The organism is Clostridium fallax (genome assembly GCF_900129365.1).
GTDB classification, from domain to species: domain Bacteria; phylum Bacillota; class Clostridia; order Clostridiales; family Clostridiaceae; genus Clostridium_AH; species Clostridium_AH fallax.
Window position 1 is genome coordinate 57,672 of the sequence record NZ_FQVM01000002.1, and the last position, 57,671, is coordinate 115,342.

At 27.2% G+C, this 57,671-nt stretch carries 58 protein-coding genes, 2 riboswitches and 2 other annotated features (2 of these 62 cut by a window edge); of the genes, 45 read left to right on the plus strand and 13 right to left on the minus strand.

Annotation, left to right across the window (positions count from 1 at the left end; translation table 11 throughout):
* On the plus strand, positions 1-721 hold the end of the coding sequence (locus BUA70_RS01565) for a HAMP domain-containing sensor histidine kinase (protein ID WP_072892474.1). It extends 1,490 nt beyond the left edge of the window; the window shows 721 of its 2,211 coding nt (coding positions 1,491-2,211); its start codon lies off the left edge, out of view; its stop codon occupies positions 719-721.
* A gap of 228 nt (positions 722-949) precedes the next feature.
* Complete coding sequence (locus tag BUA70_RS01570; RefSeq protein ID WP_072892475.1) at positions 950-1,735, plus strand: histidinol-phosphatase HisJ family protein; 786 nt, start codon at positions 950-952, stop codon at positions 1,733-1,735.
* Positions 1,736-1,920: 185 nt separating this feature from the next.
* On the opposite strand, the gene BUA70_RS01575 is transcribed toward BUA70_RS01570, so the two are convergent.
* Together BUA70_RS01575 and BUA70_RS01580 are read right to left on the minus strand one after the other, a co-directional pair.
* Positions 1,921-2,826 carry a radical SAM protein gene (locus BUA70_RS01575; protein WP_072892476.1) on the minus strand — a complete coding sequence of 302 codons (906 nt, stop codon included), beginning with the start codon at positions 2,824-2,826 and terminating at the stop codon, positions 1,921-1,923.
* An 11-nt stretch (positions 2,827-2,837) separates the two neighbouring features.
* Positions 2,838-3,887, minus strand: coding sequence for a YkvI family membrane protein (locus tag BUA70_RS01580; protein WP_072892477.1), 1,050 nt, complete (start codon positions 3,885-3,887; stop codon positions 2,838-2,840).
* Positions 3,888-3,992: 105 nt separating this feature from the next.
* On the opposite strand from BUA70_RS01580, the gene BUA70_RS01585 reads away from it, so the two are divergent.
* The 5 genes from BUA70_RS01585 to BUA70_RS01605 all read left to right on the plus strand — a co-directional run bounded on the left by BUA70_RS01585 (position 3,993) and on the right by BUA70_RS01605 (position 9,011).
* Entirely contained in the window at positions 3,993-5,084 is a 1,092-nt protein-coding gene (locus BUA70_RS01585; protein ID WP_072892478.1) for a hypothetical protein, read from the plus strand.
* A gap of 132 nt (positions 5,085-5,216) precedes the next feature.
* A complete protein-coding gene (mnmL, locus tag BUA70_RS01590) occupies positions 5,217-6,152 on the plus strand; it encodes a tRNA modification radical SAM protein MnmL/YtqA (protein WP_072892479.1) in 936 nt (311 codons plus the stop codon).
* Between the two features lie 86 nt (positions 6,153-6,238).
* The gene (locus BUA70_RS01595) at positions 6,239-7,348 is read left to right on the plus strand and encodes an ABC transporter ATP-binding protein (protein WP_072892480.1); all 1,110 of its coding nucleotides are present in this window, start codon (positions 6,239-6,241) and stop codon (positions 7,346-7,348) included.
* A 12-nt stretch (positions 7,349-7,360) separates the two neighbouring features.
* Complete coding sequence (locus BUA70_RS01600; protein WP_072892481.1) at positions 7,361-8,308, plus strand: PucR family transcriptional regulator; 948 nt, start codon at positions 7,361-7,363, stop codon at positions 8,306-8,308.
* Positions 8,298-9,011 carry a 2-phosphosulfolactate phosphatase family protein gene (locus BUA70_RS01605; RefSeq protein ID WP_072892482.1) on the plus strand — a complete coding sequence of 238 codons (714 nt, stop codon included), beginning with the start codon at positions 8,298-8,300 and terminating at the stop codon, positions 9,009-9,011. The genes BUA70_RS01600 and BUA70_RS01605 overlap by 11 nt, the downstream gene beginning before the upstream one ends.
* Positions 9,012-9,170: 159 nt before the next feature.
* On the opposite strand, the gene BUA70_RS01610 is transcribed toward BUA70_RS01605, so the two are convergent.
* Positions 9,171-10,346, minus strand: coding sequence for a class I SAM-dependent rRNA methyltransferase (locus tag BUA70_RS01610; protein WP_072892483.1), 1,176 nt, complete (start codon positions 10,344-10,346; stop codon positions 9,171-9,173).
* Between the two features lie 152 nt (positions 10,347-10,498).
* Here BUA70_RS01610 and BUA70_RS01615 point away from each other — a divergent pair, with 152 nt between their 5' ends.
* The 7 genes from BUA70_RS01615 (at position 10,499) to BUA70_RS01645 (ending at position 15,582) form a co-directional block, all read left to right on the plus strand.
* The gene (locus BUA70_RS01615) at positions 10,499-11,359 is read left to right on the plus strand and encodes a sensor histidine kinase (RefSeq protein WP_072892484.1); all 861 of its coding nucleotides are present in this window, start codon (positions 10,499-10,501) and stop codon (positions 11,357-11,359) included.
* 135 nt (positions 11,360-11,494) lie between these two features.
* Complete coding sequence (locus tag BUA70_RS01620) at positions 11,495-11,989, plus strand: NfeD family protein (RefSeq protein WP_072892485.1); 495 nt, start codon at positions 11,495-11,497, stop codon at positions 11,987-11,989.
* A 12-nt stretch (positions 11,990-12,001) separates the two neighbouring features.
* Entirely contained in the window at positions 12,002-12,994 is a 993-nt protein-coding gene (gene floA / locus BUA70_RS01625) for a flotillin-like protein FloA (protein WP_072892486.1), read from the plus strand.
* 17 nt (positions 12,995-13,011) lie between these two features.
* Entirely contained in the window at positions 13,012-13,488 is a 477-nt protein-coding gene (locus BUA70_RS01630; RefSeq protein ID WP_072892487.1) for a hypothetical protein, read from the plus strand.
* Positions 13,478-14,221 carry a LytR/AlgR family response regulator transcription factor gene (locus BUA70_RS01635; protein ID WP_072892488.1) on the plus strand — a complete coding sequence of 248 codons (744 nt, stop codon included), beginning with the start codon at positions 13,478-13,480 and terminating at the stop codon, positions 14,219-14,221. Before BUA70_RS01630 ends, BUA70_RS01635 begins: the two co-directional genes overlap by 11 nt.
* Positions 14,222-14,333: 112 nt before the next feature.
* Positions 14,334-14,744: a hypothetical protein gene (locus tag BUA70_RS01640; protein ID WP_072892489.1), complete on the plus strand. Its 411-nt coding sequence runs from the start codon at positions 14,334-14,336 to the stop codon at positions 14,742-14,744.
* 217 nt (positions 14,745-14,961) lie between these two features.
* Positions 14,962-15,582, plus strand: coding sequence for a DUF1643 domain-containing protein (locus tag BUA70_RS01645; RefSeq protein WP_072892490.1), 621 nt, complete (start codon positions 14,962-14,964; stop codon positions 15,580-15,582).
* A gap of 152 nt (positions 15,583-15,734) precedes the next feature.
* Here BUA70_RS01645 and BUA70_RS01650 read toward each other — a convergent pair whose 3' ends face one another.
* Complete coding sequence (locus BUA70_RS01650; RefSeq protein WP_072892491.1) at positions 15,735-15,959, minus strand: (2Fe-2S)-binding protein; 225 nt, start codon at positions 15,957-15,959, stop codon at positions 15,735-15,737.
* Positions 15,960-16,162: 203 nt separating this feature from the next.
* Positions 16,163-16,421, plus strand: a binding site (T-box leader).
* An 86-nt stretch (positions 16,422-16,507) separates the two neighbouring features.
* Between BUA70_RS01650 and ileS the strand changes: the two genes are divergently transcribed.
* The 5 genes from ileS to BUA70_RS01675 all read left to right on the plus strand — a co-directional run bounded on the left by ileS (position 16,508) and on the right by BUA70_RS01675 (position 23,777).
* The gene (ileS, locus tag BUA70_RS01655) at positions 16,508-19,621 is read left to right on the plus strand and encodes an isoleucine--tRNA ligase (RefSeq protein WP_072892492.1); all 3,114 of its coding nucleotides are present in this window, start codon (positions 16,508-16,510) and stop codon (positions 19,619-19,621) included.
* A gap of 280 nt (positions 19,622-19,901) precedes the next feature.
* Positions 19,902-20,900 carry a LacI family DNA-binding transcriptional regulator gene (locus BUA70_RS01660; RefSeq protein WP_072892493.1) on the plus strand — a complete coding sequence of 333 codons (999 nt, stop codon included), beginning with the start codon at positions 19,902-19,904 and terminating at the stop codon, positions 20,898-20,900.
* Positions 20,901-21,173: 273 nt separating this feature from the next.
* On the plus strand, positions 21,174-21,875 hold the full coding sequence (locus BUA70_RS01665) for a M48 family metallopeptidase (RefSeq protein WP_072892494.1): 702 nt from the start codon (positions 21,174-21,176) through the stop codon (positions 21,873-21,875).
* 79 nt (positions 21,876-21,954) lie between these two features.
* Positions 21,955-22,419, plus strand: a complete 465-nt coding sequence (locus BUA70_RS01670) for a MarR family winged helix-turn-helix transcriptional regulator (protein ID WP_242977364.1) — start codon at positions 21,955-21,957, stop codon at positions 22,417-22,419.
* Positions 22,398-23,777, plus strand: coding sequence for an MATE family efflux transporter (locus BUA70_RS01675; RefSeq protein WP_072892496.1), 1,380 nt, complete (start codon positions 22,398-22,400; stop codon positions 23,775-23,777). The genes BUA70_RS01670 and BUA70_RS01675 overlap by 22 nt, the downstream gene beginning before the upstream one ends.
* Positions 23,778-23,859: 82 nt before the next feature.
* Here the strand turns inward: BUA70_RS01675 and BUA70_RS01680 are convergent, their stop codons facing one another.
* Positions 23,860-24,045, minus strand: a complete 186-nt coding sequence (locus tag BUA70_RS01680) for a hypothetical protein (RefSeq protein ID WP_072892497.1) — start codon at positions 24,043-24,045, stop codon at positions 23,860-23,862.
* 127 nt (positions 24,046-24,172) lie between these two features.
* On the opposite strand from BUA70_RS01680, the gene BUA70_RS01685 reads away from it, so the two are divergent.
* The 5 genes from BUA70_RS01685 to BUA70_RS01705 all read left to right on the plus strand — a co-directional run bounded on the left by BUA70_RS01685 (position 24,173) and on the right by BUA70_RS01705 (position 28,107).
* A complete protein-coding gene (locus tag BUA70_RS01685; RefSeq protein WP_072892498.1) occupies positions 24,173-24,748 on the plus strand; it encodes a nucleoside recognition domain-containing protein in 576 nt (191 codons plus the stop codon).
* A gap of 10 nt (positions 24,749-24,758) precedes the next feature.
* Complete coding sequence (locus BUA70_RS01690; protein WP_072892499.1) at positions 24,759-25,289, plus strand: spore maturation protein; 531 nt, start codon at positions 24,759-24,761, stop codon at positions 25,287-25,289.
* A gap of 182 nt (positions 25,290-25,471) precedes the next feature.
* A complete protein-coding gene (locus tag BUA70_RS01695) occupies positions 25,472-26,197 on the plus strand; it encodes an ABC transporter ATP-binding protein (protein ID WP_072892500.1) in 726 nt (241 codons plus the stop codon).
* The gene (locus BUA70_RS01700) at positions 26,190-27,851 is read left to right on the plus strand and encodes a putative ABC transporter permease subunit (RefSeq protein ID WP_072892501.1); all 1,662 of its coding nucleotides are present in this window, start codon (positions 26,190-26,192) and stop codon (positions 27,849-27,851) included. The genes BUA70_RS01695 and BUA70_RS01700 overlap by 8 nt, the downstream gene beginning before the upstream one ends.
* 61 nt (positions 27,852-27,912) lie before the next feature.
* The gene (locus BUA70_RS01705) at positions 27,913-28,107 is read left to right on the plus strand and encodes a glycine zipper domain-containing protein (protein ID WP_072892502.1); all 195 of its coding nucleotides are present in this window, start codon (positions 27,913-27,915) and stop codon (positions 28,105-28,107) included.
* A 138-nt stretch (positions 28,108-28,245) separates the two neighbouring features.
* Here the strand turns inward: BUA70_RS01705 and BUA70_RS01710 are convergent, their stop codons facing one another.
* The gene (locus BUA70_RS01710) at positions 28,246-29,601 is read right to left on the minus strand and encodes an MATE family efflux transporter (protein WP_072892503.1); all 1,356 of its coding nucleotides are present in this window, start codon (positions 29,599-29,601) and stop codon (positions 28,246-28,248) included.
* Between the two features lie 562 nt (positions 29,602-30,163).
* On the opposite strand from BUA70_RS01710, the gene BUA70_RS01715 reads away from it, so the two are divergent.
* The 8 genes from BUA70_RS01715 to BUA70_RS01750 all read left to right on the plus strand — a co-directional run bounded on the left by BUA70_RS01715 (position 30,164) and on the right by BUA70_RS01750 (position 38,819).
* Positions 30,164-31,357 carry a glycine C-acetyltransferase gene (locus tag BUA70_RS01715; RefSeq protein WP_072892504.1) on the plus strand — a complete coding sequence of 398 codons (1,194 nt, stop codon included), beginning with the start codon at positions 30,164-30,166 and terminating at the stop codon, positions 31,355-31,357.
* A 19-nt stretch (positions 31,358-31,376) separates the two neighbouring features.
* Positions 31,377-32,333, plus strand: a complete 957-nt coding sequence (locus BUA70_RS01720) for an L-threonine 3-dehydrogenase (protein WP_072892505.1) — start codon at positions 31,377-31,379, stop codon at positions 32,331-32,333.
* A 68-nt stretch (positions 32,334-32,401) separates the two neighbouring features.
* Entirely contained in the window at positions 32,402-32,842 is a 441-nt protein-coding gene (locus tag BUA70_RS01725; RefSeq protein WP_072892506.1) for an ACT domain-containing protein, read from the plus strand.
* Positions 32,843-32,893: 51 nt separating this feature from the next.
* Positions 32,894-34,135, plus strand: coding sequence for an aminopeptidase P family protein (locus BUA70_RS01730; protein ID WP_072892507.1), 1,242 nt, complete (start codon positions 32,894-32,896; stop codon positions 34,133-34,135).
* 23 nt (positions 34,136-34,158) lie between these two features.
* Positions 34,159-34,578: a hypothetical protein gene (locus tag BUA70_RS01735; protein WP_072892508.1), complete on the plus strand. Its 420-nt coding sequence runs from the start codon at positions 34,159-34,161 to the stop codon at positions 34,576-34,578.
* Between the two features lie 90 nt (positions 34,579-34,668).
* Positions 34,669-35,004 carry a phasin family protein gene (locus tag BUA70_RS01740; RefSeq protein WP_072892509.1) on the plus strand — a complete coding sequence of 112 codons (336 nt, stop codon included), beginning with the start codon at positions 34,669-34,671 and terminating at the stop codon, positions 35,002-35,004.
* Positions 35,005-35,066: 62 nt separating this feature from the next.
* Entirely contained in the window at positions 35,067-36,671 is a 1,605-nt protein-coding gene (locus tag BUA70_RS01745; protein ID WP_072892510.1) for an ABC1 kinase family protein, read from the plus strand.
* A gap of 90 nt (positions 36,672-36,761) precedes the next feature.
* Positions 36,762-36,933, plus strand: a riboswitch (Lysine riboswitch).
* Positions 36,934-37,076: 143 nt separating this feature from the next.
* Positions 37,077-38,819 (plus strand): Na+/H+ antiporter NhaC family protein, encoded by a 1,743-nt coding sequence (locus BUA70_RS01750; RefSeq protein WP_072892511.1) that lies wholly within the window; start codon positions 37,077-37,079, stop codon positions 38,817-38,819.
* Positions 38,820-38,947: 128 nt separating this feature from the next.
* On the opposite strand, the gene BUA70_RS01755 is transcribed toward BUA70_RS01750, so the two are convergent.
* Positions 38,948-39,439 (minus strand): FUSC family protein, encoded by a 492-nt coding sequence (locus BUA70_RS01755; RefSeq protein ID WP_072892512.1) that lies wholly within the window; start codon positions 39,437-39,439, stop codon positions 38,948-38,950.
* Between the two features lie 318 nt (positions 39,440-39,757).
* Here BUA70_RS01755 and BUA70_RS01760 point away from each other — a divergent pair, with 318 nt between their 5' ends.
* Positions 39,758-40,516: a DUF1189 domain-containing protein gene (locus BUA70_RS01760; RefSeq protein WP_072892513.1), complete on the plus strand. Its 759-nt coding sequence runs from the start codon at positions 39,758-39,760 to the stop codon at positions 40,514-40,516.
* A gap of 63 nt (positions 40,517-40,579) precedes the next feature.
* Positions 40,580-40,825: a binding site (T-box leader), on the plus strand.
* Positions 40,826-40,929: 104 nt separating this feature from the next.
* Complete coding sequence (gene metG, locus BUA70_RS01765; protein ID WP_072892514.1) at positions 40,930-42,864, plus strand: methionine--tRNA ligase; 1,935 nt, start codon at positions 40,930-40,932, stop codon at positions 42,862-42,864.
* A gap of 315 nt (positions 42,865-43,179) precedes the next feature.
* Here the strand turns inward: metG and BUA70_RS01770 are convergent, their stop codons facing one another.
* Complete coding sequence (locus tag BUA70_RS01770; RefSeq protein WP_072892515.1) at positions 43,180-43,863, minus strand: Crp/Fnr family transcriptional regulator; 684 nt, start codon at positions 43,861-43,863, stop codon at positions 43,180-43,182.
* Positions 43,864-44,054: 191 nt separating this feature from the next.
* Here BUA70_RS01770 and BUA70_RS01775 point away from each other — a divergent pair, with 191 nt between their 5' ends.
* From BUA70_RS01775 to BUA70_RS01825, 11 genes are all read left to right on the plus strand, one after another.
* The gene (locus BUA70_RS01775) at positions 44,055-45,575 is read left to right on the plus strand and encodes a DUF445 family protein (protein ID WP_072892516.1); all 1,521 of its coding nucleotides are present in this window, start codon (positions 44,055-44,057) and stop codon (positions 45,573-45,575) included.
* 135 nt (positions 45,576-45,710) lie between these two features.
* Complete coding sequence (locus BUA70_RS01780) at positions 45,711-46,493, plus strand: TatD family hydrolase (RefSeq protein WP_072892517.1); 783 nt, start codon at positions 45,711-45,713, stop codon at positions 46,491-46,493.
* Between the two features lie 221 nt (positions 46,494-46,714).
* Entirely contained in the window at positions 46,715-47,734 is a 1,020-nt protein-coding gene (locus BUA70_RS01785) for a resuscitation-promoting factor (RefSeq protein WP_072892518.1), read from the plus strand.
* A gap of 149 nt (positions 47,735-47,883) precedes the next feature.
* The gene (gene rnmV, locus BUA70_RS01790; protein WP_072892519.1) at positions 47,884-48,438 is read left to right on the plus strand and encodes a ribonuclease M5; all 555 of its coding nucleotides are present in this window, start codon (positions 47,884-47,886) and stop codon (positions 48,436-48,438) included.
* A 2-nt stretch (positions 48,439-48,440) separates the two neighbouring features.
* Positions 48,441-49,292, plus strand: a complete 852-nt coding sequence (rsmA, locus tag BUA70_RS01795) for a 16S rRNA (adenine(1518)-N(6)/adenine(1519)-N(6))-dimethyltransferase RsmA (RefSeq protein ID WP_072892520.1) — start codon at positions 48,441-48,443, stop codon at positions 49,290-49,292.
* 192 nt (positions 49,293-49,484) lie between these two features.
* Positions 49,485-50,825 (plus strand): DUF7922 domain-containing protein, encoded by a 1,341-nt coding sequence (locus BUA70_RS01800; protein WP_072892521.1) that lies wholly within the window; start codon positions 49,485-49,487, stop codon positions 50,823-50,825.
* A 107-nt stretch (positions 50,826-50,932) separates the two neighbouring features.
* Complete coding sequence (locus BUA70_RS01805; RefSeq protein WP_083573429.1) at positions 50,933-51,511, plus strand: PsbP-related protein; 579 nt, start codon at positions 50,933-50,935, stop codon at positions 51,509-51,511.
* 104 nt (positions 51,512-51,615) lie between these two features.
* Positions 51,616-52,386, plus strand: a complete 771-nt coding sequence (locus BUA70_RS01810) for a prolipoprotein diacylglyceryl transferase (RefSeq protein WP_072892522.1) — start codon at positions 51,616-51,618, stop codon at positions 52,384-52,386.
* Entirely contained in the window at positions 52,376-53,206 is an 831-nt protein-coding gene (locus tag BUA70_RS01815; protein ID WP_072892523.1) for a YhfM domain-containing protein, read from the plus strand. Before BUA70_RS01810 ends, BUA70_RS01815 begins: the two co-directional genes overlap by 11 nt.
* 12 nt (positions 53,207-53,218) lie before the next feature.
* Entirely contained in the window at positions 53,219-54,061 is an 843-nt protein-coding gene (locus BUA70_RS01820) for an Mrp/NBP35 family ATP-binding protein (RefSeq protein ID WP_072892524.1), read from the plus strand.
* Between the two features lie 173 nt (positions 54,062-54,234).
* Entirely contained in the window at positions 54,235-54,423 is a 189-nt protein-coding gene (locus tag BUA70_RS01825) for a ferredoxin (RefSeq protein ID WP_072892525.1), read from the plus strand.
* Between the two features lie 160 nt (positions 54,424-54,583).
* On the opposite strand, the gene thiT is transcribed toward BUA70_RS01825, so the two are convergent.
* From thiT to BUA70_RS01850, 5 genes are all read right to left on the minus strand, one after another.
* The gene (thiT, locus tag BUA70_RS01830) at positions 54,584-55,276 is read right to left on the minus strand and encodes an energy-coupled thiamine transporter ThiT (protein ID WP_072892526.1); all 693 of its coding nucleotides are present in this window, start codon (positions 55,274-55,276) and stop codon (positions 54,584-54,586) included.
* Between the two features lie 85 nt (positions 55,277-55,361).
* Positions 55,362-55,463: riboswitch (TPP riboswitch) on the minus strand.
* A gap of 30 nt (positions 55,464-55,493) precedes the next feature.
* The gene (locus BUA70_RS01835) at positions 55,494-55,703 is read right to left on the minus strand and encodes a hypothetical protein (protein ID WP_072892527.1); all 210 of its coding nucleotides are present in this window, start codon (positions 55,701-55,703) and stop codon (positions 55,494-55,496) included.
* 66 nt (positions 55,704-55,769) lie between these two features.
* The gene (locus BUA70_RS01840; RefSeq protein ID WP_072892528.1) at positions 55,770-56,225 is read right to left on the minus strand and encodes a PadR family transcriptional regulator; all 456 of its coding nucleotides are present in this window, start codon (positions 56,223-56,225) and stop codon (positions 55,770-55,772) included.
* Positions 56,226-56,228: 3 nt separating this feature from the next.
* Positions 56,229-57,074: a DegV family protein gene (locus tag BUA70_RS01845; protein WP_072892529.1), complete on the minus strand. Its 846-nt coding sequence runs from the start codon at positions 57,072-57,074 to the stop codon at positions 56,229-56,231.
* A gap of 242 nt (positions 57,075-57,316) precedes the next feature.
* Positions 57,317-57,671 carry the end of a DUF3048 domain-containing protein gene (locus BUA70_RS01850; RefSeq protein ID WP_083573430.1) on the minus strand. It continues 695 nt past the right edge of the window, so 355 of the gene's 1,050 nt are visible here — the last part of the coding sequence; its start codon lies off the right edge, out of view; it ends in the stop codon at positions 57,317-57,319.

A 57,671-nucleotide genomic window follows, 5' to 3' on the forward strand; every position in this document is an offset into this window, starting at 1 on the left:
TTTAAGTGATGGATTAAGAGAATCTATATCTAAGGAGATGAAAAGTGAGAGATTAAAATCTGAACTCATAACTAATGTATCTCATGATTTAAAAACTCCATTAACATCTATAATAAATTATGTGGATTTATTAAAGAAAGAAGAAGATATAGGAGTAATAAGAGATTATATAGAAATATTAGATAGAAAATCTCAACGACTTAAACTATTAATACAGGATTTATTTGAAGTATCAAAAGCTTCAAGTGGTGCTTTAGATATGAATATTGAAAAGATAGAAATAAATTCATTATTAAAGCAAACACTAGCAGAATTCGATGATAAGATAAATAATAGTAAATTAGATTTTAAAATAAAATTACAAAAAGAAAAAATTTATGTAATGGCAGATGGAAAGAAAACTTGGAGAGTTTTTGAAAATCTTATAAGTAATATATTAAAATACTCATTAGAGGGTTCTAGGGTATATATAACTTTAGATAAAGAAGATGATTATGTTAAAATTGCTATGAAAAATATATCATCATATGAAATGGACTTTAATCCAGATGAAATATCAGAAAGATTTAAAAGAGCAGATGATTCTAGAAATACAGAAGGGTCTGGACTTGGATTAGCTATTGCTAAAAGTTTTATAGAGCTTCAGAAGGGTTACTTTAATATAGATATAGATGGAGACTTATTTAAAGCTATTATAAAGTTACCTATGGTTAGAGAATAAATATTAAAAAATTAAAGACTTGTAGAGTAAGGTTTAGACATATTAAAGAATAAATATTGAAAAGATTGTATTATGAATTAATTATCATAACAGCTAGTTATATATTTTAAATTATATAATTATACTATGTGATTAGAGTTATAATACAATCTTTTTTTGTGCTTTTGATTTCCTGATTTACTATGATAAAATTAAAAATGTGAAATACTAAAGAAATAAGGTGATTTAATGATATATGATTTTCATACCCATTCAGATAATTCTTTTGATTCAAAGGAAAAGATAAATAATATGTGTAATGAAGCCTTGAAAAAGGGAATTACTCATATAGCTTTTACAGAACATTTTTCTTTAGATGAAAATAAAAAAACTTTTGGACATATGAATTTCAATAAATACTTTAAAGAAATTAGAGAAGCTAAAGAAGAGTTTAAAGAATTGAATATTCATAATGGATTAGAACTTTGTGAACCTCACCTACAGATGGAAGAACTAAAAGAAACTTTAAAGGATCTTCCTATAGATTTTATATTAGGTTCTATACATAATATAAAGGATAGAGGACTTAGAACTACTGCAAAAGAAGTAGGAAACAAGGACTGCTATGATTTATATTTTGATGAATATTACGATATGGTTAGCTTAGCCGATTTTGATATAGCTGCTCATTTAGATTTAATGAGTAGATATGCTTTAAATATTGTTGGTAATTATAATTTTGAAGATTATAAAGAACAAATAAAAAAAATACTATCTAAAATTATAGAAAGAGAAAAAGGAATAGAAATAAACACATCAGGCCTTAGAAATGATTTAAATAGTATTCACCCTAAGGTTGAAATCTTAAAGCTTTATAAAGAACTAGGGGGAGAAATAATAACTATAGGATCTGATGGACATAAAGCTGAAGATGTAGGGGAAGGTTGTAAGGAAGCTTTAAAGATATTAAAAGATTTAGGATATAAAAATATATATACATTTAAAAATAGGAAGCCAATAAAACATAGTCTATAACTATATAGCTTATTATAAAAAATAAATTGTTTTTATAAATTATATAAGTTTAAAATTATTAAAAGAAAAGGGCTGTCTTAAAACTAATTTTCACATATATTAAAATTAAGTCATTTAATTAAATTAATATAATGTAGTGTTATTTATTGTGACAGCCTATTTCTAATAAATACTTTTAGATAAATCTATACACCTTCATTGTTAAAATTAGGAACGTAGGCTTCTGTATTGGTTCCAGTATCTTGTATGAACCCTTGAGTAACTCCTATAGATAAAGCATAATCTATTAATGAATCATAGTGTTTAGGATTTAATGGCTTGTTTATCTCTGGGTAATTTGAAGCATTATTCATAGGAGTATATTGATTCATAATACTTATAAAAACATTATCTTTAAAATTTATATATATATCATCAATTACTTTTTTACTATCAAATAAAAGACCTGGTAGCATTAAATGCCTTATTATAACTCCTTTAATCATTAATCCATTCTCATCAAATTTTGGAGTGCCTACCTGAAGAACCATTTCTTTAATTAATTCTTTTAAATTATTGCTATAGTTAGGAGCTTTTGAATATTTTATTGCATATTTTTCATTAAAGTATTTATAATCAGGTAAATATATATCTATATAACCTTTTAAGGACTTTATAGTTTCTAATGAGTCATAACCATTAGTATTATAAACAATTGGTAAATTTAATCCATTAGATTTTGCAATAATTAAAGCTTCTATTATTTGAGGTACATAATGGGTCGGAGTTACAAGGTTTATATTATGAGCTCCTTTTTCTTGTAGCTCTAAAAATATTTCACTTAATCTTTCTATAGAAATTGGTTTCCCTTTATTTTCTTGACTAATTTCATGATTTTGGCAAAATACACATCTAAAATTACAGTGAGAAAAAAATACAGTGCCAGAACCATTTTCACCAGATAGACAAGGTTCTTCCCAATGATGAAGAGCAGCTCTTGCAACATCAATACTATATCCAGATTTACAAAAACCTAAGTGGTTTTCTAATCTATTCACCTTACAATTTCTAATACATAAGCTACAGGACTTTAATATTTCTTTAGTATTCAAAATAACACCTCTTAACTTTTACACTTTCTAATATAAAAGTATATACATTGAAAAATAAATATCAAGCTTAGAAGGCCGAACATAGGATATAGTGATTCTATAAGATTACTAAATCCTACCTGAGAAATAGGTATTGCTAAACCTATCACTAGAAAAATGCCATGTTTATATTTAATTTTAAAACTATCTTCTAAGGTTTTACTTATAGAGAAAACATCAGAAACCTCAGTAGAAAACATTTCACACCATATAATAATCATAAGCATAACTTGAATAGCTCGTCCAAATCTATCTGCTATATAAAGTAATGGAATTTGATATTCATATATATAAGGTTGATTTATCATAAGCATGAAATTAATTGCTATACATAAAAAAGTTAATCCTATAGAACCTATAGTAATTCCCCAAAACATATGACTTTTCTTTTTAATCTCTGTGCTAAGAGGAACTAAAACACCACAGCAACAAAGAATATTATATCCTGCATAGAGTATAGTAGAAGTTAACCAATTACTTTTTCTACTTCCTAACCCTTTAAGCATTTCTAATGTGATTTCACTATTTCCGAAAAATATATACATAATAAAAATAGTTGTTATTGTTATTATTAATGAGGGTACTATTAATGAATTTATACCAATTAGTCCGTTAGTTCCCTTTGTTAGTGTGATAACTGATACTAAAGCCATAATTAAAGAACCTACAATTTTAGGAATACCAAAAAATTGATTCAATAATGCACCACTACCTGCCAAAATTATTGAGGCTGATGATATTAGATAAAGGGTGGTTATTATCCCAGTAAATTTTCCTAATAAATTAGGACTAACAGTTTTTATAACATCACTATAAGATCTTAATCTATACCTTTGGCTTATATCTGAAATTATAGAACAAAATAGTATGTAGAATAATCCACACAAAATTATTCCAAAAAAACTTGGCAGGCCAAAGGATGTAAAAAAGTGAGTTATTTCCTTTCCAGATGCTAGTCCAGCTCCAACTATAGTACCTATAAAGACGGCTGCAACTTGAAAAATCTTAATTAAATCTTTCATAAATAATCCTCCTATATATTCTCTTACATAATATATATAGTTGCTATTATAGTTTTTATTCTACTTGGGAATTATAAATATATAACAAATTAGGGAGGGATATATTTGAAAAAGAAGCTAGGAATAATTTTTTTAATATTTATTGTTATTTTTACTATATTAGGATGTAAGAAAGATAATAAAGAAAAAGTAACTAATGATTTTAAAAAGGGAGAGGTTTTATTTAACCAAGAAGCAGGATTAGCTGTATTAACTAATTTTATGGACTGTTTAAAAAATAATAATTTCAATGGAGCTAAAGAACTTTGTAAGGATGAATTATATGTTGATAACTTACATAAAACAGATGATGAATTATTAGAGTATAAAATAGTATATAGTAATCTTTTGGGTAATGATATGAAGGTAGAAGTTATGGTAGATAGATCAAAGACTAATAAACCTATGGCAGATTTAGATCTTATGAAAATAACTATAAGCAGATTAGATGATGAAACATATAAAATAAGCAAGATAGAATCTAGGATTATAGGGGAAGTTTTTGAAAGTGATAAAAAGCTAAAAGTTTCTACTTATGGAAACTTAGAGACTAAGACTTTAATAGATTTAAAGAATATTCCAAGAGATATGTATTTAGATAATAAGATATTTGAGATATCTAAATTAGCAATACCATCTAAAGAATTTGGAGTGGTTAATTTCTCTTTAAGTGCTAATAAAGTAGCTATAAGTACATATGATGATAGTTATTATTTTGTTGGTATAGTAAATCTTAATGAATCTATACAGACTGCTGCTGGGGAGGCATCAGGAGAAAAAGGACAAAATAAAAAAGATAAGGAAAAAAAAGATGATGATAAAAAAATAGGAGATAAAATAACTCCTTTAGATGTTTATAAGGATAAAGTGGTAAAAGGATTAAATTTTTTAGAACAAGATTTATATTTAATAGTTTCTTTTAAAGAAAGTGAAAAAGGAGATGGAATCAAAATATACGATATAGCAAAAGGGAAGGAAGTTGATGCAGATTTAGAAAATATATTTCCAAGAGATAAATATAATGTAAATTTTGTGCAAAAAGAAGACTATAATTTTGTTTTAGAAGTTACAGGAATCGAGGGGGCACAAGGATTAAGACAGAGTGTTACTGGAAAGTATTTATTAGATTTAAAGAGGTTAAAAGTTTCTAAGATATAATATATAATTATTATAGAAAATAAGATTTTTATAGCGTTAATAGATTTTAACTATTAACGCTTAATAAGGAAAGTAAATATGCTTAAAGTCAAATATGTTATAACTAATGATAACTTATAAGAGGTGAAGATATTGGAAAATAAGTGGGGAGATAAAAGATATAAAAGTTTAAATTATTTTTTAAGAGAAAAGTTTGGTGAAAAAGTTTTTAAAATATCTTTAGATGGAGGATTTTCATGTCCTAACAGAGATGGTAAGGTAAGTAAGGGAGGTTGTATATTTTGTAGCTCTAAAGGTTCTGGTGACTATGCAGGAAGAAGAACTTGCAGTATAACTAACCAATTTCAAGATATAAAAGAAATGATGGCTAAAAAGTGGAAAAGTGGAAAATATATAGCTTATTTTCAAGCCTACACAAATACTTATGCACCAGCAGAAGAATTAAGAAAAAAATATACGGAAGCAATAAACCAAGAGGGAGTAGTGGCTTTAGCTATAGCTACAAGACCTGATTGTTTAGAAGATGAAGTATTAGATGTTTTAGAGGAAATGAATAAAAAAGTTTATACATGGGTAGAATTAGGACTTCAAACTATACATGAGAATACTGCTAGGTTAATAAATCGAGGATATGATTTAAAAGTATATGATGAAGCAGTAAAAAAGCTTAGAAAGAGAGGCATAGATGTTGTAACCCATGTTATTTTTGGATTGCCAGGAGAAAGTAAAAAGGACATGGAAGAAACAGTTAAATATATTGCAAATCAAGATATACAAGGTGTTAAGTTTCACTTGCTTCATTTAATGAAAGATACAAATCTTGTTAAAATATATGAAGAGGGTGGATTAAGGTTTCTATCAAAAGAAGAGTATGTAAAGCTTGTTTGTAAAAGTATTGCAATGATGCCTCAATCCATAGTTATACATAGATTAACAGGTGATGCACCGAGAGATAGTTTAATAGGACCTATGTGGAGTTTAAAAAAGTGGGAAGTACTAAATTCAATAGATAAAACAATGGAAGATAATAATTTATTTCAGGGTTTGTATTTTTCTACAAATACTTAGAAATACTTTTGGAAGAAATGATTATGGAATATCCCCTTACAAACGGTTACAATTATATTAGAGTAAATGAAAGGGGAATGATAATAATGGCAAATTTATCATTAAAACATATATATAAAGTTTACCAAGGAGACGTTACAGCAGTTAAAGACTTTAATTTAGATATAGCAGATAAAGAATTTATAGTATTTGTAGGACCATCAGGATGTGGTAAATCAACTACTTTAAGAATGATAGCAGGATTAGAAGAAATATCAAAGGGAGAACTTTATATAGGAGATAAATTAGTTAATGAAGTTGCTCCAAAAGATAGAGATATAGCTATGGTATTCCAAAGCTATGCATTATATCCTCATATGACTGTTTATGATAATATGGCTTTTGGACTTAAATTAAGAAAAATTCCAAAAGATGAAATAGATAGAAAAGTTAAAGAAGCAGCAAAAATTCTTGATATAGAGCATTTATTAGATAGAAAGCCAAAGGCTTTATCAGGAGGTCAAAGGCAAAGGGTTGCTTTAGGAAGAGCTATAGTAAGAGAACCTAAGGTATTCTTAATGGACGAACCTCTTTCAAACTTAGATGCAAAGTTAAGAGTTCAAATGAGGACTGAAATAGCTAAGCTTCATAAAAAGCTACAAACAACATTTATTTATGTTACCCATGACCAAACAGAAGCTATGACAATGGGTACAAGAATAGTTGTTATGAAAGATGGTATAGTTCAACAAGTTGCAAGTCCACAAATGGTTTATGATCATCCAGCAAATGTATTTGTTGCAGGATTCATAGGCAGTCCACAAATGAACTTTATTAATGTTAAAGTTGAAGATAAAGGTGGTAAGACTGCTTTAGTATTTGGTAAAGAAGAGTTTGAATTATTACCAGAGCAAGTTTCAATTCTAAAAGAAAAAGGATATATAGGAAAAGATGTAATAATGGGTATAAGACCAGAGCATATAGATGATGATCCAGATTTTATATCTCAAAATCAAAACTCAGTAATGGAAGTTAATGTTGAAGTTACAGAGCTTATGGGTGCTGAAAGTTACATTTATGTATCTAATGAAGGAAATAGTTTAACTATAAGAGTTAATGGAAGTACTAAGCTTCAAACAGGAGATAAAGCGAAATTTGCTATAGAAATAGATAAGGTTCACGTATTTGATAAAGATACAGAACTAACAGTATTTTAGGGGGGATTTTTGATGTACAATTTCAATAATTATCTCTCCGAGTTAAGTGAAAATAGTGGAGTTCCATTTAAGATCATAAAAAATGATGGTACTATAATTTTTCACTCAACAGAAGAGATTGAAAAAGCAATTAGCAGAAGTATTTTATTTGGTAATGAAAAAGTTAATTTAATATTAGATAATAGATTTGAAATATGTACATCCCTATTAAAATATTCTATAGAAAGTAAATTTAAAGAGATATATGATCTAAGAGAGCAATTGATTATTGATATATTAGAAGGAAAAGGAGTTAATATGGATGCTCTTTATGGAGCATTCCCTTTTCTAAATAATAAATGTACGTTATTTATTATTTCTGTAGAAAAAAACAAATATGAAGCTCTAAATATTTTAAAGGAATCCTATAATGACCAAGAATTTACTGCAATTATTTATAAAAATTATATAGTTATACTAGGAAATTTTGACGAGATATTAGATCATGCAAGAGGAATAAAAGAACTTATATTTTCTAATTTATATGTTAAACCTTATATAAGTTATAGTTATTTATCAGAAGGTATAGAGAATCTTAAAGAGATTTTTGAAAATTCTGTTATGTGCATAAATTTAGGTAAGAAGTATGGATTAAAATCCACTATTTATAATAGTGAAAGTTTATTGTTTGAAAAAATAGTTTATAACATAAATGATAATATGAAAAAAGAAATATTTAATAAGTTTAATGACAAGCTCATTAAATTTGATAATGAAATGATAAATACAATACAAGAGCTTATGAATTGTGGTTTAAATATAAGTGAAGCAGCTAAAAAATTATATATTCATCGTAATACATTAATTTATAGATTAGATAAAATACAAAAGGATACTGGTTATGATATAAGAGACTTTAAGCAAGCAACAATATTTACAATAGCTTTCCTTATATGGAAGGAGAATAACAATGAATATTGATGTTATTATATCAGCAGATCATATAAAAGAAAGTCAAATAAAGGATAAGGTAGTTGTGGTAATTGATATGCTTAGAGCTACTTCAGTTATTACTACTGCTATAGCAAATGGCTGTAATAAGGTTATTCCTGTATTAACTGTTGAGGATGCTTTTAAATTAGCTTCTAAGGATAGAAATAGTGTTATATTAGGAGGAGAAAGAAGAGCTTTAAAAATTGATGGATTTGATTTATCTAATTCTCCTTTAGAATATACTAAAGAGATTGTACAAAATAAAGATGTTATAATAACTACTACAAATGGAACTAAAGCTATTAATGGATGTAAAGGTGCTTATAAAATTTATATAGGTGCTATGATAAATGGAAGAGCTGTAGCTCAATTGGTGAAGAAAGAAAATAAAGATATTGTATTTTTAAATGCTGGAACTAATGGACAGTTTTCAATGGATGATTTTATATGTGCAGGATATATGATAGATTGTATTACAGAGAATCATGAAGTGCAGCTAACAGATATAGCTAAAACCGCTAGGTATATTTATGAAAATAATAAGGATATAGATAGCTATATAAAAGAAGCTAGACATTATTCTGTTATAAAGAGTTTATCCTTAGAAAGTGATTTAGCTTATTGTATGAAAAAGGATATATTATCCGTAGTACCAGAATTTAAAAATGGGGAAATCAAAAACGCATTGTAGATTAAACTTTACATAACTTTAATCCTTTCTAAATTCCTTAAAAAAAGCTGAATATTTAAATATTCAGCTTTTTTATTTATAAATTTGTATTATAAGAATTACCTATAAAAATTTACTATAAATTTAAGTATTAAATTTATATATATTTACTTGAATTTATTAAATAACTTGGAATACAAAGAATTTTAAGTAGTAACTCTCATCAGAATTCCAAAGTATTGGATGATCTGCAGACTGAGTTCTAAATTCAATTTGTCTTAATTGTCTTTTGGCATCGGTAGCTGCTTCTGCTATAGTTTTCTTTAAAAGATCTTCACTCATATAATGAGAACAAGAACAAGTTATAAAGTAACCACCTTCTTTTACCATTTTAATACCCCTAAGGTTTATTTCTTTATAACCTTTTTTAGCACCTAATATAGTATTTTTAGACTTTGTAAATGCAGGAGGATCTAGTATTACAACATCAAATTTTCTACCTTCTTTTGACCACTTAGGAAGTACATCAAAGGCATTATGACATTCAAATTTAACAGTATGTTGTAAATTATTAAGTTCTGCATTTTTAGTAGCAAATTCTACAGCGTGTTTTGATACGTCTACTCCTAAAACTGATTTAGCTCCAGCTATCCCTGCATTTAAGGCGAAGGAACCAGTATGAGTAAAGCAATCTAAAACATCAGCATCTTTACATATTCTATGTATAGCAGCTCTATTTTCTTTTTGATCTAAGAAAAAGCCTGTTTTTTGACCATCTTCAATATCAACATAGTACTTAACTCCATTTTCTGTTATTTGGATCATGGTATCAAATGGTTCTGTTAAAAAGCCTTTCTTCTGTTCTAATCCTTCTATCTCTCTTGTAGATATATCACTTCTTTCATAAACTCCCTTAGCATTGTATTCTTCTACTAAAAGTTTAACGATTATATCTCTATATTTATCCATTCCAAGAGTTGAAATTTGTATTACATAATAGTCTTCAAATTTATCGATAGTTAATCCAGGTAAAAAGTCTGCTTCTCCAAAAATAAATCTGCAACTAGATGTATCTATAACTTTTTTTCTATAATCCCAAGCGGTTTTAAATCTTCTCTTAAAGAAATTATAATCAATTTCCTCATTTTTATCCCTTGTCATTATTCTTATAGTTATTTTTGAACGATCGTTTATATATCCTTTTCCAATAAAAAAGCCCTTATAGTTATAGACTTCAACAATATCACCGTTTGAATAATCTCCATCGTATTCATTTATTTCATCTATGTATATCCATGGACGTCCGTCTTCAGCTTTCTTACCTAATCCTTTATATAAATAAAATTTACTAGACATAATTTCATCTCCTTAGTTTAAATTCTTCTAAGATTATATCATAACAAAGTTATATAGCTATATATTAATTATGGCAGTTTTACAAATCGTATGGAACTATTTGGTATGATATAATAATATTAAAAATATACTTTAAGAAAAGGTAGGTTAATATGAAGGGGAGACTTGGGCAATTTAACTTAAGTAAATTATTAATATTATCTGTAATTATAAATATAATACAGATATCATTAATATTTGTTTTAATACTATATAGAAACAATATAAATCTTTATAACCCAGGATATTTAATAGTTTATATAGTTGCAATAACAATAGCCGCCAATACATTAATAACAGGTGTTTGTTATTATAAGCTTTTATATAAAAATGGAGAAAAAAATATTATAGAAACCTTTAAATATCTAGAAGACTTTAATAAAAAATTAAGAGAGCAAAGGCATGATTATTTGAATCACATACAAGTTATATATACTCTTATGGAACTTGAAGATTATAAAGAGGCTAGAGAATATATAGAACCTGTTTATAGAGATATAATAAGAGTAAGTAAAGCTTTAAAAACCTCTAAGCCAGCGGTAAATGCATTGCTTCAGGCAAAGATGCAAATGGCAGAAGAAAATAATATAATGATGGAACTTGAAATAAAAACAAACTTAGATACTTTATGTATGGAGCCATGGGAATTTTGTAAGGTTTTAGGAAATATAATAGACAATAGTATTTATGCTTTAAAGGAGGATAAATTTAAGAATAATCCTACTATATTTATAGAATTTGGAGAAAGCTTTGATAATTTAATATTTAAGATTATGAATAATGGACCTAAAATACCTAAAGAAAATATAGAAAGAATTTTTGAGCAAGGTTTTTCTACTAAAGGAAATAATGGAGATGGAATGGGATTAACTATAGTAAAAGATTTAATTCATAAATATAGGGGAGAAATATATGTAGATTCTTCAGATGATAGAACTTCCTTTGATATAAAAATACCTAAAAAACAAATGTAAGTTTATTTATGTAAAGTGACATTTGAATATTAAAAATGTATGTTATAGCTGGTTTTAGTTACAAATTAGATTGAATTTTAATAACATATAATTAATAAATGATAATTAATATAGAAAAAGGAGGGGACAATATTTATGATTGCAGCAAATTTAAGTGCATTGGTATTAGTGCTTTTGATAATAGGATTTATTCTTGTTACAATTGAGATGATATTACCTGGTTTTGGTGCTCCTGGTATAAGTGGAGGAATTTGTTTATTAGCTGCAGTTATTATAGGAAGTAATACAATAGTAGAAGCAGTAATAATGACTATGATAATTTTAGCTGTAATTGGAGTATTATTAGCAATAATATTTGTAGTATTTGCAAATAAAAAAGTTATATCTCCTTTCGTGTTAAAAGATGAACAAAAGAGATCAGATGGTTATATAAGTTCTTCTGATTTAGAATATCTTTTAGGAAAAGAGGGAAGGGCAATTACAGATTTAAGACCAGCAGGGTCAGCAGATTTTGATGGAGTTAAATTTGATGTTGTTACAGATGGAGAGTATATATCTAAGGGAACTAATGTAAAAATAATAAAAGTTGAGGGTGTAAAATTATTAGTAAGTAGAATAAAACATAAATAAGGAGGAGTCATTATGGACGTAAACATTATAAAAGTTTTAGTTATTACAGGAATAGTCATAGTATTTCTAATTGTATTTTTAACATTTATACCATTAGGACTATGGATTTCTGCTTTAGCTGCTAATGTTAGAGTAAGTATTGTAAACTTAATTGGAATGAGACTTAGAAGAGTTGTTCCTAATAAAATTATTTTACCTTTAGTTAAAGCTACAAAGGCAGGACTTGAATTAAATATTAATCAACTAGAAGCTCACTATTTAGCTGGTGGTAATGTAGATAAGGTTGTTGATGCTTTAATTGCAGCACATAGAGCTGATATCTTTTTACCATTTGAAAAAGCAGCAGCTATAGATTTAGCTGGTAGAAATGTATTAGAAGCAGTAAAAATGAGTGTTAATCCTAAAGTTATAGAAACACCAAATGTTGCAGCAGTTGCAAAAGATGGTATAGAACTTTTAGTAAAAGCAAGAGTTACAGTTAGAACAAATCTTGAAAGATTAGTAGGAGGAGCTGGAGAAGCTACCATTCTTGCAAGAGTTGGTGAAGGTATAGTAACTACTGTTGGTTCTTCAAAAAGTCATAAAGAAGTGCTAGAAAACCCTGATACTATATCTCAAACAGTATTAAATAAGGGATTAGATGCAGGTACAGCATTTGAAATATTATCAATAGATATAGCAGACGTAGATGTTGGAAGAAATATTGGAGCGCAACTTCAAACTCTTCAAGCAGAAGCAGATAAGAATATAGCTCAAGCAAAAGCAGAAGAAAGAAGAGCAATGGCAGTTGCAAGAGAACAAGAGATGAAGGCTTATGTTGTTGAAGCAGAAGCTGATGTACCGAAGGCTTTAGCTTATGCTCTTAGAGAAGGTAAGCTTGGAATAATGGATTATTATGATATGCAAAATATTATAGCTGATACTAAGATGAGAAGTTCAATTTCTGATACAGGATCTAAAAATCAAGGTATAGCAGATGATAATGAAGTTGATGATAAAAAGTAATCTAAGGAGAGATTACAATGGGTAAATTTGATGAATTTAAAAATATGTTTGAATCTTCTAAGGTATATAAGGATTTATTACAAAATGAGGATGTTAATTCCTTTAAAAATATTGCTAAAGAAGTTCAAAAAAATATATTAAAAAATAGAGAGAAAAATTCTAATTTAAAAAATAATAAAAGTAAAAAAGATACTAATTTAAATAAAAATCAAAATAATAATAATGAAGAGTTAGAAGATGACAATTATGATAAAAATCAATATTTAAAAGATAAAATAGAAGCTCAAAGATCTATTATAAAAAATAATGATAATACATCTTTAGCAAATATAAATCATTTTAGAAAAATAGAAGAAGAAATAGATATAAATATAAAAGAGATTGCAGAGGATATGAGTCCTATAGAATTAAAAAAGGCAATAATTTATTCAGAGATTATAGGACCACCTAAATGTAAGTCAAGAAGAAGGGATAGAAGAAGATATGGCCTTTAAAGTTCTTATTGCTGATGATGAACCTGGGATGAGACTTATAATCAAAAAGATTTTGGAAAAGGCAAAGGATTTTGAAATTATAGGAGAGGCTAAAAGTGGGGAAGAAGCTATAAACTTATTTGAGGAATATCGTCCTGATGTGGTATTCCTCGATGTTGAAATGCCAAGTATAACAGGAGTTGAATGTGCAAAAAAGATAGCTGATATAAATCCTAAGGCTATTATAATATTTGCAACAGCACACTCTCAGTATATGCCAGAAGCTTTTCAGCTTTATGCTTTTGACTACTTAATAAAACCTTTTAAAGTAGAGAGGGTTTATCAGACTCTTGATAGGGTAAAGAGCCTTCATACTCCTAAAATTAGCGATAACTTAGATAAGATTATAAAACATGAGAAAAATCTAGAAAAGCTTATGATAAAAAATAAAGAAGGGATAAGTTTTGTAGATACTAAGGATATAATTCTTGTACAAAGAGAAGATAATTCAACTGTTATATATAGCAAAACTGATAGTTTTATAACTTCAGCAACTCTTTTAGATGTAGAAGATAAATTAGATAAATCTCAATTTTTTAGAAGTCATAAATCTTATATAATAAATCTTTCACTTATAAGTAAAATCTATCCTTATGGTAGGTGGACATATATAGTTAAGTTAAAAGGGACAGATAAAGATGCTTTACTAACTCATGATAAATATGAAGAAATAAAAAGATTATTTAGTTTATAATTAAAAATAATCTAAATTTATATAAAATATTTAAATATTGTACTTTAATTATATTATGCTAAAATATATACTAATTAATGTAAGAATAAATAGTATATAAGGAGCGTAAATGATGGAAAGTAGAAAAAGGGGAGTTATAGTAAATTGTATTTTAATATTTTATATTATAAGAGCGTTACTATACTTAGTGACTCCTTTCACAAACCAAAGTGTAAAAACTCTTGTTCCAGAAAAAGTGTTAAGTAAGCCAGCGGTTATTTTTTACACTGTTCTAGGCTTGGTTATGATTTTAATTATAATAGGTGTATTTTTATGGAATAAGATAGCTATTTACTTATTTGGAACTGTGGGAATATTAATTGGAGGAGCAACTTTAATTATAGAAAATATTTCTGCTATGGCAGTTTTAGGTGCAGCAGTTGAGATAATATTGACTATTATGATTGCATTTATATTATTAAAGAGAATTAATTTACCAGTTCCTAAAATTAAAGAAGATAACGAAGATGATATATGGAAATAATTTAAAGTAAAAAATTATAGAGAATTAATAAGAACTTCATTGTAAAAGTTTAGTTATTTAACTTTGCAGTGAAGTTCTTATTTTATTTAGAAAATTATTAAAAACTTTTTATTATAAAGTTTAAAAGATATTTATAAAAAATATTGGTTATTAGGAATATAACTTGAATAAGTTAAATATTTATTAAGTAAGATTTACCATAAAATGAGGAGAAGTTATGATAAAGGGGAAATTTCCAAAGTGTATTATAAAAAATTCTATAGAAACTTTAATTGACCATGAAAATAATCGCTGTTATAAAATATCCTTTAGAATGAGTAGAAAAGGTAAAAGTAATATTTTGGTAATAGGAAGAGCGCCTAAAAGATTGGATGAAAATTGCATTAGTAAATCTATACAAAGAATAATAAAATATCTAAATAATAAGAAAGAATTACTAGGAAATATAGGAAAGGTAACAATTGTAAACCTTTTTACAGCTTATGAGTATAGTAGGGAAACTTTAAGTGATTTATTTTTAGAAAAGGGAGAAAGATTTATAACTGGTAATGATGAAAGGTATAAAGAAAATAATTTTGTTATTAAAAATGATGAGATTATAAAAGATGAAATTGAAAATGCAGATAATATAATATTAGCCTGGGGAGAATCATTAAAAGAAATAGATATATTATATAATAACAGAGTAGAATATATATTAAAAACTATAAGACAATGCGATATAGAAAGTAACTATAATAAAAAAATATGTATAGTTGGTGATTTGACAAAAAAGGGTTATCCAAGACATTGCATGAGTTGGATGATTAAAGATGAGTTATTAGATTATAAAAGATAAGATATAAAAGAGGCTATAATACTAAGAGATTTATATATAATATATTGATTTGTAATTTAAAATTACGACAATATATTAAAATATTTATTCTTAGTTATTATAGCCTCTTTAGGGAGTTAATTAATTTAAAGGGGGTTAAGTAATGCAAGTTATTATTGCCATTGATTATCTAAATATCCATCAATTAAATCTTGAATTTTAGGTGTGCATCTTCTGCCGCAACATCCTCCAGTTCCAGAACCGGTAACTTTTCTTACTGCTTCTACAGTTGTAGCACCTTTTCTAATTGAATCTTTAATTTTAGATCTAGGAATTGCCTTGCATAAACAAACTTTAGTTAATTTATCTAATATCTCTTGATTAAGATTATTATCCATATAAAATTTCCTCCAATTAAGATTTATTAATTAAATATATCTTATGTATATATTAAAACATAGTTTTATTTAAAAGTAAATATTAATTAATATAAATTATTTGTAAATAGTAATATTGCTTGATGGTAAATTAAGTAATCAATATAAGATAAAGCTATACTTGATAATTGACAATAATAAAATATTAATTTATAATTTTATTAATAAATGCTATGATGAGGGCAAGTACTTAGGGAATTTACTATTCAGAGAGTAACTGTTAGGTGTGAAGTTACAGTAATACTTAAGGAAAATCACCTAGGAGCTAGAGGCTGAAAAGTTATTCTGAATAAGCTGTCTCGTTAGCCTGCGTTAAAGGATAGAGTATGATAGTACTTGATTTAAAATCCCAGGGATTTTTATCCTTTTTAAATTATAGGGATTTACCATAGGTGGTATAGCGAATATAACTTCGTCCTAATGGACGGAGTTTTTTTATATTTATTTTTATTGGTATTAATTACTTATAGTAATGGTTAAAATAGTAAGATAAGAAAGGAGAAGTCAAAATGTGTAAATACAAAAAAATAGATTCTTCAAAGAGTTTTGTAGATATGGAAAAAGATATTGCAAAGCTATGGAAAGAAAATAACGTAATAGAAAAGAACTTTGAACTTAATAATGGTAAGGAATACTTTACTTTTTATGATGGACCTCCAACAGCAAATGGAAAACCTCACGTAGGACATATTTTAACAAGAGTTATGAAAGACATAATTCCAAGATATAAAGTTATGAAGGGGTATCAAGTTCTTAGAAAAGCAGGTTGGGATACTCATGGACTTCCAGTAGAGCTTGAAATAGAAAAAAAATTAGGTATTTCAGGTAAGCCTCAAATAGAAGAGTATGGAGTAGAAAAGTTCGTAAAGGAGTGTAAAGGTAGCGTATTTACTTATGTAAATATGTGGAAAGACATGTCTGAGCAAATAGGATATTGGGTAGACATGGATAATCCTTATGTAACTTATCATGATAACTATATTGAATCAGTATGGTGGGCTCTAAAACAAATGTGGGATAAAGAGCTTCTATATAAGGGTCATAAAATAGTACCTTACTGCCCAAGATGTGGTACAGCACTATCATCTCATGAAGTTGCTCAAGGATATAAGGATGTTAAAGAAGCAACTGCTATAGTTAAATTTAAAGTAAAGGGAGAAGATAACAAGTACATATTAGCTTGGACAACAACTCCTTGGACATTACCTTCAAACGTTGCTTTAGCTGTAAATAAAGCTTATGACTATGTTGAAATAGTACAAAATGGAGAGCATTTAATATTAGCTAAAGGATTATTAGATAAAGTAGTTGAGGGAGAATATGAAATAGTTAAAGAATTTAAAGGAGCAGATCTTTTAGGATTAGAATACGAGCAATTATTCCAATTCTATACTCCAGAAAAGAAAGCTTTCTTTGTAATTCATGGTGATTTTGTAACATTAACAGATGGTACAGGTATAGTTCATATAGCTCCTGCATATGGTGAAGATGATAATCTTGTTGCTAACAAAAATAATCTTCCATTAATAAATTTAGTTGATGGAGAAGGTAAATTTTTAGATTGTGTTGAACCATGGAAGGGTCTATTTGTTAAAAAGGCAGATGCTAAGATTATAGAGCACATGAAAGAAACTGGTAAGCTTTATAAATCACAAAAGTTTACTCACTCATATCCACATTGCTGGAGATGTGATACACCACTTTTATACTATCCAAAAGATAGCTGGTTTGTAAGAATGACATCTCTAAGAGATAAGTTATTGAAAAACAATGATAATATAAATTGGTTACCAGATAATATAAGAACAGGAAGATTTGGTAAGTTCTTAGAAAATGTTATTGACTGGGGTATTTCAAGAGATAGATACTGGGGAACTCCACTTCCAATTTGGGAATGTGAATGTGGTCATAGAGAGTGCATAGGAAGCAGAGAGGAGCTTATAGAAAAAGGAATAGATGTTCCAAGGGATGTAGAATTCCATAAGCCATATATAGATAAGGTTAAGCTTAAATGCTCACATTGTGGTAAAGAAATGACTAGAACTCAAGAAGTTATAGACTGTTGGTTCGATTCAGGTTCAATGCCATTTGCACAACATCATTATCCATTTGAAAACAAAGAAACTTTTGAGGCTAATTTCCCAGCTCAATTTATATCAGAAGCTGTAGACCAAACAAGAGGATGGTTCTATACATTATTAGCGATTTCAACTGCTATATTTGATAAGAACCCATTTGAAAACTGTATAGTATTAGGCCACGTTTTAGATAAACATGGACTAAAGATGTCAAAACATAAGGGAAATGTTGTAGATCCTTTTGAAGTTTTAAATTCTCAAGGAGCAGATGCTACAAGATGGCATTTCTATACAGCAAGTGCACCATGGCTTCCAACAAGATTCTCAATAGATGATGTTGCAGAAGCTCAAAGAAAGTTCTTAAGCACATTATGGAATGTATATTCATTCTATGTTTTATATGCTAATTTAGATAACTTTGATCCTACTAGATATGAGAACTTTCAATCAGAAAATGTAATGGATAAGTGGATAATTTCAAGACTTAATACATTAATAAAAACTGTTGATAATAATTTAGATTCATATAAAATAACTCAAGCTGCTTTAGCAATAGAAGATTTTACAGATGAGTTATCAAACTGGTATGTAAGAAGAAATAGAGCAAGATATTGGAGTGAAGAGTTAACTGATGATAAGATCGGAGCTTACGTAACTTTATATAAAGTATTAACTACTTTAGTTAAGGTTTCAGCACCTTTTATACCATTTATCACAGAAGAAATTTATCAAAATCTTGTAGTTAACTTAGATTCAAATGCACCAGAAAGTGTTCATTTGTGCAATTGGCCAGCTTATGATGAAAAAGTTGTTGATAAGAAGTTAGAAGAAGATATGGATCTTGCATATTCAATAGTTAAGCTTGGAAGAAGTGCAAGAAATGGAGCTAATATAAAGAACAGACAACCGCTTTCAAAGATGTTAGTTTCAACAGAATCTCTTCCTAAATATTATGGAGATATAATAAAAGATGAGCTTAATATAAAAGCAGTAGAATTTGGAGCTGATCTTTCTGAATATGTTAACTTTGAAATCAAACCTAACCTTCCAGTTATAGGAAGAATGTATGGTAAGTTAATTCCTCAAATCAGACAAGAGATTAGTAGGAAAAATCAAATGGAATTAGCTCAAAAAATTCAAAGAGGAGAAAAAGAAGTTATAGTTGTAAATGAAACTGAAATAGAACTAAACAAAGATAACTTACTTGTAACAATGCAAGGACTAGAAGGATATGCATTTGCAGGGGAAGGATCTGTTGGAGTTGTTTTAGATACAACAATAACAGAAGAGCTAAGAGAAGAAGGACATATAAGAGAAATTATATCTAAGGTTCAAAATATGAGAAAAGAAAGTGGCTTTGAAGTATCAGATAAAATAAAGCTATATGTTTCAAATAATGATATGTTATTAGCTATTATTAATAAATTTAGTGATACTATAAAGAAAGAAACTTTAACTGTTGAAATCATTCCTAATGGAAAGATTGATTACACAGAATATACCATTAATGGTGAAAAACTTAATATGGCTGTAGAAAGAATTTAATATAAAAAATGACATAGAAATTATTTCTGTGTCATTTTTTTTAAAATAATTTATAATAATAAACAAATATTAACAATGCTTGAATTCTTAAGATTCTAAGTGATTTCGTTGAATGACAACGATTAATTAATTATAATAAAATAAAGAGGGTTTAATTACACTAAATTTACAGATAATAATAGTATAATAAATTTAAGTAAAATTGTTGTATAAATCTTTTTAAAACAGTATAATTCAATTACTATGTAAAATTTTCATAAAAATAGGAGTTGATATTCTAATGGCTACTTCAATAAAAGATGTTGCAAAAGAAGCAGGAGTTTCAATTGCTACAGTATCAAGAGTTTTAAATGATATTGATGTTGTTAATGAGGAAACTAAAAAGAAAGTATTAGATGCAATAAAGAAACTTGGATATAGACCTAATATTGTAGCAAGAAGCTTAAAAACACAAAGAACAAAGACTATAGGAATAATTGTTCCTGATATATCAAGTCAATTTTATCCTGAGATAGTTAGAGGTGCAGAAGATGTTGCAAATATATATGATTATAATGTAATGTTATGTAACTCAGATTTTGATATGGATAAAGAAAAGGAATATTTAAGAGTTTTAAAAGAGAAAATGGTAGATGGTGTTTTATACATGTCTAGTGCTTTAGAAGAAGATACTGTTGAACTTATTGATGAATTAGATATTAAAACAGTATTAGTAGAGACTAAGGATAAAGAAGGAAAAATCCCAAGTGTAATAATAGATAACGTAAAAGCTACATATGATGCAACAAAGCATTTATTAAATAAAGGATGTAAAAAAATAGCCTTTATTGGTAAAAAGAGAAGTGCTAATAATGCTTGTGCAAGTAGATATGAAGGTTATGAAAATGCATTAAAAGAATCAGGATTAAGTGTAGATGAAAATCTTATATATTTTGATAGATTAACAGTTTCAACAGGATATGAAGGTGTTAGTAGTATTGTAGAAAAAGATAATAAGATTGATGGAATAGTTTGTGCTTCAGATGAAATTGCTATGGGTGCGATAAATTCATTAAGAGACAAAGGCATAAGAGTACCTGAAGATGTAAAAGTTATTGGATTTAATAATATCTATTCAGCATCAGTATTCTATCCAAAGTTGACAACAGTTGCTCAACCTATGTATGACATGGGATCAGTGGCAATGAGAATGCTTATAAAATTAATAAATCAAAAAACATTAGAGCAAGGTCATTATGTTTTAGAGCATGAAATAATTGAAAGAGACAGCTGTAAATAAAATTTAAAAAATTTAAATATAAAAGATCTCTAAGAAGAGATCTTTTATATTTTATTACTTATCTTAAAATATCTAAATTTAATATCTTTTTATAATTATCTCAAATAATCTTCAAATTACTTCATAAATTTATATAACAATTAATACATAATAATATACATATTAAAAATTTCAATTAGTATTTTACCAAACCTATAATTTAATTTAATTATAGGTTTAATGAAATATAAATATAATAATTCTATAATTTTAAAATTGGGAGAGGTTATTATAATGGATTATTTAGTGAAAAGAACTAAACGGAAATCTGTTTCTATAAGTATTGACGAAAATGGAGTTGTTAAGGTTTTCGCACCTTTTGGAGTTCCTAATATTTATATTGAGGAACTTATAGATGAAAATAAAAATTGGATAGATGAAAACTTAGAAAATATAAAAAGAAAAAAGATGAATAAAAAGCAATGGACTTTTAAAGAGGGTATGACTGTTCCATTTCTAGGAAAAGACTATAATATTAAATTTATAATAGGAAATTTTCCTAAAAACTATATAAGGTTTTATGAAAATACTTTTCAATTCGAATTAAATAAAAAAATATATGATGATTCTTTTAAAAGAATAGAAATCTGTAAAGATCTTTTAAAAGATTTTTACAAAAAAGAGGGAAATATATATTTAAAAAGAAGAACTAAAGAATTAGAAAAAATAATAGGTGTAAAAAGTATAGATATAAGAGTAAAAGATGTAAAAACTATATGGGGAAGTTGCTCATCAAAAAACAATATAAATTATAATCTTAGACTTATGATGATGGATAAAAATTTTATTGATTATGTGATAATACATGAACTGTGTCATTTACTGCATAGAAATCATTCTAAAGCTTTTTGGAATGAAGTTTTTAAATATTGTAATGACTATAGAAAAATAAGAAATGATATTAAGGAAGTGGGATTTTATTACAATACCTTATAGAAAAAATACATTAAAATAGTTGCCAATACAACTATTTTAATGTAAAATTGAATTTAAGAACTTCGAAAGGGTGGAGAATTTGAGGGTAGATTATAATTTATTTGGGAAATATATATCAGAAATATATAGGTTTAGTAATTCATTTCTTACAAAAAAATATGCGAAATTTAATATTGGATCAGGACAAATTATGTTTATGATAAACATTTATAAAAATGAAGGGATTAGTCAAGAAAAGTTAAGCGAAATGCTAAATATTGATAAAGGTACTACTGCAAGAGCTATAAAAAAGTTAGAAGATCAAGGGTATGTAATTAGGCTTAAGGATAGAAAAGATAGAAGAGCTTATAATATAATGCCTACTTATAAAGCCTTACAAATAAAAAAAGAATTTTTTAATATTTTAAATGAATGGAATAAGAAGATTACTGAGAATTTAACGGAAGAGGAGGTTTCAATCACTTTATCTGCTTTAGAAAAGATAAGTGAAAATCAGAAAAATAAAGGGGAAGATTTAATTAAATGGATAGACAAACAAGATTAGGAAAAGAACCAGTAGGAAAATTACTTTGGCAATTTTCAATACCTGCTATAGTAGGTATGCTAGTTACTGCCCTATATAATATTATCGATAGAATATATATAGGCAATATACCTAATGTAGGTAGTGTAGCCATAACGGGAGTAGGAATTACATTACCTATAATGACTATAATTATGGCTTTTGGTATGCTTGTGGGAATTGGTACTTCAGCAAGGGTTTCTTTAACTTTAGGAGAAGGAAAAAAGGATGAGGCAGAAAAACTTTTAGGAAATGCTTTCACATTACTTATTATTATAGGTATAGCTATATCAATTTTAGGAATTGTTTTTGGTGAAAAAATACTTTTTATTTTTGGAGCTAGTAAAAATACAATTTATTATGCTAAGGAATATATAAATATAATATTCATAGGAACAATATTTAATATGATAAGCTTTGGATTAAATCATTCTATAAGAGCAGAAGGTAATCCTAAAGTTGCTATGTTTACTATGCTTATAGGAGCCTTATTAAATGCTATATTAGATCCAATATTTATTTTTGTATTTAAGTTAGGAGTAAGAGGTGCTGCAATTGCAACTATATTATCCCAATTAGTATGTGCTATATGGATTTTAAGATATTTTTTAGGAAAAAATAGTACATTAAAAATCAGAAAAAGAAATTTAAAATTACAATTTAATTTAATGATAAGTATATTTTCAATAGGTATGTCACCATTTGCAATGCAATTAGCAGCAAGCTTAGTTCAAGTAATATGTAATAATGCATTAATAAGCTATGGTGGAGATATAGCTGTAGGAGCAATGACTATAATTGGGTCTATATCAAGTATATTTTTTATGCCTATTTTTGGTATAAACCAAGGTGGTCAACCAATAATAGGTTATAACTATGGAAGTCATAAATATAATAGGGTTAAAAAAGCTGTAAAAGATTCAGCTTTAGCAGCTACTATCATTATGATAATTGGTTTTTTGATTATAGAATTATGTCCTCAACTTGTAATAAGAATATTTAATAATGATGAAGGTTTAGTTTCTACAGCAACTTATGGAATAAGAATATATTTATGCATGATACCTTTTGTAGGATTTCAAATAATAAGCGCTAATTATTTCCAATCAATAGGTAAGGCTAAAATATCAATGTTTTTAAGTTTATTAAGACAAATAATACTTTTAATACCTATGCTTTTAATATTACCTAAAGTTTTTGGCATAACAGGAGTTTGGCTTGCAGGTCCAGTATCAGACTTTATATCTAGCGTGGTAACAGGAATATTATTTTATAGTGATATTAAGAAATTAAAAGAAAAAGAAGATAAAGAAGAAGATATTATAATGGAAGTAGTTTAGTTACTTTTATTTAGAAGTTTTATATTTTCTTTAATTTATATTTAAAAAAAAGACTTTTGATGCATTTGCATCAAAAGTCTTTTTATATTATTCCTTCTACTTTCAATAAATTCTCTAATTCTTGAACTTTATTACTTAACTCTAAAAATTTATCTTTAAGAGTATCCTTTGAAAATGAGGAGCTATCTAAACACTTTTCTATTGATTCTACTGTTTCTAGAGCATCGTCTATATCTTTTTGAGCAAGCTGTAGATTTTTTTCTTTCATAAATAGGGTCTCCTTTAGTTCATAATTTATTAGAATTTTATAATTATAGTTTAATGGTAACATTACTAAAGGTACATTTCAAGGCATATATTATAGAGAGAATTTAAGGAATTATAAGGAGGATAATATGATTAACTATATATGGTTTTTCATGGTTTTTTTAGGTGGGTTATTAGGAATTATATTAGGTAAAGGAGAAATTATAACTAAAGCTATAGTTGAAGCTTCTGATTCTACAACAAAATTAATAATTGGATTTATAGGAACTATGTGTTTTTGGAGTGGAACTATGAAGGTGGCAGAAAAAAGTGGACTAACTAATAAGTTAGCTAATATACTAAAGCCTATTTTAAAGAAAATATTTAAGGATGTATCAAAGGATGAAAAAGCTTTAGGCGCTATTGTTATGAATATTACAGCCAATATGCTAGGACTTTCTAATGCCGCTACACCTTTTGGTATTAAGGCTATGGAGGAAATGGACAGGCTTAATAATAAAAAAGGAGTGGCTTCTAACGATATGGTTTTATTTTTGGTTATAAATGCTGCTTGCATACAATTTGTTCCGTCTACAATTATATCAATAAGAGCAGCGGAAGGTTCTTTAAATCCTGGAATAATAATATTGCCAGCAATATTATCAACAGCAATATCTTGTTTAGTTGGAATTATTATTTGCAAAGTATTACAAAAATATTTTTAAGGAGGATAGAATGGTTAATTATATTTTAGAGAGTATAATACCTTTAATATTTATATCAATAATATTTTATGGAATGATTAAAGGAAGAAAAGTATATGAATGGTTTATAGAAGGGGCAAAGGATGGACTCTTTACATGTTTTAAAATATTTCCTTATTTATTAGCTATGATTTTAGCTGTAAGAATATTTAAGGAGGCTGGCCTTTTAGATATTGTAAATAATATGATGTCTCCATTATGCCAATTAATAGGGTTGCCTAAAGAAATAACTCCTCTTGTTTTAATTAAACCTCTTTCAGGTAGTGGAGCTATTGGTATATTTACAGAAATTTTAAGACAATATGGTGCAGATAGTTTTATAGGATTAGTAGCATCAGTGATAATGGGAACTACAGAAACAATATTTTATACAATAACTGTTTACTATGGAGCTGTAAAAATAAAAAAGATAAGACATACTTTATGGTCAGCTATAATGGCTGATATGGTTGCTATTATTTCAGCAGTTACTTTAGTTAAGATATTTATCTTTGGAAGATGATTTATATTCACCACTATATTAATGATAATACCAAAATTTTTAATTTAATTAGTAAGATGTAAATTTGTCATAAAAAAAGGACATTTAGATATATAAAATGTACTTTATATGTAGTTATTGTTGTTACTTTATAATAGTTATAATAAACTTATTATAAACAAAGAAAAAAGAGGTGATTAGCTATGATACAAATATCTAATGTAACTAAAACTTATAACAATAAATATAATGCGGTAGATGATATAACATTAGATATAAAAGATGGAGAAATCTTTGGATTTTTAGGACCTAATGGAGCTGGAAAAACTACTACCATAAAGATGATAACAGGAATTGGAAAAGCTACTAAGGGAAATATAAAAATTAATGGTATCGATATACAAGAAGAACCATTAAAGGCAAAAAAACAGTTTGGCTATGTTCCAGATAGTCCAGATATGTTTTTAAGACTTAAAGGATTAGAATATCTTAATTTTATGGCAGACATATATGATGTACCTAAAGATAAGAGAAAAGAAAAAATAGAATATTTAAGTAAAAGGTTCGAGATGGATAACGCTTTAGGAGATCAAATACAAACGTATTCTCATGGAATGAGACAAAAAATTGTAGTTATGGGTGCGCTTTTACATGATCCAGAAGTATGGATTTTAGATGAACCTCTTACAGGTTTAGATCCTAAATCTTCATTTATATTAAAGGAAATGATGAGAGAGCATGCAGATTCAGGAAAGATAGTTTTTTTCTCAACTCATGTTTTAGAGGTAGCAGAAAAAGTATGTGATAGAGTTGCGATAATAAATAAGGGTAAAATTATTTTTTGTGGAACATTAGAAGAAATGAAAAATCACTTTAAATCAAATGAGTCTTTAGAAAAAATGTTCTTGGAGATAACTGAAAATGAGTAAAATTTTAATATTAACAAAGGTATTTTTAAAAGCAGGTTTAGGTGAATCTGGTAATGGATCTACAAAAAAGAAAAAACTATCTAAGCTTTCTAATACAATATTATTTATAGTGCTATTTGCTATTATAGGATTTAGCATGGTTCCTATGATAGATGATGTATATAAGAGTTTGAAAGCAATAAATCAACAAGGAATAATCTTAGCCATGGGATTTAATATAGTTTCAGTGGCTATATTTGTAATTGGAATGATGACGGTTATTTCTGTTTTTTATTTTGGTAAAGATATAGATATTTTATTATCTATGCCAATTAAAGCCCATGAAATTACAATAGCTAAACTTAATACATCTATAATATATCAATATATAATAGGTGCTGTATTTTTGTTACCTATATTATTAGTATATGGAATAAATGAAGGGGCTAGCCCTATGTATTGGATATCAGCAATAATAATATTTATCATATTACCTGTTGTTCCTATAGTTTATTCATCTATAATAGCTATGATTTTAATGAGTTTTACATCATTAACTAAGCATAAAGATGGATTTAAAATGATAGCTGGGTTTTTAGGAGTATTTGTAGCTATTGGAATTAATATAGTTTTTAGTAGCGTATCAACATCATCACCTGAGAAAGTTCAGCAAATGATTTTATCTGGTAATAATGAAATGATAAATCAAATTTCTATAATATTTCCAGCAAGTAAATTAGGGGCAATTGCATTGTCTACAAGTTCTATATCAAAGTGTCTTTTAAATTTAGCTATTATAATAATTCTTTCTTTAATAGCTATGATTATATTTTCTTTAATTGCTAATAAGCTTTACTTTAAAGGTGCCTCTGGGGCTTCTGAATCTTATGGTAAAAGGGAAAAGATAAAGGGAGAAAAGTTAGAAAGAGGATTAAAACAAAATTCTAAAATAAATTCTTATCTTAAAAAAGAATTTATTATATTATTTAAGACTCCAACATACTTAATGAATTGTATATCAACAATAATAATATTACCAATAGCTTTATTATTACCTTTCTTAGTTAAAGGTAATTTAAATGAAACAGTAGAAGGGTTAAGAGATGTAATGGTAAATCCTAATACATATATATTTGTACTTATTTTTGCATTAGGATTTTTTACTTTCTGTGCGGCGCTAAATCCAATTGCTGCAACATCTATATCTAGAGAAGGACAGAGTTTTTATGTAAATAAATATATACCTATTGATTATTATTTACAATTAAAGGCAAAACTTATATCAAGTATACTAATAAATATGATTACTTTCTTTTTGATAATAATTATAGGTATTTATATTGGGGTACCTTATAAATTAGCTATAGCTATTTTCTTAATGGCATTAGAGATTAGTATATTTACAGGAGCTCTAGGAATAATTATTGACCTGTATTCTCCAAAATTAAATTGGGAAGATGAGCAAAAAGCAGTAAAGCAGAACTTTAATTATATGAAGAGTGGATTAATTTCTTTAATTTTAATTATTCCCTTGATATTTTTATTAATTAAGTTTGAATTAGATATTACAAAGAGTATAGCAATAATTTTAGGAGTATTAATTGTTTTAGATATTATTTTTATGAAAATATTAAAGAAATATGGAGTTGAAAAAATGGCAAGTATAGAAGATTAAATTTTTTGATTATATTCCTAGGCTTATAATTATAAAAACCTATGAACAGGAGAGAGTGAATATGAAAAAGCTTGAAAAATTATTAACTTTAGATGATGAAGATATTAAATATTTAGCTTATGGTATATCTTTAGGATCATTTTTAGGAACTTTTATTGGTTTAATTTTTGAGGCCATTGCTTTTAACTTTTGTTTAGGCGGAGCTTTAGGAATAATAGTATCTATAATATTTTCTATTTATAAAAAATTTAATTAAGTATAGTTATTTAATAATTATATTTTTATAAAATTAATACAAGTAAAAAACTATGATATTAAAGTTTATATTTTCTTTAATATCATAGTTTATTTTTTAGTATAAATTTTTAAGATTATTTTTTATATAAGACATAAATTAACAGTGTTCTTCAGAGATATAGTCGTATTTTTTTCTAAAAGCATAATATATAAGTATCCCATCTAAAGCCCATTGTATTGAAGTTATTATCCAAACATAAGTAACAGATAAATGAAGGAGATAGACAGCTATAAACATTAAAGGCAGTCTAATAACCCAATTAGTAAATAATGATACTTTAAATGGAGTTTTAGTATCTCCAGCTCCCTTTAAAGCTCCACCTACTATCATAGAAACTGCCATAAAAGGTTGTTCGATAGCAGCTATCATAAGGCAATAAGAACCAAGAGTTATAACCTCATTTTCGCTTTGACTTATAAATAGAGATATTAAGGTTTTTGGAAGCGCTAAGAACAATATAGAACATAAAGTCATTATTAATGTACCTAAAGCTATAGAATAATAGGCGTATTCTTTAGCTTTTTTATCATTTCCCTCACCTATTTTTTGTCCTACAAGAGTTGTAGCTGCTACGGCAAATCCCCATCCAGGCATAAAGGAAATAGATTCTATTGTAGTTGTAATTTGATTTGCTGCAAAAGCTATAGTTCCTAAAGAAACTATAAAGAAATTACATAAAAGCCTACTTATACTAAAGGCACCTTCTTGCATTGAAGAAGGGATAGATAGAGCAAATAATGCTTTTAATCTTTCTTTATTTAGGTTTCTTAAATATTTAAATTTAATTTTTATAGAAGATTTTTTGTAGCAATAATAAACAATAAATAAGAATCCAACAGTTTGGGCAATAGAAGTTGCAATGGCAGCTCCTTTAGTACCAAGAGCTGGAAATCCTAATTTACCAAATATTAAAATATAATCTAAGGATATATTGATAATATTTACTATTGCAGATGCAAAAAGAGGAGTTTTTGTATTGCCAGAACCTCTTAATGTGGCATTTAAAGCATTCATTATCATATTTAAAATAATTCCAAAGGAAGCTATTTTCATATATATAGAACCTAATTTTATAACTTCTGGCTCAGCACCTACTAATTTTAAAAGTGGTCCAGATAGTGCAAAATAACAAATACCTAAAATAATAGAAATAATAATTGCAGCAGCAAGACCTAAAGTTGCATATTCTTCTGCTTTGTCATATTTTTTTGCACCAATATTACGAGCTACTAAGGATGTTATACCTATTGAAATACCACAGGAGATAAATATTCCAGCAAAGGTGTAGATAGTTTCAGAGCTTATTCCTACACTGGAAACTGCTATATTTCCACCGTATTTACCTACCATCATAGTATCAAAAACACCTATCATCATATATAAAATCATTTCTCCTACAGCAGGAAGTGCAAGTTTAAGTACATCATTTATGGTACCTTTATGCAATCTCATACAATTTTGCTACAAAATCTAAACATTATAAGCATAATAATACAAATTAAATGTAAAATTATGGATATAAAATAATAGATAGTAGCTCCTCCTTTCTTTATAATTTATTTTTTAATGTTTATAAAAGATAATTAGATCTTAAATTCTTTATAAATTTATATTTAGTTAAGATATTAAATTGAAATATATGATTAAAAAAGATTTGATAAATTATAAGATGTTTAAGATTATTAAGAAATTAAATAATATAAGATACATAGTATTATTTATATTAAAAAAAGGAAGGTAAAATTACCTTCTTTCTTAATTAGCCCAATTTTATTATTGCTTATTGTACACCCCAAAAATATCTTAAAAATATTATAAACAAAAAATTAACAATAAGGAAGTAGTTTTTTAAATTTTTTTAAAATATTATAGAATACATTAAAAATTAAGAAAATACTATATATTTAGAATATAAATAAAACTGTTAATATTCATTATAGAGTGATATAATTAAATTGAAAAACAGATTGTTAAATTTGTTTTCCACATGAGAACATTATGAGGGGGTTTTAATATGTCAAGTAAAGCATTACAAAAATTTTTAGATGAGAATTTGAACGATTTAAAATCAAAGGGACTTTATAATGAAATAGACGTCTTAGAAGGTGCAAATGGTCCAACTATCAAAATAAAAGGAAAGGAATTGGTAAATCTTTCATCAAACAACTATTTAGGACTAGCTACTAATAAAAGAATGGAAGAAGCTTGCATAGAAGCAACTAAAAAATATGGAGTAGGAGCAGGTGCTGTTAGAACAATAAATGGTACTTTAGATATTCATATTGAATTAGAAAAGAAAATAGCAGAATTTAAGCATACAGAAGCTGCAATAGCATTTCAATCAGGATTTAACTGCAATGCAGGTGCTATTCAAGCAGTTATGAATAAAAAAGATGCTATATTATCAGATGCATTAAATCATGCTTCAATTATAGATGGATCAAGACTTTCACGTGCTAAGATAATAAGATTCAATCATAGTGATATGGATGATTTAAGAGCAAAAGCTAAAGAAGCTAGAGAAAGTGGATTATATGAAAAAATAATGGTAATTTCAGATGGTGTCTTCTCAATGGATGGAGATATAGTTAAACTTCCAGAATTAGTTAAGATAGCAGAAGAATTTGATTTAATAACTTATATAGATGACGCTCATGGTTCAGGAGTAATGGGAAAAGGAGCAGGTACTGTTAAGCATTTTGGATTATCAGATAAAGTAGATTTCCAAATAGGTACTTTATCAAAAGCAATAGGCGTTGTTGGAGGATATGTTGCTGGATCTAAAGATTTAATAGATTGGTTAAAAGTTAGAGCTAGACCATTCTTATTCTCAACATCATTAACTCCAGGATCAGCTGCAGCTTGTATAGAAGCATTTAACATAATGAGTGAAAGCGATGAGCTTGTAAATAAACTTTGGGAAAATGGAAGATACTTAAAAGAACAATTAAAGAACTTAGGATTTAATATTGGACATAGTGAAACTCCAATAACTCCTTGTATTATAGGGGATGAAAAATTAACTCAACAATTTTCAAAGAGATTAATAAAAGAAGGTGTATATGCTAAATCAATAGTATTCCCAACTGTACCACTAGGAACTGGTAGAGTTAGAAATATGCCTTCAGCAGCACATACTAAAGAAATGCTTGATAGAGCAATAGCTGTTTATGCAAAAGTTGGTAAAGAATTAGGCATTATAAAATAAGTATGGAGGGGTTAGAGAGATGAAAAAAATATTAGTTACAGGTTCATTAGGACAAATTGGTTCTGAATTAGTTACTCATATGAGAGGAATTTATGGAAATGATAATGTAATTGCATCAGATATAAGAGAAATGAAGAACAATCCGGTAGTTAATGCAGGTCCTTTTGAAGTTTTAGATGTTTTAGATGCAAAAAAAATGGGTGAAGTAGCTAAAAAACATAATGTAGATACTATAATTCATTTAGCTGCACTACTTTCAGCAGTAGCAGAAGCTAAACCAGAATTAGCATGGAACATAAATATGGGTGGATTATTTAATGCATTAGAAGTTGCTAAAGAATTAAATTGTAAATTCTTTACACCAAGTTCAATAGGGGCATTTGGGCCTTCAACTCCTAAAGATAATACTCCACAAGATACTATACAAAGACCTCAAACAATGTATGGAGTTACAAAGGTATCAGGGGAATTATTATGTGATTACTACTATAAGAGATTTGGTGTTGATACAAGAGGGGTTAGGTTCCCAGGACTTATTTCTTATGTAGCTCCTCCAGGAGGTGGAACTACAGATTATGCTGTTGATATTTACTATAAAGCAATTGAAGATGGTAAATATCAATCATATATAGCAGAAGGAACTTATATGGATATGATGTATATGCCAGATGCTTTAAATGCCATAGTTAATTTATTAGAAGCAGATCCTTCAAGATTAAAGCATAGAAATGCATTTAACATAACAGCAATGAGCTTTGAACCATCACAAATAGCTGCAGAAATTAGAAAACATATACCAAGCTTTGAAATGACTTATGATGTAGATCCAGTAAGACAAGCAATTGCGGATTCATGGCCAAACTCAATAGATTGCACTGCTGCTAAAGAAGAGTGGGGATTTAAGGCAAAATATGATTTATCATCAATGACTGTTGACATGTTAAGCAAATTAAGAGATAAATTAGATAGAAAGTAATTTTAAATTTAAGAACCTTACTAAAGTGAGGTTCTTAATTTAATTAAAGACAAATTAGGAGGCATTTCATGTCAGAAGCAAAGTATTATATAGTTAATGAAAAAGTTTTACCAGAAATTTTTATAAAAGTTATAAAAGTTAAAGAACTAATATATACAGGAAAAGTAAAAGATATAACTGAAGGAGTTAAAAAAGTAGGAATAAGTAGAAGTGCCTACTACAAATATAAAGACTATATTTTTCCTATGAGTGAAGGTGTAAATAGTAAAAAAGTGACTTTGGCAATTCTTTTAACACATAAATCAGGAGCTTTATCTAGAGTATTAGATACCATAGCAGATGTTGAGGGAAATATTTTGACTATAAATCAAGATATAGCAATAAATATGACTGCTAATGTAACAGTTACAATAGATATATCTTCAATGAAAGTTGGAGTAAAAACTTTAATGGATAAGCTTGATAATTTAGAAACTGTAATAAGGGTGACATTATTTGCTGTGGAGTAATTTGTGTTATAATTTATTATATAAAGATAAAAAAAAAGGGGCGATTTGAGAATGAATAAAGAAGTGTTTATTAGTAACAGAAAAAGACTTATGGAAAGAGTCGAGGATAATTCATTAGTCATATTATTTGCTGGAAATGCACCTAAAAAAAGTGCAGATGAAGCATATCCTTTTACACCAAATAGAAATTTTTATTATTTAACAGGAATTGATGAAGAAGAGCATATAATTACATTAAGAAAAAAAGATAATAAAGTAGAAGAAGTTTTATTTATAAAGAAACCAGATCTTGAGAAAGAAAAATGGCTTGGAAAAACTATAAGAAAAAACGAGGCTATAGAAATATCTGGGGTAGATGAGGTTAAATATTTAGAAGAGTTTTTACCTTTTGTACACTCATCAATAATCACTAATGGAATAACAAACATATGGTTAGATCTTGAAAGAGATAGCTTCAATGAAGATGCTACTTATACAGAAAAATTCGCAAAAAAACTTATGAGAAAGTATCCATATGTTAATATTAAATGTATATATAATTATATAGCAGAGTTAAGACTTGTTAAGAGTGAGGAAGAAGTAAAAGAAATAAGAAAAGCAATTAGAGTTACTATTGATGGGGTAGAGATGCTTATGAAGCATGCAAAACCAGGTATTAAAGAGTATGAATTAGAAGCATACTTTGATTTTGTTTGCAAAAAAGAAGGTGCTAAAGACTATGCTTTTAAAACTATAGCAGCAGCAGGTAAAAATGCAGCGGTACTTCATTATGTAGCTAATAATAGTGAAATTAATGATGGAGATTTAATTCTATTTGATTTAGGTGCACAAGTAAATTATTACAATGGAGATATTTCAAGAACAATACCTGCAAATGGTAAATTTGAAGGAAGAAAAAAAGATGTTTATAATGCTGTATTAAGAGTAAATGAAAAAATAATAGATGCAATAAAACCAGGTGCTAATTGGGGTAAAATAAATGAGATGGCAAATGATTTATTAGCAGAAGAGATGATAGGATTAGGTCTTATAAAGGATAAAAAGGATTATAGAAAATATTACTGGCATAGTATAGGTCATAGTTTAGGATTGGATTGCCATGATGTTGGGCCAAGATGGGTTGATTTAAAGCCAGGAATGATATTTACTGTTGAACCAGGTTTATACATAGAAGAGGAAGGCATAGGAGTAAGAATAGAAGATGATGTTCTAGTAACAGAGGATGGTAATGAAGTTCTTACAAAAGAAATGATAAAATCAGTTGAAGAAATAGAAAATTTTATGGCTAAATAGATTTTAGGAGGAAAGCATACAATATGAGTGGAAGATATGGATTTGATATATTATCTAAAATATTATTGTTGATAGGTTGTATACTTTCCTTATGGAAATTTACATTACCTTTTGGGATTATTTTCTTTGTAATAAGCTTTTATAGAGCTTTATCTAAGGATATAGTATCTAGGAAAAATGAATGTATAAGATTTGAGAAGTGGTTAAATAAAACATTTAAAAATAATAACCAATCAAATTATGGAGGTCAAGGTTTTCTTAGCAAACTTAAGTATGAGTTTTATAGATATAAGTATAGAATCGCTAATTATATTAATGAAAAGAAAAATTATAAAATAGTGAAATGTCCTAAGTGTGGTCAAAAATTAAGATTGCCAAGAGGTAAAGGAAAAATAATAGTTACTTGTAAAAAATGCTCTTATGAATTTAAGATGAAAACATGATTAATAGAAATATTATAAATATTAATAGAAATATTAAGTATAATATATATAGAGTTAAAATAAAAACTTATTCTTTAGGAGATGAGCTTTATGTTAAGTGAATTAAGAAAAGTTTTATTAGCAGGAGTTGGAGCTGTAGCTACAACTTATGATAAAGCTAATGAACTTATAGAAGATATGGTTCAAAAAGGTAGAATAACTGTTGATGAAGGAAAAGAATTATCAGAAGAGTTAAAAAGAGACTTAAAATCAAAAAAGGATAGTACAGCAAGTAAAATAGTAACTACTTTTGATGATATGAAGCCAGTAACAAGAGATGAAGTTAGAACAATGATTGAAGATTATGAGTTTGCTTATAGAGCTGAAGTAGATTTATTAAAAAGGAAAGTTAAAGAACTTGAAGAAAAAATACAAGAAAATAAATAACTAAAAAGTTAAAGTATCATAGTTTCTATGATACTTTAACTTTAATAATAAGAGGTTATTATATGAAGAGAAAAGCCATTGATAGATTTAAAGAAATAGTGGAGGTATTAGGCAAATATGGATTTGGTTATATAATAGATAGCAAGCTTAATAACCAAAAAAACTTGCCAGAGAATCTTAGAAAAGCTTTTGAGGAATTAGGACCTACATTTATTAAAATAGGACAGATACTTAGTACTAGGCCGGATATTTTACCTAAAAGGTATATAAAAGAACTGCGAAAATTACAAGATGAAGTTCCAGAAGAGAAAATTGGAAGCATGAAAGAAATATTTTCAAAACAATTAGGTAAAGAAATTCCTGATATTTTTGAAACATTTAATGAAAAACCATTAGCCTCAGCATCGGTAGCTCAAGTTTATGAAGGTACTTTAAAAGACGGAAGAGATATAGTTATAAAAATTCAAAGACCTGATATTGAAGAAAAGATGGATTTAGATATATCAATATTAATGAGAATATTTAAATTTACAAAACCTCACTTTCAAGATATGTTAGTAGACCCTATAGATGCATTAAAGGAACTTAAAAAAGCTACAAAAAAGGAATTAAACTTTAAATTAGAAAAAGATAATATGGAGAAGTTTAAAAAAAATAATGCTAAAGTGGCATATGTTTATGTTCCTTATTTAGTAGAAGAATTTTGTACAGAAAAAATTATAACTATGGAAAAAATTAATGGACTAAAAATTAATGATAAATATAACCTTCTAAAGGACGGTTATGATTTAAATGATATAGGTAAAAAATTAGCTCTCTCTTTTTGTAAACAAGTGTTTGATGATGGTTTCTTTCATGGAGATCCACATCCAGGCAATTTACTAATAAGAGGTGGAAAGATATGTTACATAGATTTTGGGTTGGTTGGAGATATTTCAAAAGCCATGGTTGAATATTTAAATGAAGGTGTATTTGCAGTGGCTACTAAAAATACCAATGGTGTTGTAGACTTTCTTTTATCTGTAGGTTTAAAAAAGGGAAAAATTAATAGAAATGATTTATATGAAGGCGTAGATTATATGTTAGATATGTATTTATCTACATCTTTAAAGAATATAAAAATTTCTCTTTTATTACAAGAAATATTTGAATTAGCTCAAAAAAATAACATACAACTTCCAAGAGAATTTATAATTCTTATTAGAAGTATGGTACTTTTAGAAGGTGTTGTTACAGAAATATCTCCTGATTTAGAGGTGTTAGATATTTTAATACCATATATAAAGCAAAAAGGCAAGAATTATATATTAAAGAATCTAAATAAGGATAAAATTACAATGGGACTTTTTAAATTTACTAAGGATAGTTCTAAAGTTCCTTCTAAGTTTGTGGAATTATCTGATAGTATAGTTCAAGGGAGGGCAAAAATTAATCTTCAGATTGATGATATAGATAATACAATGAATCAGCTAAATAAAATGGTAAATAGAATAGTTTTTGGATTTATAGTGGGGGCTTTAATTGTAGGCTCATCACTAATTGTAAATATGAATATAGGTCCACAATATAGGGGGATTTCCATTTTAGCTATCACAGGATACTTGGTTTCTGCTGTTTTTGCATTATATTTACTTATTTCTATAATAAGATCAGGTAACTTAAAATAATCATAGAAAAAAATTCCAATTTTTTTAAAAAAGTATTGATTATGGAAATTAATTATGGTATGATAAATAATAATTAAAAGTGAATATTATTAGAGAGGTAGAGGCGCGATGCTTAATAGTACTTTTACAGAGGTAAGCACGAAGAAGTAAAAGGAAAGGAATCATCGCCGAAGCGTACAACCGATGCTTTAAGGTTGTAAAGCTGGGGTTATATATAATATATATAACACTGCCGCAATTATTGTGGAGAGCTATCATCTAAAGGATCTTAAGTTATTTCAAAAGTATGAAATAAAATGACGGCAAGGCCTTGGGTGTTATCTCAAGGTTTTTTATTTTGCTCAAATATTCTTAATTTTTTGCCTCTTTAAATATTCACAATATACAAAAAATAAGGGGGAAATTATGAAAACTAAAGGATTTAAACTATTTTTAATGACATTAATTATGACTTTAATGACGTCAACAATAGTGTTTGCAGCTGATGGGGATATAGCTCAAAGTAATGCTATAAAATTTGGATTATGGACTATACTTCCACCTTTAGTAGCTATTATACTAGCATTCATAACAAAAAACGTTATTGTATCACTATTTTTGGGAACTATTACAGGTTGTGTGATGCTTCAGCTTCAGGGAAATAATATATTTTTTGCTATAATAAACGGATTTTTAACCTTTGTAGAAAGAGCTTTAGATTCAATAGCAGACCCTTGGAATGCAGGGATAGTACTTCAGGTTTTAGCAATAGGTGGAGTGATAAACCTTGTTGCAAAAATGGGAGGAGCAAAGGCTATTGCAGAAGCCTTAGCTAAGAGAGCAAAAACTCCTAGAAGTGCTCAAATAGTTGCTTGGTTTTTAGGTATATTAGTATTTTTTGATGATTATGCAAATTCACTTATCGTGGGACCTATAATGAGACCAGTTACAGACAAATTAAAAATATCAAGAGAAAAGTTGGCATTTATTATAGATGCTACAGCAGCTCCTATAGCAGGACTTGCGGTAATATCAACTTGGATAGGATTAGAGATTGGACTTATAAAAGATGGATTTATTAATGGAATTGGAGAACAAGTAGATGCATTTGGAATATTCCTACAAACAATACCATATAGGTTTTATAATATACTAATTTTAGCTTTTGTAGTTATAACAGCTGTAACTTTAAGAGAATTTGGACCAATGAGAAAAGCTGAGATAAGAGCTAGAAATGGAAAAGTAAAAAAAGAAGAATTAGATACTAAAGTAGGTAATGAGAGTTCAGATTTAGAGCCTAAGAAAGGTATTAAACCAAGTGTTTGGAATGCTATAGTTCCAATTGGAACTTTAATAGTTTTTGCATTAATTGGATTTTATCATAATGGATGGACTGCTATAGTAGGTGGGGATGACTTATCTCTTATAGAATCAATAAAGAGTTCACCGATGGCTTTTAATAGTATACAGCAAATATTTAGCAATGCAGATGCTTCAATAGTATTATTCCAATCTGCTTTAATAGCTAGTATAGTTGCAATTGCAATGGCTGTTTTTAAAAAAATATATAAGGTTTCAGAAGCTATAGAAGTTTGGATAGATGGAATGAAAGGTCTTATTATAACAGGAGTAATACTTATATTAGCATGGTCTTTAAGTTCTGTTATCAAAGATTTAGGAACAGCTAAATATTTGGTTGGAATATTATCATCAGCAATACCAAAAATTTTACTACCATCTATAATTTTTATATTAGGATCAATTATATCCTTTGCAACAGGAACTGCTTACGGAACTATGGGTATATTAATGCCACTTGCAATACCTCTTGCTCACTCAATTTCACCAGATATGAGTTATGTAATAATAAGTACTAGTGCAGTATTAACAGGAGCTATATTTGGAGATCACTGTTCGCCAATATCAGACACAACCATTCTTTCATCAATGGGAGCTGGATGTAACCATATAGATCACGTTAGAACTCAAATATGGTACTCAATATTTGTTGCAGTTATAACAGTGGTATTTGGATATATACCGGCAGCTATGGGTATAAATATATTTATAGTATTGCCTGTTGCTATTGGTGTATTAGCTATAGCCGTATATGTAATAGGTAAACCTATAGAAAATATAGAATCAAATAAAAATGAAAATGTAGCTTAATTTTAAAATAAAAGTTAAATTATATTGAAGTAAATTTTATATACCTTAAAAGAGGATTCATGTTTTGAATCCTCTTTTAGCTTTAATATTGATATGAAATATAAAAACATAATATTTATATTTAAACTTTATTTTGAAGATTTTTTAACCGGAGCTATGTATCTATTTACTAACAACGCTATTATAACTCCTATGAATGTATCAAGTATTCTATTTATAGCATATAAATAAGGGCCAGTTCCTTTTAAATTTACCATAATAGCAAGGAATACTATACATGCAATCACAGTTGAACCAGGTCTATTCATTAAATTACATATATGTATTACCACTATAATTCCTACAGCAGTTATTATAGATTGAGTATTGAAAAAATGTATTGTTTGACTTATAAATATAAATACTATTCCTATGATACCACCTATAAAAGTACCGATTAATCTGTTTTTACCAATAGTAAAAGAGTTTTCCCAAGTATCTTTTACACAAATTACTGCTGCAATGCAGGCATAAAAAGGGAAAGGTCTATTTATAATTTCAAATAAAAGAACACATAATAATACAGAAAATGCAGTTTTTAAATTTCTACCACCAATACTAAATAAATTTGACTTTTCCATAAATAGTCCCCTTTATCTTTAAGTATAATATAAGTTTATGTATGCCCTTTTGTAATTTTAAAATACTTTCAGTAAACATAATATATTATAATACCATAATTATTATGTATTTATAAGTTATGTTAAGGATTATTAAAAGTAATTTATCATTTTTACTAGTAATTATTTTAAAAATTAGGTATAATTAATCTTATATATTTTACAAAAATTACAATAAAAGTAATTAAAAGAGATGAAAATAAATAAAATAGTTTAAACTTAAACTATTTTATTGTTAATATATTTAGTATATATAATTATCTTTAGGGAGGGGCGTTAATGAATTTATTTCAAAGATTTATAAAAAGTATTACTGATTTTAAGAGTTATAAGATTTTTAAAGAAGAGTCAATGAAAAAGTCTATTATATATGGATTAGTTATAGCTATAGTATTTGGTATAGTTGCAAATGTTTATCCGGCTATTGTTAGTTTAAATTATTCAGAAAAAATAGAACCTATAATAGAAAATAAAGTTCCTGATTTTAAAATCAAGGATGGAAAATTAATTATAGAAGGAGATAAACAAGAGGAGTTTGAAGCTAATGGAATAACAGTTAAGTTTGATCCTAAAGACCAATGGAAAAATAATTTTAATAATATAGAAAATGGAATACTTCTTTATAGTGATGGTATAACGGTAAGAAAAGATAACAATGAAGTGTTAAATAAAAAATATTCTGAGGTTTATACATCAGAAATAGATAGTTCTATAATTAAAGAAGTAATTAAATATAGGAAACCTATAATTATAATTGGATATTTAATGATGGCTATAGGATTTTCTATAGGATTTTTTATATTAGCTCTTATTGTTTCACTGATAGGTATTTTAATAAAAAATAGCATAGGATATAAATGCGATTTTAAAACCCTTTATAAATTAAGCTTATATTGCTTAACTTTAGCAGTAGTAATTAATGCATTAGGATCTATAATGATGGTAAAGATACCATATATATTATTTGTAGGTGTTGGATGTTTCTATTTATATAAAGCATTAATATCAATAAAAGCTCAAGAACAAAAAAGATTATAACACCTAATCATTGACAAAAAAATTAAAGTAAAATATGATTATATATAAATGAATATTCAAATTTAAAATGCAATGAAAAGAAGAGTAGCAAAAAAGTATGTTTAAAAGAGAGCTGGGAAAGGTGAAAGCCAGTAACAGATGATTTTGTGAAGATGGCCTTTGAGCATATTCTCTGAACTAATTTAGGAGAATACAGTTACACCTGTTATAGTGTACAGTAATAAATGCCTTATGCAGAGTTACTTAGTGATTTAATTATAGTGATATAATTATAAAATAGAGTGGTACAGCGTTTAATACGCCTCTATGTAGATGTCTTGTCTATATAGGGGCTTTTTTATTAGTAAAAAATAATACATTTTAAAATATTACATACAAATAATATTATTTAATAACAATTAGGAGGATTGGAAATGGAGAATAAAACTTTTTATATTACAACTCCCATTTATTATCCATCAGCAAAGTTACATATAGGAAACACTTATACAACTGTAGCTGCTGATGCTTTAGCAAGATTTAAAAGATTAACAGGATATGACGTAATGTTTTTAACTGGAACAGATGAGCATGGTCAAAAAATTCAAAGAATAGCTGAAGAAAAAGGTGTAACACCAAAGGAATATGTTGATGACATAGTTGCTGGAATAAAAGATTTATGGAATATGATGGATATAAAATATGATAAGTTCATAAGAACAACTGATGATTATCATATAAAAGCAGTTCAAGATATATTTAAAAAGCTATATGATCAAGGTGACATATATAAGAGTTCTTATGAAGGTTGGTACTGCACTCCATGTGAAACTTTTCTAACAGAAACTCAATTAGTTGATGGAAAGTGTCCAGATTGTGGAAGACCAGTAGAAAAAGCAAAAGAAGAAGCTTATTTCTTTAAAATGAGCAAATATGCAGATAGATTATTAAAGTATATAGAAGAAAATCCAAACTTTATTCAGCCAGAATCAAGAAAAAATGAAATAGTTAATAACTTCTTAAAACCAGGATTACAAGATCTTTGTGTTTCAAGAACAAGTTTTAACTGGGGTATACCTGTAACTTTTGATGAAAAGCATGTTGTATATGTATGGATAGATGCATTATCAAACTATATTACAGCTTTAGGATATGGAAGTAGCAATGCAGAACTTTACAAAAAATATTGGCCAGCAGATGTTCATTTAATTGGTAAGGATATATTAAGATTCCATACAATTTATTGGCCAATTATGTTAATGGCTTTAGATTTAGAACTTCCAAAGCAAGTATTCGGACATGGATGGTTACTTGTTGATGGAGGAAAGATGTCAAAGTCTAAAGGTAATGTAGTTGATCCTGTAGTTTTAGTTGATAAATTTGGAGTAGATCCTGTTAGATATTACTTATTAAGAGAAATTCCATTTGGGGCAGATGGAATGTTTAATAATGAAGTATTTATAAAGAAGATAAATTCAGATTTAGCTAATGATTTAGGAAATCTAGTATCTAGAACTGTTACAATGATAGAAAAATACTTTGATGGAGTTATACCTGCACAAACAGATAAAGAAGCTATAGATGATGAACTAATAAATCTAGCTTTAAATACTCCAAAGAAGGTTGAAAATGCAATAAATAATTTAAAAATTCCAGAAGCTCTAGAAGTAATATGGGAACTTATTGGAAGAGCAAATAAATATATAGATGAAACCACTCCTTGGATATTAGCTAAAGATGAAAGTAAAAAAGGTAGATTAGGGACTGTATTATATAATTTAATGGAAACATTAAGATTTACATCAGTTATGATAGCACCATTTTTACCAACAACAAGTAAAAAAATAAATGAGCAAATAAATACAAAAGTTACAACTTGGGAAAGTTTAAATAGTTTTAATGGTATTAAAGCAGGAGAGAAAGTTAATAAGGGAGACGTTATATTCCCAAGAATAGATGTAGATGCTAAGCTTAAAGAACTTGAAGAGCTTAGAGAGACCCAATTAAAAGCTAATGCTAAACCTTTAATGGAACCAATAAAAGAAGAAATAACAATTGATGATTTTGATAAATTAGATTTAAGAGTAGTTAAAGTTTTAAGTGCTGAAGCTATAAAAGGTGCTAAAAAATTATTAAAATTAAAAGTTGATTTAGCTGGAGAAGAAAGACAAGTGGTTTCAGGAATAGCTAAATATTACAAGCCAGAAGAACTTGTAGGAAAATATGTTGTTTTAGTTGCAAATCTTAAACCGGTAAAATTAAGAGGAGAATTATCACAAGGTATGATATTAGCAGCTTCTACTGATGATGATAGCGAATTAGTAGTTGTTAATCCTGGTGAATTACCTACAGGAAGTAGAGTAAGATAATTTAAAAAAAGTAAAAATTATAAAAAGAGCTGTTCAAAATAAAGATTAAATCTTTATTTTGATAAAGCTCTTTTTTATAATAAATAACATATGTAAAATTTTATTTTGGAAAAAAATCACCCTAGAAAGAATGCTTTAGGGGGACAATACTTTCTAGGGTTTTTGCTTATTAAAAATGGTTTTAAGGGGTAAAATTATTTTAGTGCTTTAGCTACTTTACAAGTATTAATATACATTAGTAATGTGGCAATTCTGTGTCGAAATAGAAAAGAATTTATTAATAAAATAAATACTTTTTATTAACTTAAAAAATAATCAAATATATTTTTTTATATTGTCTAATTTAAGAATATAAATAAACTCCCTATCATAGTCTATAAGCCCCTCTTCTTTCATTTTTATAAGCTCTCTAGAAAGAGATGGTCTTTGAACACCTAATTTTTCTGCCCATTCTTTTTTACTCATATTTAATTTAATTTTTAGATTATCTGATTTATTATATCTTATAAATAAAAAGTCACAAATCATATGTCTAAGAGATTTCATACTAACTTGCTTTAGCTTTGAGCTTAAAGTTAGAGCTTTGTTAGAAAGCATTCTTAAGAGTTCTTTTAAAAATATATGGTCATCTCTACAAAGTAAGGAAATGCAATCTTTAGATATATGAAGTATTGAAGAAGATTCTTTACATATTACGGACATAGGATATAAATGTCTATCTCCAAATAATAGATTTTCTCCAAAAACATTCCCTTCATTTAATGTGGAAACAATAAGAACATTACCATCACTATCAAATTTTTGAATTTCAATTACTCCATCTAAAATAACACTTAAATAATTACAAGTTTCTCCTTCAGAAAAAATCATATCTTTTGAATTATAAGATTTTACATATGTATTGTTAAAGGATAAAATATTTTTAATTTTTTTATCATCAAAATGAGAAAAAAGTCTACAAAGAGGAAGTTTATTATTTATATAATATAAGTTTTTCATAAAATCACCAATCCTTAATAGATTTTATATAGTTTTTAATAAATTGGGGAAACTTAAAAGTAATATTTAGATGAATTAATAAGTTTATATATTATAATTTATATGGTATTCTATTTTTCATTGAAAATGCAAGTATGCAAAATTATAATACTTATTGTATGTTTTACTAAAGAATTTAAGGAGGAATTTATATGAGTAAAATATTAGTAGGTGCTGTAGTAGGCGCTATCATAGGATATATAACTAATTATATTGCTATAAAAATGCTTTTTAAACCACATAAAGAAAAGAGAATTTTAGGTTTTAAGGTTCCATTTACCCCAGGACTTATACCTAAGGAAAAAGCTAGAATAGCTAAAAGTGTAGGGGAAACTATATCAAATCATCTTATTAATTATGATACAATAAAAAATTCTTTAGAAGATAAAAAAATAAAAGTATATTTTAAAGATATTATTAAAGATAAAATTTTAAGCTTTAAAAATGAGGACAAAACAATTTTGGAAATAACTGAGGAAATAGGAATTTTTAAATATGATGATTTAGATAATCTATCTAATAAATTATTAGATTATATTTACAATTCATTTAATGATAATAAAATAAATAATAATATAGTTCCTATAATAGAACAAAGTATAAGAACAAAGCTAATGACAAAACCAGATTTTTTAAAGAAGTTAATTGAAAAAGATGAATTTAAAAATAATATAGATAGTTTTCTAAAAGAATTTTTAGGAGATAATAAAAACGAAGAAAAGATAAAAAGTATAGTTAAAGAAAACTTTAAGGCTTTAGAGATAAGTAATAAGAAAATTAAAGATGTAGTTCCTAAGGGTACTATAGAGGCTCTAGAAAAGTACATATATGATGATAGAGATAATATATGTAATAATTTAAAAGAATTATTGTTAAAAGAAGAGGTTAAAGATCAATTAAAGATTGTTATAAGAAATAAAGTTTTAAATAATTTAAGCCCTTTAATAGCTATGTTTTTAAATGAAGAAAGCTTATATGGTAAGTTTATATCAGTTGTTGATGATTATTTAAGCGAAGAAGAAAATAAAATAATGATAGTTAATCTTATAAATAGAGGAATAAAAAACACTTGCCAAAAAGAAATTTCTGTAATATTAAAGGAAATTTCAAGTGATTCTATGGATAATATTTCACAGGAAATAAGTAAATTTATTTTAAACAGAATAAAAAATAATATAAAAAATGAAGATATAATAGGGTTTTTAGGTGAGAAAATAGGTGCATTTAATAACTATGATGAAATTATATCTAAGTTTTACAATAGATATGATGAAAAAATTAATCTATTTATAACTAAAAGTATAAATAATATAAAAAATAGTATAAAGGTAAAAAGTTTTATTAAGAAAGAAATTTATAATTTATTATTATTTGTTGGAGATAAAAAAATTTCAGAAATTGTTTCTAATAAAGAAGATGTTATTGTAAGTGTGAGCTTTAAAGGAATAGATAAATTATACGATAATTTTATAAATCAAGGACTTTATAAGATTTTAAATTTATTAAATATAGAATCAATTATTGAAAATCAAATTAATAGTTTTGAGGTTGATTATGCAGAAAAGATAATATTAGAGATAGCTAATAAGGAGTTAAAGGCTATCACTTGGCTAGGAGCTTTATTAGGTGGGATTTTAGGTATATTATCACCTATATTAGCTAGTATATATTAATTTGTATTTTTTTAAAGTTGATATATAATATAATAATTAAATTGAAAAGTTTACAAATGAAAATTTATGTAAATATTTTACAAATAGATTTCTTATGATATAATCATATTTGTCCAAAGAGGTAGAGGTGATATTTTGGATTATAAAGATAAGCTAAAGATTTTTGATTCACATGCTCATTATGATGATGAATCTTTTAATGAGGATAGAGAATTTATTATAAAAGAAATACAAGAAGACGGAGTAATTGGAGTTTTAAATTGTGGAGCATCTTTTGATGGAGCAAAAAACTCTGTAAAGTTAGCAGATAAATACGACTTTTTTTATGCTGCAGTGGGAATACATCCAGAAAATGCAAATGAGCTTACAGAAGATGCATTAAAACAACTTGAAGTTTTAGCAAAAAATCCAAAAGTAAAAGCAATAGGAGAGATTGGATTAGATTATTATTGGGAAGAGAATCCATCAAAGGACATACAAAAGAAAGTATTTAGAAAACAAATGCAGCTTGCTGAGAAATTGGGATTACCAGTAGTAATTCATGATAGAGAGGCACATAAAGATACTCTTGATATTATAAAAGAATTTCCAAATGTAAAGGGAGTAATTCATTGTTTTTCAGGAAGTTTAGAGTTTGCAAATGAATGTATTAAGCTTGGATACTATATTGGATTTACTGGTGTAGTTACTTTTAAAAATGCAAAAAAAATAATAGAAGTTGCAAAAAATATACCTTTAGATAGAATGCTAGTAGAAACAGATTGTCCTTATATGGCTCCGGTACCTAATAGAGGTAAAAGAAATCAATCAAGTTATATAAAATATATTATAGAGAAAATTAGTGAAATAAGAGAACTAGATAGTATAGAATTAAGCAAAATATTTATTAAAAATACAAAAGAGTTTTTAAAAATTTAGTTTTATAAGAATATTATTAAATTCTCCTATATATAATTAAATAAAAGTTTATATCTCTTTTTAAAGATAAAAATTTGACTGTAAAGTTTAGGTATTATAATTTTATATTTTTTTGTATGCAAATATAGTGCATTTCATTCAGTCAAGATTTAATTATTAAGAATTTCAACCATAATATTATATTTATTGTTATGTGGAATTCTTGAATAAGGAGGAGAGGTATGAAGGAAAAATTAAAAAATATTCTTAGAAACAATTTTGTTAGTAGTCCAAAGGGAAAAGTTGTTATTGGGCTTTTGGTTATAACAGTTTTGGTTATAACAATTTTTAGTATGAAGAAGACATTAATAGTTAGTATAGACGGAGAAGAACAATCTATAAATACTTTTAAAGGGACTGTCCAAGGTGCTTTGTCACATAATAATATTGTGTTAGAAGACAAAGATAAGATAGAGCCAGGATTAAGCTCTAAGGTTACTAAAGGTAGTAAGATAGAAATAAAAAGGGCAGTTCCAATTAAAGTGGCAGTAGATAATAAAGTTTTAGAAATTAATACTGCAGAAAATAATGTTAATGATTTGTTAGTAGCAGAAGGAATAAAATTAAACTCAGAAGATAAAGTAACTCCAGCCTTAGAAGAAAATATTTCTAAGGGAATGGAAGTTTATATAGTTAGAGTTAATTCAGAAGTTGTAAAAGAAAATGAAGTTATTGATTATGAAACAGAAGTAGAGAATGATGATACATTAGAAAAGTCTGTTACTAAGACTATTCAGGAAGGTGTTCCTGGTGAGAAAGAAATTACCTATAAGGTTGTCTACGAAGATGGACAAGAAGTTTCTCGAGAGACCATTAATGAGGAAGTCATTAAAGAACCAGTAAAAAAGGTTGTTAAGAAGGGAACTCTTGAAACATTGGCTCTTTCTAGAGGTGGAAATGTAACTTATAAAAAGAAAATGTCTGTAGTGGCAACAGCATATAGCGGCCACACAATAACTGCAACTGGTAATGTACCTAAACGAAACCCTGGTGGTTTAAGTACAATAGCCGTAGATCCTCGTGTTATACCTTTAGGCACAAAGGTTTATGTAGAAGGATATGGATATGCAGTTGCTCACGATACTGGTGGCGCTATAAAAAATAATAAAATAGACCTATTTATGAATTCTTCTAATGAAGCATATTCATGGGGAGTACGCAGTGTAAACTTATATATAGTTGCATACCCAGGTCAATGGTAATTTGTCAGTGGAGATAGCGAATACGTTATCTCTACTTTCATTTTATAGTTTAATAACAAAGAAATGGTTAAGGAATAGTTAAAGTTGACAGAATAATTTTATATAGGTAAATTTAAATAGTGTTAAAAAGGTTGAAAGGAAGTAATTTTGTGATAAAAGAAGTTGTTGTTGTTGAGGGTAGAGATGATATTACAGCTGTAAAAAAAGCAGTTGATGCAGAGCTTATAGCTGTTGGAGGGTTTGGCATAAATAAAAAAGTTATAGATAGGATTAAAGAAGCTCAAAAAAGACAAGGAGTAATAGTTTTAACGGATCCTGATTTTGCAGGCGAAAAGATTAGAAGAATAATATCCAAAAGAGTAGAAGGAATTAAACATGCCTATATCGGTAGGGATGAAGGAACTAAGGACGGAGATATAGGGGTTGAAAATGCTTGTCCTGAAGCTATAATTAGGGCATTAGAAGGAGCTAAGGCAACTGAGAAGGAAAAAAGAGAAGAGTTTAATATAAAGGATCTTGTATTTTTTAAATTATCAGGAGATCCTAAATCTAAAATAAGAAGAGAACTTCTAGGAAAAGAGCTAAGAATAGGATATGGTAATGCTAATCAGCTTCTTTCAAGACTTAATAATTATGGAATAACTAAAGAGGAATTTGTAGAAGCTATAGAAAAAATAGAAAAAATAATAGGTGCAGGAGAGTAATTATGGATATAAAGGATGTAAAAACCCAAGAGTTAGTAAAGAAATATAATTTTAAGTTTTCAAAAAGTTTAGGCCAAAACTTTCTTATAGATGACTCTGTATTAAATGATATTGTTAATGGTGCAGAAGTATGTGAAGAAGATTTTGTAATAGAAATAGGTCCAGGAGTAGGAACTTTAACAGCTCAGCTTTTAAAGAAAGCTAAAAAGGTTACTGCAGTTGAATTAGATAGTGACTTAATACCTATTTTACAAAATGAATTAGGAGATAATCCTAAGTTTAGTTTAGTACATAAAGATGCTTTAAAAGTAGATTTTAATGACCTTATTGGTGATGAGAAAAGTGTTAAGCTTGTTGCTAATTTACCTTATTATGTTACTACACCTATTATAGCTAGATTATTAAATGAAGGTTATAATTTTAAATCTCTTACTATAATGATTCAAAAGGAAGTTGCAGAAAGGATAAATTCAGAACCTAATTGTAAAGAGTATGGAGCTTTATCAGTATTAGTTCAATATTACTGTAATACTTCAATTATAAGAAAAGTTCCACCAACAAGTTTTATTCCAAGACCTAAGGTAGAATCTATAGTAATAAGATTAGATAAATTAAATGAACCTAGGGTTAAGGTTTTAGATAAAAAATTATTTTTTGAAGTTGTTAGAAATGCTTTTAATATGAGAAGAAAGACTTTATGGAATGCAACAAAAGCTTTTAAGCTTGAAAAAGAAGCTTTAGAGCAAGCTTTTTTAGATGCTAATATAGATCCAAAAAGAAGAGGTGAAACTTTAAGCCTTCAAGAATTTGCAGACTTATCTAACGAAATATATAAAGCTATTCATAAAAATTAAATATATTTTTAAAGGCGTTAACTTAAATTAATTTTGAGTTAACGTCTTTATTTTTAATAGGATATTAGAAGAAAATAACATTGAAATGATATATTTACTTAAAAACAATTTAAGATAAGTGATATAGATGTATCATATTTTAGACCTTCAATCATATAATATAACGAATAAATATAAGTGGAGGTTTGAGATTTGGTACAGGGGAAATTATATAGAAGTTTTATAATATTACAAGAAGATGAAAGAGGGCACTCTGTTTCGGCGGAAAAACCTTTATCTGGGTATGCAAAGGTAGAGGTAAAACATGACAAGTGTAAGGTAACATTTTACGCTCAAAATGTTAAAAAGGATGATTATAAATGTTATATGGCTTTAATTTATGGCAAAAAAGATATGAAGCAAATAATAAATCTTGGACTTATGAACATAAATGAGCAGGGAAAATCAGAGGTTACCTGTGAGTATGATGTAAATGACATAGCTGGATTAGGACTTAGTCATGATAAGATTTCTGGAGCAGCTTTATACAAAGAGATTGACGGAAAACCTATTTTCCTAATGGTTGGATTTATGACAGGGGAAGTACCTAAAGATAATTGGAGATGTTACAAAATATTACATTGCAAAGGTAGTAGTAAAATAGATGGAAAAATAAAATATAAAGAAGAACATAAAAAATATAAAAAAGATGATGATAAGGAAGTACAAAAAGGTGAATTAAAAATTAAAATTATGGAAGAAAAGAAAATAGAATTTAAAGATGATAAAAGAGAAGAAGATACAGAAGAAGTTAAAGGAAATATAATTTATGAGGAGCAAAATGAAGAAAAGGAAGCTAAAGAAGAAGAGAAAGCTGTAAATTGCATGGAAGATAAAAGAGGAGAAGATGAAAATGAGAGTGATGAGGAATTTAATGAAGAGATAAAGAAGGAAGAATTAGAAATTAATGATATAGAAATTGACAGTAAGGATGTTAGAAATGATGATGATGTAAGTGAAGAAAGCGAAGATGAAATTAACTTTGAAGAAGATAAGTTAGATGAAAATAAATTTGATGAATATGAAAAAGAAATTTGTGATATTAATACAAGAGACTATGAAGAAGAATTTATATTAAGAGGCAGTGTAGGAGAATTTTTTGAATCTATAGTAGAAGGATTTGAAAATGTAAGAAATAAATTCAAGGATATAAAATTCTGCAAGTGGTATAAGATTCCTATTAATAATTTAGATGTTATGTGTAATGTATCTAATTACAATAAATATACAACATTATACTATCCAATGATTAATTATTATCCATATATAAAAAAATATGGTCATTTTATGGTAGGATTTAAATGCGATGAAGCAGGAAAAGTACAGTACTTAGTTTATGCAATTCCAGGTAAGAAAGATAAAATGGAGCAGCCATATGGTGGAAAGTCTGGCTTTGTTACATGGGCTCAAGATTCTTCACAAGATATGAATATGGGATACTGGTTAATGTTTTATGATTTTAAAAATTCAATGGTAGTTGTTCCAATGAAATAATTATATTGGCTGAATGAGGAGTCTAACTTTTCATCAGCCTTAATTTTTACCTATAAAAATTTTTGTTATTTTAATAAAAATTACAGTTATTAATTTAGGGGGATGAAATGAAGAAATTTATGAACAGAAAACAATTAGGAATGACCATACTTCTTATAGGGCTTATAGTGGTTTTATATGGGGCTCAAATAGGGCTTAATAATAAATTGAAATTTGCATCATTAACAGCATATAACATAAAAGAATTTAAAGAATTTAATATAGAAAAAACTAATTATTGTTATTCATTGCCGGATAATTGGTTTATAGAAGAGAAAAAATATCCAGGAAATTATATATTGGATCATAAGGATTTAAAAAGCGATGAACTTGGAATAAATGGATATATTCAAATTTTAAGTTCTGATAAAACTATTAAGGAAATTGTATTAAAAGATAAAGAAAAAATAGAAAATAAAATAGAAGATTATGAAAAGGTACAGCTAGAGATTAAAGGAAGGGAATCTATAAAGGTGACATATAAGGAAAAACTTAAAGCTGGAAAGACTATATTTTTTATAGTATATTATTTAAAATTAGACGAAAATAAAATAGCAAAGGTTAGTTTTAATGTTGAAGAAAATAAATATAAGGAAGATTTTAATGATATTTTTGAGGCTATAGTGGATAGTATTAACAAAAAGTAAATTATTTGCTTTAAGATAATAATAGTATTATAATTTAATGGTATAGGAGAAGCTAAGCTTCTCCTATTTCGATAGTAAAATAAAAAATTAGAGGTGGTGAAAGCGTGAAGCCGATATTATTTGAAATTTTTGGCTTTGATGTTTATGGTTATGGTTTAATGATAGCTATAGGAATTTTATCTGCTGTTTTTCTTTTTACAAAGAGAGCTAAAAAAAGAAATTATGATGAAGATAAAATCTTTAATATGACTATAATAGCTATAATAGCAGGGATATTAGGTGGAAAAATATTATATATAATAACAGATTTCAAATATGTTATTGAAGATCCATCAGTTGTATTTAGAGATTTTGGCTTAGGATTTGTAATATATGGAGCTATTATAGCAGGTGTATTATCAGTATATTTATATTGTAGAGCTCAAAAGTGGAATGCTTTAGAAGTATTTGATTTAGTTGTTCCAGGGTTAGCATTAGCTCAAGGATTTGGAAGAATAGGATGTTTTTTTGCAGGATGTTGTTATGGTGCAGAAACACATTCACATATAGGAATTATATTTCCGAAGGATTCACTAGCACCATCAGGGGTTCCGTTATACCCAACTCAATTAATGTCTTCAGGGTTTGATTTTCTACTAGCCATATTTTTGCTATGGTATGATAGAAAAAACAATAAATCAGGAAGAGTATTTGCTATGTACCTAATATTATATAGTATTGGAAGATTCTTTGTTGAATTTTTAAGAAATGATCCAAGAGGGAATGTAGGAGTTTTATCAACTTCTCAATTTATAGCTATAATTACTTTGATTTTAGGATTAGCAATATTTAATATTCATAAAATTAGAGGGAGAATGATAAAAGGTGAAAAATAAAAGAATACCTTTTTTAATTGTAATACTTATAATCTTTAGTACTCTTTTTACTGGTTGCAAGACTTTAGATAAACTTCAAGTTAAATTAGGATTTAGAAATAATGATTTTGAGTTTATAAAGGAAGAAAAAGTAGATAAAATTGTAATTCAAAGTACTAGAGGTACGGGATTTAGATTTATGGTAACAGATCCAATAACAATTAATGAGGTGTATGAATTTTTATCTTCAGCATCTCCAGCTAAAACCACTACAAATCTAAATTCAGATTATGTTTTTGAGATGTATATGGGAGATGAAGTTAAAAAATATAATTATGTTGTTGGAATTAATAAAAGAGGAGTTGGAAACTTCTATGATGAGAATCATAGTTATGTAGTTTCTAAGAGATTAGATAATGATATAATTAGAAATCTATCTTTTATAAGAAAACCTAGAGAATTTGAAAAGGTATATTATCCATCAATATTAGAAGTTTTAACAAAAAATAAAGATAAATTAAATGAAGGAAATAAAAAAATTGGTATAGATATAGAAGGTGACATTGATTGTGCTCAATATCTATTATCTGTAGATTTAGAGGACTTTAAAAGAAAGTTACAATCAATAATTCCAAATGCATCTTTGATGAATCGTGATAGAGAGAATTATGATGTGATAGTAACTGTAAAAAATCAGGGATATAAAACTACCACATTTAAAACAATAATAACTATTGAAGATAAAAAAGAAAAAAGTCAAACCAACTATTATGTTACTTGTGAATATTATGGTAATGATTGGAATATAAAAGTAGACACTAAAAAGCCAGATAGTTGGTAGGAGGAGGAGACTATGTCAAATTGTTCAACATGTGCTAGTAAAGACTCATGCGCTAGTAAAGGAAAATCAAATTTATGTGTAAAGGTATTACCTAAGTATGGTAATGTCAAAAATATAATAGGAGTTATAAGTGGAAAAGGTGGAGTTGGAAAATCTACAGTAACTGGTATATTAGCTACTCAATTAGCTAAAAAAGGCTACAAAGTAGGAGTTCTTGATGCAGATATAACAGGACCATCAATGCCAAGATTTTTTGGAATAAATAAAGAAAGAGCTAAAATGGTAGCTGTTGATGAAAAGCAAGAAAAGTTTAAATTTATACCTGTTGAAACTAAAAGAGGAATAAAAGTTATATCAATGAATCTTTTAACACCAGATGAGGATCAACCAGTTATATGGAGGGGTCCAGTAATTACAGGGGTTTTAAATCAAATGTATGAAGAAACTGATTGGGGAGATTTAGACTATCTTTTAATAGATATGCCTCCAGGAACAGGAGATACAGCATTAACAGTTATGCAAAGTTTCCCACTAAAAGAAATCATAATGGTTTCAACACCTCAAGATATGGTTTCAATGATAGTAAAAAAAGTTGCTATTATGGCCGAAAAAATGGGAGTACCAGTTAGAGGTGTAGTAGAAAATATGGCCTACATAGTTTGTGAAGATTGTGGCAAAAAGATAAAAGTATTTTCAAAGAAATCTTCAGAAGAGCATGCTGAATATTTAAATTTACCTTTATTATGTGAATTACCAATAAATCTTGATCTTACAGAAGCATTAGAACAAGGTAAAGCTGAAGAATACGTATGGGATAATGGATTATATGAAATGGTATTTGGTGTTTTATATTAATTCATAAAATATAAATAAACTATTTTAAAATTTAAAGTACACCCTATAGAGTAGATTAATAAAGTCTATTTTATAGGGTTTTTTATTTTAAAATTATATAATTTTTGTAGTATAAAATATATAAATAATAGGTAAAATAAGTTCATAGAATTACTTAGAGAGGAGATAAGTACATGGAAGCTAAAGTAGATAAGGAATTATGTATTAGTTGTGGATTATGTCCTACAGTATGCCCAGAGGTTTTTGAAATAGAAGGTGATGGTAAGGCTGGAGTACTAGTAGATCAAATTCCAGATGGAGTAGAAGATCAAGCTAGAGAAGCACAAGAAGGATGTCCCGTTGATGCTATAGATATCTTTTAAAAAGCAAAGAGATAAATATTAATTATTATATGAAAAAGACAATACCTTAAAATTAATCTTAAGGTATTGTCTAATTTTTTATATACATTTATATAAAATAATAGATTTAATTATGAATTAAGGGTCATTTTAATTTATATAATACTCTAAAATATTATTATCATGCTAATTTAGATTTATAATTATTTCCTACGGTTTTTATCAGTCTTTGTACAGGCAAGAAGTATAATATTACTAAGCATATAATTCCATCGGCACCAATAACGGATCCGTTTACTACAAGAGAGTAAATCCAAGGTGACATGCCTTCTGGTGCAAAGCTTCCAAAGAATGCAACTCCAGAAATGAAGTGACATAAAAATCTAGCAAAGATGGCTATAAAAGCGCCTAGCATTTTTCTATTTCTAAAAAATCCTGTAAGACCTAAGCACATATATGGTAAAGGATAATCAAAAAGTACTTGTACAGGGTTTAGTATATAAGGATCCATAATCATATTTATAATTCCAAATAAAAATCCTGTTAACATACCAATATAAGGCCCATACATAAAGCCAATTAGTAGTATAGGAATCATACTTCCTAAAGTAACACTGCCGCCCTGTGGAAATTTATAGATTTTAAGAGAGTGTAGTATTACAGTAAGAGCAAGAACCATACCTATTCTAGCTATTAATTTGGTATCAAACTTAATCTTTTTTGCTTTAAAGATTAATACAAAGATAGCCATGCATCCTAGTATAGTTACTAAACTTATAGGATTTGTAAATATTTTTTCTAAGTTTACAGGTGAATTAGCAAACTTAGACATACTTTTCGAGAATTGATTAAATATCTCGTGTAAATTTAACATAAAAAGTTACCCCCTATTTTGTGCATTAGGGTAAAGTCATTCGATATTAAATAAAAAACCTTATTCGTAAGAATAAGGTTAAAATCTAAATGACTTATCGCTTTCCTACGCTGGTATTATCCAGATCAGGTATATGAGGGTTAATGAAAATTCATCTCTCAGCCTAAAGGCACCCCTAGCACAAATATTATATTATAATTTTATTGTAATAATATAACTATAATAAATCAAGTGTATTATTATTTAATATACTATTTTTTTTCAAATTATGACTTTCAAAATCAGAATATGGAGAAAAAGGAATATCAATGATATCTCCTGAACGTATATTTTCAGGTAACTTTGTAACAGAAATATCAAAGGCAGTTCCATCTTCTAATGAAACTAGTGCATCTAAAGAGTTAAGTTCTAATATTTTACATTTCAAAGTATATCACCTCATTATGATTATTATTATTATTTTTAACCATAATGAGGTGTTTATTCATAAATTTTAATGATATAAATCTTTATAAATTATTTTAAAAACTTCTAAAGATTCTTCAATTTTTTCTTTAAGAAGATCTTTTTTATGCTTTAATTCTTTTAATCCTTCATCAGTAAGAGTGTATATTTTTTGAAACTTTTTTTTAGGATCATCCCATTCACCTTCGATTAATCCTTGCTTCTCTAATTTTTTTAGCAAAGGATATATCCCTCCAGTGCTAGGAATCCATAATCCATTAGTACGTTCTCCAATTTTATGGGCAATGTCATTACCATTAGTCGAACCTAAGCTTAGTATAAATAATACATAAATAGGAAGTAAACCTTTAGTAAATACTTGACCTACAGCTTCATTTTCTTTTTGAACTTTTTTAAGTTCTGCTAATTTATTTTTATATTCTTCGTAGAGTCTTTTTTCTTCAGACTTTATGTGATCTTTATTATTAAAATCAAAGCTACCCATTAATTAAAAACCTTTTTCTATGCAAACTCCAATTAATCCAGGACCGGTATGAACTCCAAGAGCAGGTCCTATTTTTTCCAAGCGGCATTCTTCTATATTTGAATATGAAGATAAAATCTCTTGCATCTTTTCGCCATCTTCTCTTGCTCCGCCTTCTAGTACACAAATTTTACATTTGCCTTTAGAAGAAAAATTCTCTACTATTTGCTTAAGCTTAGATAAGGCTTGCTTTCTGCCACGAGCTTTAGAGTAAGTATAGTAAGATCCATCTTCTCCAACAGAAATTATAGGTTTTAAGTTTAGAAGTTCTGCTATAGTACCAGCAACTTTACCTATTCTACCACCTTTTTTTAGATATTCTAATGTATCTAAAGTAAAGAATCCAGTCATTTTTTCTTGGATTTTTGGAAGTGCAGCAACTATATCTTCATAGCTACAGCCTTTTTGAACCATTTTTGCAGCTTCTAAAACTGTATTTCCTTCCATCATACTAAGGGTTTTTGTATCGAATATATATGAAGTTAATTCAGGATGATTTTCTAAAACAAATCTTAAACTATTATAAGTACCAGATAAAGCACTTGATATGTTTATGGATATAATATGAGTATATCCTTCATCTTTTAACTTACATAATAAGTTATTTGCATACTCCATATCTGGTAATGACGTTGTAGGTATTTCCTCAGATAATTTTGAATAAACTTCATCTGGAGATATTTCTAATCTATCTAAATATTCTTTTTCCTTATATATGATTCTAAAAGGAATAAGATTTATATTATATTTCTTTAAAATTTCTTTTGATAAATCACATCCACTGTCTGTTAAAATTGCGATTTTTTGCAAGGTAAATTCCTCCTTAAAAAGTTATATTTAATTAATTAAATTATATCACAATTGATAACTATATCAATACTGATATAGTTTAACATTATCAATACTGATATAGTTTTGTAGAAAAATAAATTGTCATAAATAATAAGATCAATTAAAAATTAAATTTAATACTAATAAATATGACAATTAATTAAGTTTATAAATAAAGGCATAATAGATTTTACAATAAATATATTAAGTTAAAATTAGATTTATTCTTTAATATTTAAATTAACTTCAGGGTCTATTATATGCCAAATAGTATGTCCGGAAGACAAGGGAATTTTATTGTTATTTTTATCTAATAATTCTGTAGAACTATTTTTATCTTTCTTTTTCCATTTTACATTCTGGACTTTTCCTTTAGAAATAACAAAAGCATCTCCTTCTCCTATGAAGTTTATTTCTAAATGGCCTTTATCATCTTTTACTTTAGTTTTAGCTTTTTGAATTACTATATTATCAAAAGATAATGGCTTATTATTTAGGCTATCTATAGCTTCTTTTCCATCCATAAACTTATAGTATTTATTATCTTTATATTTATAAGATGTATTGTATCCAGAT

Excerpts from the sequence above, each read along its gene's own strand:
- BUA70_RS01570 (WP_072892475.1), top strand. The coding sequence starts at position 950 with ATGATATATGATTTTCATACCCATTCAGATAATTCTTTTGATTCAAAG.
- BUA70_RS01580 (WP_072892477.1), bottom strand. The coding sequence starts at position 3,887 with ATGAAAGATTTAATTAAGATTTTTCAAGTTGCAGCCGTCTTTATAGGT.
- BUA70_RS01595 (WP_072892480.1), top strand. The coding sequence starts at position 6,239 with ATGGCAAATTTATCATTAAAACATATATATAAAGTTTACCAAGGAGAC.
- BUA70_RS01600 (WP_072892481.1), top strand. The coding sequence starts at position 7,361 with ATGTACAATTTCAATAATTATCTCTCCGAGTTAAGTGAAAATAGTGGA.
- BUA70_RS01605 (WP_072892482.1), top strand. The coding sequence starts at position 8,298 with ATGAATATTGATGTTATTATATCAGCAGATCATATAAAAGAAAGTCAA.
- BUA70_RS01610 (WP_072892483.1), bottom strand. The coding sequence starts at position 10,346 with ATGTCTAGTAAATTTTATTTATATAAAGGATTAGGTAAGAAAGCTGAA.
- BUA70_RS01615 (WP_072892484.1), top strand. The coding sequence starts at position 10,499 with ATGAAGGGGAGACTTGGGCAATTTAACTTAAGTAAATTATTAATATTA.
- BUA70_RS01620 (WP_072892485.1), top strand. The coding sequence starts at position 11,495 with ATGATTGCAGCAAATTTAAGTGCATTGGTATTAGTGCTTTTGATAATA.
- floA (WP_072892486.1), top strand. The coding sequence starts at position 12,002 with ATGGACGTAAACATTATAAAAGTTTTAGTTATTACAGGAATAGTCATA.
- BUA70_RS01630 (WP_072892487.1), top strand. The coding sequence starts at position 13,012 with ATGGGTAAATTTGATGAATTTAAAAATATGTTTGAATCTTCTAAGGTA.
- BUA70_RS01635 (WP_072892488.1), top strand. The coding sequence starts at position 13,478 with ATGGCCTTTAAAGTTCTTATTGCTGATGATGAACCTGGGATGAGACTT.
- BUA70_RS01640 (WP_072892489.1), top strand. The coding sequence starts at position 14,334 with ATGGAAAGTAGAAAAAGGGGAGTTATAGTAAATTGTATTTTAATATTT.
- BUA70_RS01645 (WP_072892490.1), top strand. The coding sequence starts at position 14,962 with ATGATAAAGGGGAAATTTCCAAAGTGTATTATAAAAAATTCTATAGAA.
- BUA70_RS01650 (WP_072892491.1), bottom strand. The coding sequence starts at position 15,959 with ATGGATAATAATCTTAATCAAGAGATATTAGATAAATTAACTAAAGTT.
- ileS (WP_072892492.1), top strand. The coding sequence starts at position 16,508 with ATGTGTAAATACAAAAAAATAGATTCTTCAAAGAGTTTTGTAGATATG.
- BUA70_RS01660 (WP_072892493.1), top strand. The coding sequence starts at position 19,902 with ATGGCTACTTCAATAAAAGATGTTGCAAAAGAAGCAGGAGTTTCAATT.
- BUA70_RS01665 (WP_072892494.1), top strand. The coding sequence starts at position 21,174 with ATGGATTATTTAGTGAAAAGAACTAAACGGAAATCTGTTTCTATAAGT.
- BUA70_RS01675 (WP_072892496.1), top strand. The coding sequence starts at position 22,398 with ATGGATAGACAAACAAGATTAGGAAAAGAACCAGTAGGAAAATTACTT.
- BUA70_RS01680 (WP_072892497.1), bottom strand. The coding sequence starts at position 24,045 with ATGAAAGAAAAAAATCTACAGCTTGCTCAAAAAGATATAGACGATGCT.
- BUA70_RS01685 (WP_072892498.1), top strand. The coding sequence starts at position 24,173 with ATGATTAACTATATATGGTTTTTCATGGTTTTTTTAGGTGGGTTATTA.
- BUA70_RS01690 (WP_072892499.1), top strand. The coding sequence starts at position 24,759 with ATGGTTAATTATATTTTAGAGAGTATAATACCTTTAATATTTATATCA.
- BUA70_RS01695 (WP_072892500.1), top strand. The coding sequence starts at position 25,472 with ATGATACAAATATCTAATGTAACTAAAACTTATAACAATAAATATAAT.
- BUA70_RS01700 (WP_072892501.1), top strand. The coding sequence starts at position 26,190 with ATGAGTAAAATTTTAATATTAACAAAGGTATTTTTAAAAGCAGGTTTA.
- BUA70_RS01705 (WP_072892502.1), top strand. The coding sequence starts at position 27,913 with ATGAAAAAGCTTGAAAAATTATTAACTTTAGATGATGAAGATATTAAA.
- BUA70_RS01710 (WP_072892503.1), bottom strand. The coding sequence starts at position 29,601 with ATGAGATTGCATAAAGGTACCATAAATGATGTACTTAAACTTGCACTT.
- BUA70_RS01715 (WP_072892504.1), top strand. The coding sequence starts at position 30,164 with ATGTCAAGTAAAGCATTACAAAAATTTTTAGATGAGAATTTGAACGAT.
- BUA70_RS01720 (WP_072892505.1), top strand. The coding sequence starts at position 31,377 with ATGAAAAAAATATTAGTTACAGGTTCATTAGGACAAATTGGTTCTGAA.
- BUA70_RS01725 (WP_072892506.1), top strand. The coding sequence starts at position 32,402 with ATGTCAGAAGCAAAGTATTATATAGTTAATGAAAAAGTTTTACCAGAA.
- BUA70_RS01730 (WP_072892507.1), top strand. The coding sequence starts at position 32,894 with ATGAATAAAGAAGTGTTTATTAGTAACAGAAAAAGACTTATGGAAAGA.
- BUA70_RS01735 (WP_072892508.1), top strand. The coding sequence starts at position 34,159 with ATGAGTGGAAGATATGGATTTGATATATTATCTAAAATATTATTGTTG.
- BUA70_RS01740 (WP_072892509.1), top strand. The coding sequence starts at position 34,669 with ATGTTAAGTGAATTAAGAAAAGTTTTATTAGCAGGAGTTGGAGCTGTA.
- BUA70_RS01745 (WP_072892510.1), top strand. The coding sequence starts at position 35,067 with ATGAAGAGAAAAGCCATTGATAGATTTAAAGAAATAGTGGAGGTATTA.
- BUA70_RS01750 (WP_072892511.1), top strand. The coding sequence starts at position 37,077 with ATGAAAACTAAAGGATTTAAACTATTTTTAATGACATTAATTATGACT.
- BUA70_RS01755 (WP_072892512.1), bottom strand. The coding sequence starts at position 39,439 with ATGGAAAAGTCAAATTTATTTAGTATTGGTGGTAGAAATTTAAAAACT.
- BUA70_RS01760 (WP_072892513.1), top strand. The coding sequence starts at position 39,758 with ATGAATTTATTTCAAAGATTTATAAAAAGTATTACTGATTTTAAGAGT.
- metG (WP_072892514.1), top strand. The coding sequence starts at position 40,930 with ATGGAGAATAAAACTTTTTATATTACAACTCCCATTTATTATCCATCA.
- BUA70_RS01770 (WP_072892515.1), bottom strand. The coding sequence starts at position 43,863 with ATGAAAAACTTATATTATATAAATAATAAACTTCCTCTTTGTAGACTT.
- BUA70_RS01775 (WP_072892516.1), top strand. The coding sequence starts at position 44,055 with ATGAGTAAAATATTAGTAGGTGCTGTAGTAGGCGCTATCATAGGATAT.
- BUA70_RS01785 (WP_072892518.1), top strand. The coding sequence starts at position 46,715 with ATGAAGGAAAAATTAAAAAATATTCTTAGAAACAATTTTGTTAGTAGT.
- rsmA (WP_072892520.1), top strand. The coding sequence starts at position 48,441 with ATGGATATAAAGGATGTAAAAACCCAAGAGTTAGTAAAGAAATATAAT.
- BUA70_RS01805 (WP_083573429.1), top strand. The coding sequence starts at position 50,933 with ATGAAGAAATTTATGAACAGAAAACAATTAGGAATGACCATACTTCTT.
- BUA70_RS01820 (WP_072892524.1), top strand. The coding sequence starts at position 53,219 with ATGTCAAATTGTTCAACATGTGCTAGTAAAGACTCATGCGCTAGTAAA.
- BUA70_RS01825 (WP_072892525.1), top strand. The coding sequence starts at position 54,235 with ATGGAAGCTAAAGTAGATAAGGAATTATGTATTAGTTGTGGATTATGT.
- thiT (WP_072892526.1), bottom strand. The coding sequence starts at position 55,276 with ATGTTAAATTTACACGAGATATTTAATCAATTCTCGAAAAGTATGTCT.
- BUA70_RS01840 (WP_072892528.1), bottom strand. The coding sequence starts at position 56,225 with ATGGGTAGCTTTGATTTTAATAATAAAGATCACATAAAGTCTGAAGAA.